The sequence below is a fragment of the Nakamurella sp. genome (assembly GCF_048594475.1).
Taxonomy (GTDB): Bacteria; Actinomycetota; Actinomycetes; order Mycobacteriales; family Nakamurellaceae; genus Nakamurella.
Genome location: NZ_JBMDXT010000080.1, coordinates 1 through 49,498 on the forward strand (window position 1 = coordinate 1; position 49,498 = coordinate 49,498).

A 49,498-nucleotide genomic window follows, 5' to 3' on the forward strand; every position below is an offset into this window, starting at 1 on the left:
GTGGCGGATCAGGATCCGGTTGATCGTCGCGGTCGACGGGACCGTCAGCCCGGCGGGCTTGCGCAGCAGTTCCATCCGGATTCGTTTGGCGCCCCACCGTGGGTGGGTGCGCCGCAGCTCGGCGACCCGCACCGCCACGTCCTCGCTCGCCTGATGGGGGCACGACCGGGGTCGGTGGGACCGGTCCGCCAGCCCGGTCACGCCCTCGGTCAGGTACCGCCGCAACCAGGCATGGACGCTCACCCGGGACACCCCGACCGCGGCCGCGACCTCGGTTACCGTGGCCCCGGCCAGCACCGCACGGACCGCGTCCAGCCGCTGTTCCACCTTCGACAAGACAACCAGAGCCATTCCCGGTCTCCCGAGCACGACGATGCCCACGAGCATCGCCCCTCAGGACGGGCCGATCACGGCCGAGTGTTAAGGATCAGGTGGCATGAGACTGTTAAGCATCACCCGCGGCAGGACACGGCCTCAGCGTCCGTGGCCGCAGCGTCAGTACGAGGTCCCCCATGGATGTGATGATCGCATCGGCGCCGGCGTCCCGCAGCCGTTGGTCCTTGCCTGGCTTGTTGGCGTAGCCGACGACCGGCAGACCCGCGGCATGCCCTGCGTCCACATCGCTGGTCGAGTCTCCGACGAACACGCCATGCTCGGGAGGTAGGTCAAGGTAGGCCAGTGCGCGGAGGATGCTGTCCGGCGATGGCTTCAGGAGCGACGGGCGGCGGGCGTCGCGGCCGATCACTTTTTCGACCTGGTCGGCAAGGCCGTGCCGGTTGATGAACGCCGAGACCCGTCCGCCGCCGTTGTTGGTGACGATCACAAGGCGATGCCCGGCTGTGTGTAGCTGACGCACCCGGTCTGGAATCCCCGGGTGTGGCTCCGTTCGGCTCAGTGCGGTCGACGCCTCCTCGACCAACGCATCCTCGACGACCGCGATCACGTCAGGGTCCATGCCGGTAGTCGCCTTATAGACCGAGATCGGGTCATCGGAGTCGTCGGGTCGGAGTGCGTATCCGGCGGCTGCCGCGCGCTTCATGATCTCGGCGGCCACTTCATGCGCGCGGTAGCCGGCAAAGACTGAGCAGATGGGACCGTCGAAGTCCAGCAGGACGGCCTGAGCCTGGGCGACGAGTTCGGCTGCCGTCTCAGATGAGGTTAAGGTCGGATGCCTTCCAGGAGATCTGGCTCCACACCGAGTCGAACCACTGGGGTCAGGCCGCTGGGTTTGATCGGCGGCGTGGGGTCCGTGCCACGGCGGCTTGGGCGTCAAGGCCTGGGGGTGGTGGCATCGTCGTGTCCTCCTTCGGAGTTAGAAGGGTGGTTCGCCGGGGGCAAGGGTGATGGGCGGGCCGTCGGTGTCGTAGTCGGCGCCGTTGGCGGCGCTGTGCCATCCGCTGTCGGGGTCGAAGAAGTCGTCGGGCCAGGGCGCTGGTCGACCCTTCTCGTCCCACCAGCCGGTTCCCAGGCCATCGGCCAGCAGGGCAAGCTGCCGTGCTTCGCGGGTTGGGGGTCGGGTGGGGTGAGGCTGCCGAGGTGGGCCAGGTGCTGTTGCGCCGCGTTCAGCCGCCCTGCGACCTCCAGGGCGGCGTCGCCGGCCTCGGCCGCGTCGCTGACGGCCGGCGCGGGATCGGTGCGGGTGTCGCACCGGACACAGCCCGCGTCGTGTTCGGTGAGCAGCCAGTCCTCGAGTTGGCCCAGGAGTTGCGGCAGGCCGCCGACGAGCAGCGCGAGGTCGCCGACCAGCCGGTAAAGCTGCGCGGGTCCGGTGAAGGCGTCGGGGTGGCGGGTGCGGTGGTTCAGGTCGCGGACGGCCTGCGCGGCCCCGGTCGGCCAGGTCCAGGACGGTCGGTTCAGTGGTCATCGTCGACACAGATAATCAGTGGTCATCGTCGACACAGATAAATCGACCGGCCAACATGCGATGCCAACCGGGGCCGCTGGGCAGCGAGGTGCTGATCGCCTGCCGAAGGAGCGACCGTTCATGGGAGATCGAATTCGGTGGTCGACCGCCTGCGACAGGCATCGATGACCAGTACCACGACCGGGAGGCCGATCGGGGCCGATCCGTCAACATGCTGCCTCCCGGAACTATCCGGGACGAGCGGGGCCTGGTCGCCGCGTCGGGACGAGGAACTTCGCGGCTTTGGTTCGGATCTGTGTTCACCGGGTCTACCGGAAAGTCGTTCCCGCTGGGCTCCGCCCTTGATGAGCTCGGTGCCGACGGGCGGCAGCACACCCTTGGGGATAACCTAGCTCCAGAGCGTCGAGATTTTCCTTTCATTTAGTTAACTAAAGGACTGTCCTGGTTGACTTCTGCGGGACCGTCGCCGCTCGGTCGGGGAGACCAGATCGTTCGCGTATTGATCGGAGAAGCGATGGGGAGCCTTGTGTTTGCGGGTAGGGTCATCTCGGGGGAAAGTCAGGTTGAAGTTCCTGGAGTGATAATCCGAGCCTCAACCATCTCAGAGCAAGACGCTGGTAATACGTTGACCAACGAAGGGGGACGATTCCATCTCGTCATCAAGGATGGGGTTGCGTCAGGTGACGATGAAATTTCGGTGACCGCGTTTAAGGACGACAAGCAGATATCTGAACCCCAGACCATTTCAAGGTCAAGGGTTCGGTCACCGCTCATGCTGACTATCTCCGCGAGTGAGGAATTCACCAATGGATACCTTCAAGAAGTTGTCACGCTGAAACCCACCGAGGGAAGACTGTTCCCACGAGAACATCTTCAGCAAATATACGCGGCAATTAACATATACGGCAACACTCGGAAGAAGTACTCTATCAATGGCCCGAACAATCCGGGCCTGACCTGTCCATTACCAGAGATGAACGACCGGGACGATGTACTGTTGTACTCGTGGGAGGCGGTGCGGGGAAGTTCGCATGCAGCGCAAAGACTGCAGGGAACACTAGATCTCATCGAACTGAGCATGATCAAGCGAGGCACGCCGCCACCACGAATCGACTTCGAGGGAAAGGATTGGCAACGATACATAGACTCCCGGAGGGATCGGCCGCCTAGGAGCGGTATCAGCACTCCGATGATCCCTCTGGATCGAATGGCCCTGTTGATGGGAGCGGCAAAGCTCATCGCGGGTGAGGATGACGGTCGCGTCAATCGAAATATGAACATCGTGATGGGTCAATTGATCGAGTTCTACAGATGCGTGACGATTTACCGGACCTGTCGTGACGCAGTTCTCGGCGATCCACTGGCGCAACGCGAAGTGCGCCGCATGATCGGCATATGGGGCGAGGATTGTCCGGGTCGTGAACCAATTCCAGATACCTTCCCCGGTAAAGGTGATCCGCTGGATGGCATGGACTATCCGATCGACCCGGAACTGGATGAACGCCTTCCATGCCTGCATGACCTCACACCGGGCTCCAAGTCCATCGAGGTGTTGGACTATGCCATCGATGCGATCGTGCCAGCGTTTGCGTGTCCTGGAAGTGAAGTGACGATCAAGGGACGAGGATTTGGCACGGCTCCGGGAAAGGTAATCTTTCCCGGCAAGGCGATCGCCTCAAGCATCGAGGTGGATGCCACAAGTTGGCAGAGTACCCGCATCAAGGTTATCGTACCCGCAAACGCAACCTATGGATCCATCGGTATCAATTTCCTCTACCATCCAGGGGCTCGCAAGTGCGGCATAGTTACCGGTACGTTCCATCGTAATGTATCCAGAGGCGCACGTATCTTTACCGGTGGCAAGCCACGAATCGATGGAATAACCTTCACCAGGGACAACATTTCCTTCGATCCTGCCGGAGAGGTTGCACGTCCCGGCGAGAAGGTCAAAATGACCTACAGTTGCTCCAAGAACGCACCGACACATGAGGTCCATGTACAATATTCGCCGCTCAATGTAATAACGGGTGAATTCAATGTCCCCTCCGATCAGGAGAGATTTGACTATATCTTCACCGAAGCTCCGAACAGTCGAACCCTCCAGCTTTCCCCTCCACTAAATGACATCACGGTAAAGGCATTGTGCACCATCAAACTCAGCAATGAGTGCGGCACGACGGTCGAAACTGCGGAATTCATCATACATAAACCCGCAACTGTCCGTCTCACCGGCCTTGAGATTACCCAGGTGACCCAGTTCTTCCGAGCGGACGAGCATATGAATCCTCTCAGTGGACAGACGTCACAGCCGGACAACTCAGTGCCCTTGATCGCGGACAAGCCCACCCTGGTACGGGTCTACTACTCCAGTGACCAAGACCCCAAGTTCAATCTAGGTCGGATCTTCGGAGTCCAGGTGGGGCTCGCCGCCGTGCGGGATGACGTAAGTCTCGGTCCTCTAGGCTGCATTAACGCCGGGAACCTAATCGCAAGATCTTCCAACCTGGTGGTTAACGAGCGAGGAAACCCGGAAAGATCTGCAAACTTCATTCTTCCTACAGGCTGGATCGAACCTACCGTCCGAAGAATTCCTCTCGAAGGCAGTGCTGAAGCTGAGCAACTCGTCAACACACCGTTGGAACTCACAGCGTCGCTCTTCCTCGACCAGAGAGAACCTTGGAAGAGGGACAGCGTTTCATCTACTGCCGACGTTTTGAAGGTAAGTGGACTGGTATTCAACCGTGCCCGCAAGTTGCGCATCGTGGCGGTGAGGTTCTCGATCAACACTCCGCGAGGTAGAACCTTTGCCGAACCCAGCTTGGGGCGCTGCGTCCGGGAATTAGAGCGAGCGGGGCGAGGATTTCCCGTACCAACGATTGAAATCCTCCGGCCATTGGTACCCGAAAACCGAGTCATCGACATAGATGCAGACCTCACCGCTCCGAGTAACGGAGATGGTTGCGGTCCTGGATGGGGAGCGCTGTTGGACCGTATGACCGGAGTTCAATTCAGCGAGTTCGGCAGCGCGATATCCCAAGGTAAGCAACCGCGTTCTGGCAGCAACGTCATATGGGCCGGCATCGTCAGCCGTAACGTGCCTGTAGGGCCGATTGCAGGTTGTACCCGCGGAGACATGTCCATCGTTGCCTTGCGAAGCGATCAACATGTGATGCACGAGTTTTGCCACGCATGCGGACAGGAACATCCCGTTCAGTTGGGAACCCCCGAATCAGATGCAGATCCGAACTTTCCCAACTACAGGCTGGTCATTGACAACGGGGATGTCTCATGTGGGGAATTTGGAGTTGCCGTCGGGGACATTGATCGTAATGACTCAACGTCCGGCTCGATGGTCGTCTTCGATCCAGACCATATCAGAGATACGATGGATCGTGATCGAGGTGGAGCCCAACCTTACAATGACGCCTGGATGTCGCCCCATACATACATGGGGGTGATGGAAACCTTCTTAGGGCCGGTAGCCCGTGGAGACTCAGATTCCGCCCTCTCCCTCCCTCGATTTCCCACACCCGAAAGGGAACAGTTCGTCCTTAGCGGCATGATCGATCGGAATGCAGGCGACGAGAACGAAGTGGTATTGAATCCGCTCTTCCATGAACAGCTACCCGTCCTTCCGGAGAAGGGCAACAAGAGTCCGTACGTCATCGAGGCCACCAATTCCAGGGGCATCCTTGTCTATCGTGGATCAATTCGGATTCACCCTCGAACTCCACGGAGGTTCACCTTCTGGCAACAGATACCATATATGGACGACATCACGAAGATCCAGATTAAGAAGCGAGAATTGGTTCTGGCACAGTTCGATCGGAGGGAACAGCCGCCCCGGGTGGTTAACCTGGAAACCACGATCGATGGATCCGTTAGGTTGCTGAACTGGAGCGTTGAGCAAGCGCATGAGTACTGGTGCTGCGTGGAGTTGAGCTGTGATGGAAGAGGTACCTGGACCAGAATGACGGAGTTCAACCCCCTGAACTCCTACTCGTTCGACACCGCGGACATCGGCGGTGGTCCGGATTGTAGGCTCCGCGTAGTGGTCACCAACGGCTTCAACACGACGTCGGCCGAGACTGAGCAGTTCGAACTGCCGCTTGCTCCGCCGGACCTGTTCATCATCGGTATTCCGGAGGAAGGAAGGGTCATCTCTGAACGGACATATGATGTTCAGGCGATTCCGGTGTACACCGTAGGGATACCGCATCAGAGCGAGATGCTGTGGTATCTGGACGGTGAACAAATCGCAGAGGGCGATCGGGTGGAGGTGAATTTCGCTCCCGGGAGCCATTTACTCCAGGTAATTCCGAAGAAGTTCCGGGAAACTGAGGGGACCATCCTCGAGGTGATTTCCATCGATGCTTCAGGAGAGGGTGGTCCCGAAGATGGCCCTGCCAATGCCAAGTAGCTTGTCGATTTCGTTGCGATCGTATAAGCGCGACATGCCTGCAGTTGAGTGTTACCCATGAGATCAATATGGAGATCAACATGCTTCCAGCGGGATCAGCATGAGTCGCGCCCAGGAGGAAGACTCTTCGGCCGCGATATCGACTGCTATCAGGAGTCAATCCAAGGGGAACGGCGAGACTATACCTGAACCCATCTCGGCTCGCGCTCGATCATGCTCCTCGAGATGACGCTTGTTCTTGCTCTGAAGTGGATCGCAATGCTTGAATGAGTAGGAGAAAGTCTTCTCAGCATCGAGGCCGGCGCCCGCAGCCGCAGCGTCTGCAGCAGATCCCCCATGGATGTGCTGATCGCATCAGCACCTGCGTCGCGCAGCCACTAGTCCTCGGCTGGCTTGTTGGCGTGGCCGACGACCTGCAGACTCACGGCATGACCGGCGTCGACGTCGCTGGTCGAGTCCCCGACGAACATGCCGTGCTCCGGGGGCAAGTCGAGGTCTGTCAGTGCGCGGAGGATGCTGTCCGGCGATGGCTTCAGGAGCGACGGTTGACGGGCGTCGCGTCCGACCACCTTCCCGACCTCTTCGGTCAGGCCGTGCCGTTCGATGAACGCGAGGACAGGTCCGGCTCCGTTGTTGGTGACGACGACCCCCTGCGACCGAGGGCCGTGCACCCGTGTTCTGGCAACCAGGTCGTGCTCCCGGTTGTGGTCCCGGGACTACTTGAACAGGTCGTCGACGTTTGGGTGGCGGCGCCGGGCTGCGGCGCGCTGATCGGTTGCGACTGTCCGGGCGCAGGCCGAAGCGGCGGCCCGACCTGCGGCGATTGCTGCGGGCAGCAGCGTTTCGAGGGTGTCGAGCCACTGGCGGGTGGAATCGTCCGGCTTCGAGGATGTCTGGCCGCCCAAGGCGGCGGTCGCGAATTGTGCCGCGATGGTGTCGCGGGCATCTGCGACCGCCGCTTCGTGGGCGACGTGCTGTTGCGCGTCGAGGATGGTACGGGCGGCATCGGTGGCGGATTGGGCGGCCCGGTTGACTGCGTCCTGGGCGAGCTGGTGAAGGCGTTGGGCTACCTGTTCGCGGTCTTCGTCGGTTGCGTCGGCGGGGTTTTCCGCGATGTTAGCGAGGATCGTAGGGGCGAGATCGTGTCGTAATTCTGCGGCTCCCAGGATGTCGGTGACGATGTCGGTTGCGGCTTGCAGGGCGGCTGCATGGATGCGTCGGCGGGTCTGCTGGTCGAGGTGGTCGTGCCATAGGTTTTCGGCTGCGGTCGTGATCGCGGCGCCGGGTTCGGGTTCTGGTTGGTGGCGGGTGGCGGTGCAACCCGTGATCGCGGTGGCTTCGCGGAGTCGGCTGATCGTGGCTTCGCGGCGTTGGTCCCAGTCGAGGCCGATCATGCCGACGCCGGCGTCGGGGTGGCGGGTGAGGAGCCAGCCGGTCCAGAGGTGGCCGATGTCTTCGCGGATGGCGGGGTGGGTGAACCAGCAGGGCGGTAGCACGGTGGCTGGGATGCGGTAGGTGGATCGTAGCCAGGTGATCCAGTCGGCGAGGTCGGTCAGCTGGGCGACGTAGGTGGTGGGGTCGAGGTCGTCCCAGCACACCACCATCGGGATGGGTGGTGTGCTGGGCTGCCCTCCGAACTGGGTCGGGTCGAAGGCCGGTTGGGTCACCGGTCGGGCCCGCGGGTCGGTTGCGGCCGCAGGTGGGTGGCCTCCATGGGCGCGCCCAGGGTGGGCAGGGCGGCGTTGCGGCGTCGGGTTTCCTGTTCTTGGCGGAGTTCGCGGGCTTCGGCGACGGCGTCGATGAGGCCCATGAGGTGCCGTCGGACCTGTTGGCCGAGGGCGTCGTATTCGGCGGCGTGCGCGGGGTCGGGCGTTGTGTCGCCGGAGGCGATCAGGCCCATCTTGGTGTTGTCGGCGCCTTCCATGGTGCCCGGGTGGTTGGGGACGGTGGTGAGGAAGACGTAGCTGGTTGTGCCGGTGGTTCCGGGTGGGCGCAGGACGGTGATGGTGCGGCCGGCGAAGGCGGCGTCGAGGGCGATGATGTCGTCCCAGTCGTCGTTGGGTCGCACGGTCTCCGGTTGCAGGGCGGGTTCGAGCGGCGGAAAGCGACGTGGTCCTGGATGGTGGTGTCGGGGGTGATGGTGTCCCACACCGGTGACTGGTCGAGTAGGTCGCGCAGCTGGCGGGCGAGGGCGAGGTGGTCGGCGGTGAAGCCGTCGGTGTCGCCTTGGGTGCGGATCATCGACAGGGCGGATTCGAAGTCGGCGAACGTCTCGCTGGTCGTCTGCGGATCGAACCCGAACGTCGGATCGGCTGCGGGTGTGGCGCCGTGGCCGGGTCCGGCGCTGATCGTGGTTCCGGTGGCGTGGGCGCGTTGTTCGGCTTCCCGGGCCAGGACCACGGAGGGTTCGACGGTGGGTGTCCACCATTGGTAGGCCTCGAACGCGGCTTGGTCGGGGGTGGACCAGCCGGCCTTGCGCCGCAGGAACAGGCTGACGGCCCGTTCAGCTTCGTCGGCGCGGAGCCGGTAGTCCTCGCGCAGCGAGGTGATCACGTTGGCGGTGTAGTGACGGTCGCGCTCGTGGTCGGGGCTGCTGACGGGTGCCGCGCTCACAGCGAGCGTCCGTTCGTGGCCACCGGTTCGGGAACAGGGGAGGGCGCGACCCCGACGGTCGGGATCCCGACCGGCGACTGCGCGACGACGGTCGGAGCCGGGTCGTTGGTGACGGGGAGGTCGCGGCCGTTCTCCCGGACGACGGAGACGACGTCGCTGACCCGGGCGGTTCGGGTGTGCACGTCCATGTCCTTGGGCAGGTTCCAACTGGTCGTCGCGGCCGCCCACCGGAACCCGTGGTCCTTCAGGGTCCGGTGCAGCGCGGTGGCGGTGCGACCGACGCCGACGACCATCGTTGCCTCGGCGGTGTGGTGGATGATCGGCGTCGTGTCCGGTGCGATGTCCTGCCCGACGTTCCGGTCGGCGGGTCGTTCGTCGGCGGCCAGGGTGACGGTGCGGGCGTAGACCTTGACGACGGCGCCGGTGGAGCCGTCGCGGCGGTCGAACAGTTCCAGTTCGGGGCGGCCTTCGATGGTGACCCGGTTGCCCTTGTGCAGGGTGTCGCCGGCGTCCTCGGCGGCCTTCCCGAAGACGGTGACGTTGAAGTACTCGGGGTCAGTGGAGGTCGATTCGCCGTTGCGCTTGACGCGTTCGTGGCTGGCGACCCGCAGGTGGGCCCAGCTGGTGCCGGTGTTGCTGACCCCGAAGTCGGGATCGGCGGTGAGGTTGCCGTCGATCGTGATGCGTGCGGACATGGGGACTCTCCCATCCCTCGTGGGTGTGCATCGGCGGAAACCCGAGCCGGTCGAGCAACGCGGCCGGGCGGTTCCGTCGGCGCCCGGGTGGGCGCCACCCGGAGATGGCGACCGGCGTCGCGATCTACCGCGGACGGGACCTCGCCGGGCGATGAGAACGCCCGGGATCACGGCTCACAGATCGCGGCCCGGCCTGGTGATCGGCTTCACGAATTCGGACACCGTCGTGACCGCCGGCTTGGCGGCCGCATGCTGGAGGATTTCGGAGAGTCGCTTATAGTCGCCGTGGTGGGCGCGGTCGGCGGACTGGTCGGGCCGCGGACCCAGCGGCGCGTCGCCGGAGATGTCCCAGCGTTCTCGGTAAGCCGCTACCACCCGCAGCAAGGGTCGGTGATCGTCGACCCTCCGCGAACGCGCGACCGCCGTCGCCCAGGGCTGTTCTGATTCGATGGCGACATCTGCCAGGGAATCGGCGCGATGCTCGATCGATTCGTACCGTTTCCGCAAGGCGTCGAGCGTTTGCGGGTCGGACAATCCAGCGGTCGCGTCGACGACGATCCCGACCACCAATTCGCGCCGACTATTGCCTGGCCGGGCTCGAAGAAAGGTGCGGATCGTGGTGGCCAGGTATGTCGCGGTCAGCATCTCAATCGGCTGGGTATGGACAAGGCGGGGCAGTTCGGTGGCGACGTCGATTCCGGCGGAATGGGCGTGGCGGATGGCCAGGATCAGTTCGGGGAAATCGTCGTCATCGAGCAGGGCGTGGGTTGCGGGGCGGTCTCCGAAAATGGTCAGCAGGAGTTCGGCGGCGGCGATGTCGTGGGCGTAGGCGGCGATCGCGTCGGCTTCGTCCGCCAATTGCCGGATCGACACGACTTGGTCCTGTGCGGCTCGGATGGTCTCGTGCGCGGAAGGGTTGGCCGAGGAATGGTCGGTGATGGATTCGGCGACCTGCGCGGTGGTCCAGGACTCCTGGTCGGCCGGCCCTCCGACGGGGTGGTCGACGATGCCGCGGACGGTCGCTGCGGGGTCCAGGACGAGGTAGGCGGTGTTGGCGTACCGGCCGCGTGTCATGGCGACGTAGAACGCTTCGCGTTGGGTCAGCGCGTCGGCCAGCACATGGCTGGTGTCGACGGTCAGGCCCTGGGCGCGGTGCGCGGTCGTCGCGTACCCGAGGTCGACATGATCATGGACGTACGGCGCGGACAGGGTGATCGGCGCCGCGTGATCCTGGGCGTGGAGGCGGATGGTGAGGGAGCCGTCGCGGTGGGCGCGTTCGACGGTCCAGCGTTGCCCGTTGCGGACGAACCCGTCGCGGCGCCTTGCGGTGGTGCGGAGTGTGCCGTCGGGTTGGGTGCGGTCGATGCGGCGGGTGACGATGACGTCGCCGCGGCCGGCGGACAGGCCGTTGCGGACCGGGGCGGTGGCGGTGTCGTCGACCTGTCCCTCCTGGATGAGGTCGGCCCGGGCGCGTTGGTTGAGTTCGACGACGGTGTCGTTGTCGGCGGCGATCAGGACGCTGGTCATGCCGTTGCGGGTGTCGGTCAGCCAGGCGGTGTAGGCGTCGCCGGTCATCTGGTCCTGGTCGCCGGACCGGACCCGGTCGTGCTCGGCGTACACCTTCAGTGCGGTGGAGTCGCCGTTGCGGAGGCGGTCGGCGGCCTGTTCCTCCCAGGTTCGGCGGGTGCCGTCCGGTTCGACGAACCGCCGCACCTGCGTCAACGTCGCCGGATCCGGGCGGCGGGCGCACAGCAGGCCGAATGCGCCGCCGGTCTGGACGGCGGAGAGCTGGCAGGGGTCGCCGACTAGCAGCAGCTTCGCGCCGGCGTCGCCGGCCTGGCGGGCCAGGTTCGCCAGGGTGAAGGTGTCGCACATCCCGGCCTCGTCGACGACGAGGAGCTGCCCGGGTTGGAGGCGCCACCTGTCGAACTCTGCCCGAGTCTGGGCCAACGCGCGGCGCAGGTCGTCCGCGCGGGCCTGGCCACCGGCCCGGCCGATCGACTGCTCCAGATCGTGGATCCGTTGCGCGCGGCGGTCCTGCTGGTCCTGCTGGGTGATCCATTGGGCGGTGTTGTCGGTGACCAGGTCCAGGTCGTCGGCGAGGATCTGGGCGGCGACCGCGGAGGGCGCGAGTCCGAGAACGGTGCCGGGTCCGTGTTCGGCTTCCCACATTGCGCGGACGCCGGCCATCGTGGTCGTCTTGCCGGTGCCGGCCGGCCCGACCAGCACGTCCACGACCCGGCCGGAGGTGACGATCCGGGTCGCGGCCGGCGACTGGTCCTCGACCGCCAGCGGGTATCGGTGTCCGGGGAGCGGCTGAGCGGCGATCCGGTCGGCGCGGTCCGGGTGCACCGCCGGGCCGCTGTGGTCGTCGGCCAGCTGGAGCAGGTCGTCTTCCGCCCTGAGTACGCCGGCAGAGGTGAATGTCTCGGGTGGGCTGAACGGGCTCGCCCCGTCCGCATCACGCAGTTCGTCGGGGACCGGGGCGACCTCGGGCGGGGTGAGCGAGATCGACAGCTGCTCCGCCGCGGCGACTACCCGGTCCCGCACCGCGATCGCGTCGTCGACGGACCCGTACTGGTGGCTGTGCAGCGCGAGCCGGCGCATCGCTTCGGCGGTCAGGTTCCATCGGGTCCATGTCGACCGGGTCGTGGCCACCGCGTCGACGACATCCGCCGCGATCGCCGTCACCGTCTGGTCGGGCACGTTCTCCGCGCGGGTGAGCCGGGGGAGCGTGGCGGCCGCGTCGCCGGTGACCGCCGCCGCCCAGGCCGCGGGATCGTCCTGATCGAGGACATGGCTCGCGGTCGGGGTCCACTGCTGGACGGACTCGGCGAGGTTGGGTGCCCTCTTGGCGTCGCGGGTGGTCAGGGTCAGGTGCTGGCGGATCCGGTTGATCGCGTTCGCGTCGGGCCGCCGCCCCGACCGGAGCACCATCTGGTCAATAGCGGTGTCGACGGCGGCTTCGATGTCGGCCGAGCGTTGCGAGTAGGCGGCGATCAATGCGTCCGGGACTCCGGTGAGTTCCCGGGCGACGCGGCGGTTGCTGCCGGCCTGCCGTTCGCGGTGGTCCCAGGTCAGGCCGGTGCGGCGGGTGATCTCGTCGGCCAGCAGCAGGTTGTAGGTCTCGGAGTAGGCGACCGCGGCCCTGTGCAGGGTCGCCGAATCCAGGGTCCGCCACCTCCCGTCGGGGCCCTGGACTCGGTTGGCGACGGTGACGTGGGTGTGCAGTTGCGGGTCGCCTTTGCGGGAGTCCCAATGGTCGAACGCTGCCGCGACCAGCCCGGTGGCGTGGACCCGACGGACACCGTGGGTGCCCATCCGCGTGAACGCGGCCTCGGCCTCGATCCGTTCGAACGTCGCCGCCAACGCGGCCCGATGGGCCAGGTACAACTGTTCCTGCACCGGAGCGGGCGCGAGCGCCCACAACGCGGACACCGACTTCGGCACGCTGAACGTCAGGTCGAACCCGGCCACCGCGGTCCGGGTCTTGGTCTCCTTCTCCTCCGCGGTGATCTTCTCCACCAGCGCCGTCCGGGCCTCGGCGGTCAGGGTGTCGGGGAGCTTGCCAACCCGGCCGTCGATCCGCTCCTGCCGGGTGGGGTATTTCGCCGGCGGCCGGCCCAACTGCTGACCGCCGAACGGGCTACGGGACTGCTCGAACAGCTCCCGCAGCTGATCTTCGCTCACCTCCGACCCGACCATGTCGGCCGCACCCAACGCGGCCAGCCCCGCGCCCAGCCATGTCCCCGGCGGATACCCCGCGGCGGTGTAGTAGCGGGTCAGCGCGGAGGCGCCCGGGTCGGTGGCTCGGCCGTCACCTACGGCGACGTGGTCGACCAGATAGTCGACCGACGCCATCCGTGACAAGCTCATCACCACACACACCGGTGCTCGCATCCGATGCGATTTAAGTGATCGTTTACCCCGCGCCGGGAGGCGCACGTGCCAGAGGTGTGTTCTTTCAATTGATCTTGATCGCCGATGGCTGGAGCCTCGGCCACCAGCTTGGCTCGGAATGCCGTTGGCCAGGCGAGCAGAATTGAACTGTCGAGGACTGTTGGGAGGCTGGCCGGTGACTGTCGCTTTGACGGCGGTGCTGCTGCAGCTCGCTCCGGTGGTCTGGGAAGAGGTCGACAGTGCCGCGCCTCATGGGAGCTCCAGCGGGTGAGGCTGCTCGTCGCGGACGCGGTGTGGCGAGGGCTTTAGGACGTCGCTGCGGTGGTTCCGCGTCGGGCCGACCTGACGGCGCGGACCGGTCGGCACGTCGAGTTGGACAACGACGCGCTCGGGCAAGCCGCCGCCGTCGCGTCCCGACTGAGCTGCACCGTGGACCAGGTCATCGAGGACGTGGTGCGTCGCGATCTGGCCGCACGTTTGCTCGAGCCGCTACTCGCCGGCGACGGGCGGAACGGGCCCGAGCTGTCCGAGGCCGAAGCGCTGGAGCTGGCCTACCGCGAGCTTGACGCCGTCCGCGGCCGAAGCGAGACACCTCGTCGGTGACGTCCGGACTCGGGCAGCCGGGCCAACCGGAAGTGCCTGCGTTCGTCGTCGATCCCGGCGTCTTCGTTGCTTCATTGATCTCGCCGAACGGGAGCCCGGCGCACCTGGTCTGGGCGGCGTTCTCCGGCCGGCTCGTCCTGATCACCTCGCCGCACCTGATCGCGGAACTCACCGATGTGTTGCACCGGGAGAAGTTTCGCACTCGGTTCTCCCGGCCCGCCGCGGACCAGAGCCTGCGAGCAGTCAGGCTGCTGGCCGAGCAGCATCCCGAGCCGGAGGTGTCGAGCCGGAAACCGGTGTGCCGTGCCCCAAGGACGAATACCTGTTCGCCCTCGCCGAGGTGACCGGAGCGACGCTGCTGGTGAGCGGCGACCGCGACGTCCTGGAGACCAGCTACGCCGCGGTCGCGGTGATGAGTCCACGCCAGGCACTCGATTCGATCAGGTAGCTCGCCGATCGGCTCCGCACAGGGAAGGCATGACCGGGACACCCAGAGCCGACCGGCGCGGCTCCGCGCCGAGCTCGGGGCGACGTCGATCGGACCTGAGTGACGACTCGGCTGCGGGCGAGCTGACCCTCTTCTGCGATGCGCCTGATGGTTACTCGGTCCCACCCATCGCCGCGCAGGTCATACTTCGAGTCATGAAGGACGTCGCCGCGCGTGAGGCCAAGCTCCGGATGCCGATCGGCCGCGCCGGATGAGATTCGCGTTCTACGGGCGGGTCTCCACCGAGGATCAGCAGGATCCCGAAGCCAGCCGGGGTTGGCAGATCCGCCGCGCCCAGACCCTGATCGAGCCCCACGGCGGTTCGATCGTCGAGCAATACTTCGACATCGGGCAGAGCCGTTCACTGCCATGGAAGCGGCGACCGGAGGCAGCTCGGCTGCTGGTCGACGTCGCCTCCGCCAACCGGTCGTTCGACGCCATCGTGATCGGCGAGCCGCAGCGAGCGTTCTACGGCAACCAGTTCGGGTTGACCTTCCCGGTGCTGACGCACTACGGCGTCGGACTGTGGGTCCCCGAAGTGGGCGGCGCGGTTGACCCCGGTTCGGAAGCCCACGACATGGTGATGACCCTTTTCGGCGGGATGAGCAAAGGGGAGCGGACCCGGGTTCAGCTGCGGGTGAAGGCGTCCATGTTCGACCTCGCGCAGCGCAGCGACCGCTTCCTCGGCGGCCGGCCACCGTACGGGTACCGGCTCGCTGACGTCGGCCCGCACCCGAACCCGGGCAAGGCCGCCGCCGGTCAGCGTGCGCACAAGCTAGTCCCCGACCCGGTGACGGCTCCGGTCGTCGCCGGCATCTTCGACATGTTCGTCCGCGAAGGGGCCAGCCTGCGGCTGATCGCGCAGCGGCTCACCGCGGCCGACATCCCGTCGCCGTCGGCGCACGACCCGGCCCGCAACCGGCACCGTGATCCGGTCGGCTGGGCGTTCAGCGCCGTGCGCGCCATCGTGTCGAACCCGACGTACACGGGCTACCGGGTGTGGGGCAAACAGCAAAAGGTCGAGACACTGATCGACCCCGAGGACGTCGCCGCCGGCAACCGCACGCAGATGCGGTGGAAGGACAAGGACGCCTGGGTCCGTTCGGAACGGCCCACCCACGAGCCGCTGGTGACCGAGGACGTCTTCGACGCGGCGGCGAACCGGCTGTCGAGCGGAGCGAGCCCGCGAACCCGGGCACCGAAGGGGACACCGAACCGGTACAGCCTGCGCGGGATGCTGAGCTGCGGGCTCTGCGGGCGCACGATGCAGGGGGCCTTCCGCGAGTCCCGACGTAAGGACGGCACCGGTCGAGTCCTGTACAAGTGCGAGCCGCACAAGCACCGCGCGCTGCCCGCGGAACTGGAGCACCCGCCATCGGTATACGTCCGCGAGGACGCGATCATCGGTCCGCTCAACGACTGGATCGAGAAGCTCGCCGACCCCCGGGTGCTCGCCGCCGGGCAGGCCGGCGATCCCGGTCTCGCCGCCCGGCTGGCGGGCCTGCGCACCGAACTTCGTGAGACGAAGATCAAGATTTCCAAGCTGATCACATCCATCGAGGCCGGCATCGACCCGGCGGTGCTCGCCCCGCAGATCGCCACCCGACAGGCGGAGAAGGACCGCATCGAACGGCAGATCGCCGCGATGAACGTCGAACACGGCATGTCGGCCGCCGAGATCGAGGCAGTGGCCAACGAGCTGGGCGGCTTGGCGAAGATCCTGGAGTTGGCACAGGCGCAGGAACGGCTCGACGTCTACGAGTCGCTGCAGATCAAGATGGTCTACGTGCCGGCGAAACGCCTGGTCAGAGCCCAACTCCAAACACCCACGAATGCTGCGTGGGGGTTTGGGCGTGTCCGAGGGGGGACTTGAACCCCCACGCCCTTGCGGGCACTAGCACCTCAAGCTAGCGCGTCTGCCATTCCGCCACCCGGACCGGGTCGCACCGCCCGTCCGGGGCGCTGCGCCGGTCAAGCTTACTCGATCCCGGGTGATTGGATAACCGCATGACTGCAGCCGACCCCGCCGACCCCGATCGAGCCGCGAACGCCGTCGCGGCGGCGCAGGAGGAGGTCGTCCAGCTGTGCAGCGAACTGATCCGGTTCGAGTCGGTGAACACCGGCGATCCGGCCACCATCGGCGACGGTGAGGCCCGGGCCGCGCGCTTTCTGCAGGGCAAGCTGGAGGAGGTCGGGTTCGAGACGACCTACCTGGAGGCCACCCCCGGCCGCGGCAACGTGATCTGCCGGCTGCCCGGTGCCGACCCGTCGCGGCCGGCCCTGCTGCTGCACGGCCACGTGGACGTCGTGCCGGCCGACGCGGCCGAGTGGACGGTGCACCCGTTCTCGGGCGCGGTGCAGGACGGGTACGTGTGGGGCCGCGGCGCGGTCGACATGAAGGGCATGGTCGCGATGACCGTCGCCCTGGCCCGCCAGTACCGCGCGCACGGCGTCCGCCCGCCGCGCGAGCTGGTGTTCGCGTTCATGTCCGACGAGGAGGCCGGGGGAGCGTTCGGGGCGCACTGGCTGGTCGACAACCATCCGGAGCTGTTCGCCGGTGTCACCGAGGCCATCAGCGAGGTGGGCGGCTTCTCCATTCCGCTCGGGGACGAGCGCCGCGCCTACCTGGTCGCGGCGGCGGAGAAGGGGGTCGCCTGGGCCACGCTGAAGGCGACGGGCACGGCCGGGCACGGCTCGATGGTCAACCACGACAATGCGGTCAGCCGGGTCGCCGCGGCGGTGACCCGGCTGGGCACCCACCGGTTCCCGATCGTGCACACCGCGACGGTCGACCTGTTGCTGGCCCGCATCGCCGAGCTGACCGGTCTGGAGTTCCCCGAGGACGACATCGAGGGCAGCGTGGAGAAGATCGGTCCGGTCGCCCGGATCGTCAACGCGACGCTGCGGAACACGGCGAATCCGACCATGCTGCGGGCCGGTTACAAGGCCAACGTCATCCCGTCGACCGCCGAGGCCACGGTCGACTGCCGGGTGCTGCCGGGGCAGCAGGAGCATTTCCGGGAGGAGGTCGCGCGGATCGTCGGCGACGACATCGACATCGACTGGGTCTGGCAGCCGCCGCTGGAGTACCCGTTCGAGGGCCGGCTGGTGGACGCGATGGTCGCCGCGGTGACGGCCGAGGACCCGCAGGGCGTCGCCGTGCCGTACATGCTCTCCGGCGGTACGGACAACAAGGCGTTCGACAAGCTGGGCGTCGCCGGGTACGGCTTCTCGCCCATGCGGCTGCCGGCCGACCTGGACTTCACCAGCCTGTTCCACGGAGTCGACGAGCGGATCCCGGTGGACGCCCTGCAGTTCGGGGTCCGGGTGCTCGACCGGCTGATCCGCAGCAGCTGAGGTTTTCGCCGCGGGTCAGCTACCGGGAACGGCCAGCCGGACCAGCGCGGTGGTCAGGGCGGCGAGGCCGACGACGACCAGGAACGGCGCCCGCCGCCACACCGCGAAGCCGGCGACGGCCAACCCGGCGGCCCGGGCATCAAGCACGAGCGCCGACCCGGTCGAGAAGGTCTGCACCGCGACCAACGCGGACAGCAGCACGATCGGCAGCAGCGCCGAGATGCGGTGCACGCGCGGCCGCTGCAGGACCGACTCCGGCACCGAGACACCGGCCAGCTTGAGCAGGTAGCAACCCAGGCAGCCCACCAGCACGCCGATCCAGAGCATCATCGGCCCTCCTCGGGTCCCGGCGGCGGGTCGACCTCGGCCACGACCTCGTCCACACCGGTGGGCCTCGCACCGGCCCGACCGGGCCGGCCGGGCAGGAACCCGGCCGCGATCCCGACGCCGGCCGCGATCAGCACCGGAAAGCCGATGGGCACGAACGGCACGGTCAGCACCGCGACCAGCGCCGCCACCAGCGCGATCGCCCAGGCTTCCCGGCCGCGCAGCCGCGGGGCGAGCAGGGCCAGGAACGCCGCCGGGGCCGCAGCGTCCAGCCCCAGGGCCCGGGGGTCGGCCAGCCAGGCCGCGCCGACCACTCCGACGAGCGTGCCCAGGTTCCACAGCGCGAACACGCCCAGCCCGGTGGCGTAGAAGCCGAGCCGGGCGGCGCGCGGCGAGTCGCGCCCGATGGACATCGCGGTGGACTCGTCGATGATCAACTGGGCGGCCGCGAAGCGGCGCCAGCCGCGCAGTTGCAGCACCTCGGTCAGCCGCAGCCCGTACAGCGCGTTCCGGACGCCGAGCATGACGGCGGTTGCCGCCCCGGCCAGCGGCGCCCCGCCTCCGGCGACCACGCCGATCAGCCCGAACTGGCTGCCGCCGGTGAACATCAGCAGGGACAGGGCCATGGTCTGGGCGAGGTCGAAGCCGCCGGCGAGGGCGATCGCCCCGAACGAGATGCCGTACGCGCCGGTGGCGATCGACACGCCGGCCGCGTCCCGCAGCACCGCCGCGCGGGTCAACGGCCAGGACCCGTCGCCGCTCACCGGGCCGGTCAGGGGATCAGGTCGGGCAACAGCGCGGGGGAGCGCTTGCGGCGCAGCCACACGCGGCGGGTGCCGTCCGGGAACTTCAGCACCCGGGCCAGCTCCCAGCCGGCGAACTCGGCCCGGATCGCGAGCATCGACGCGGCCGCCGAGCGGGACACCCGGGCATCGATGCGCAGGGGCTGGTACTCGAAATCGTCACTGGGCGCCCAGCGCGGCCGGTGGGCGGCGGGCGGCGCCCCAGCGGGCTCACCGTCCCCGGTGGCCGCCTCCGCGCCGGCAGTGGAGTCGAACATCGGACCATCATGCCGGGTCGAGCAGGCTCGTCTGGGCCGGTGGGGTCGGCGCCGGCGCCAGTTCCTCGCGCAGCAGTCCGGTCAACCGGGTGCGCCGGGGGATCGATCCGACGTCCCGCACGCCCCGGGCCACGGCGGGCCCGGCCGCATGCACGATCGACAGGTGGCGGCGGGCCCGGGTCAGCGCCGTGTAGACCAGCGGCCGGGAGAGCATGGCGCCGGCCCCCGGCGGCAGGACCGCGACGACCGCGTCCCATTCCGACCCCTGGGCCCGGTGCACCGTGATCGCCCACCCGTGCAGCAGGTCGCCCAGCGCCTTGCCACTGATGTCCGCCTCGCCGCCGCTGAAGGCCACCCGCAGGCTGTTGTCACCGCAGGTCAGGACGGTGCCCACCTCGCCGTTGGCGTACCCGGTCGGTTCGGCGTCCAGATGGTTGGCGGTCGCCACGACGCGGTCCCCGGCGTCGAACCCGCGGACGGTGCCCGTCCCGGGGTTGAGCTTGGCCTTGAGTGCCCGGTTGAGCGCCTGGGTGCCGGCCGGCCCGCGATGCACCGGCGTGACCACCTGGATCTGCTCGCCCTCGCAGGCGAACACCCGGGGGATGGAGTCGGTGACGACCTGGACCACCCGGTGCGCCGCCTCCTCGCTGCCCCGCGCCCCGACCAGGACGACCTCGTGCGTCGGGTCGGCGACCGCCGGCAGCTCACCGGCCCGCACCGCGGTGGCCAGCCGGGCGATCGAGCCGCCCTCGTCCTGCCGGTACAGCCGGGTCAGTTCGGTGACCGGCAGCGCACCGCTGTCGATCAGGTCGCCCAGCACTCGACCCGGCCCGATGGAGGGCAGCTGGGCGGGGTCGCCGACGATCACCAGGTGCACCCCGTCGGCGATTGCGGCGATCAGCGCGGCGCCGAGTTCGACGTCCAGCATGGAGGTCTCGTCGACGACGACGACCTTGGCCTCGATCGGGTTGTCGGCGTCCCGGTCGAACAGGTAGCGGGTGGAGCCCTGCTCGGGTGGCCGGGCCTCGAGCAGCCGGTGCACGGTCGAGGCCGCGCTGCCGGCCAGCTCCTCCAGCCGTTTCGCGGCGCGACCGGTCGGTGCGGCCAGCGCGATCGACGCACCGACCTCGGAGCACAGCGTGACGATCGCCTCGACGGTGCGGCTCTTGCCGGTGCCGGGGCCCCCCGTGAGCAGGCTGACGCCGTGCCGGGCCGCCATGGCGACGGCACCGGCCTGGACATCGTCGAGGTCCTTCGCGGCCCGTTTCACCGCACGGTCCCCGGCCAGGGTCTGCGCGGTGCGCATCAACCGGGCCAGCCCGGCGGCGATCGCCGTCTCCGCGTCGGCCAGGTCCGTGCGGGCCAGCCACCGGTCCGGGCTGCCGTCGGGCGCGGGCACGGACACCACCTGATCGGAGAGCAGGGCGGCGCCGATCGCCGGCTCGGGGTCGACACCGAACGGGCGGATCCCCTGGGCGACCAGCGCCGCCGGGGACGCGGTGTGCCCGTCACGGGCGTACCGGCCCAGGGTCCACTGCACCAGCGCGCGGCCGCGGCGGGGGTCGTCGCGGCGTACGTCGGGATGAAGCTCGCGGGCCAACCGGTCGGCCTGGGCGACGGTCGCGTCGGGCAGCGCGGCCAGCAGCCGCCAGGGGTCCTCCCGCAGCACCGTCGGAGCGTCCCCGCCGAGTGCCTCGGACAACCGGGTCGCCCAGCGGGCCGGAATCTCCACCGGGACCAGGAGTTCGGCGATGTCGTACAGCTGCCCGGCACCGATGAACCCGGTCAGCAGGCGACTGGCCCGCCGGTCGGTCATCCGCGGCAGCCCGGCCAGGTTGGGCGCCGTCACGTCCGCCGGCGAGCGGATGCCGGCCGCCTCGAACTGCTTGACCAGCGCCGGCCCGACGCCCGGCCACAGGCCGGCGGCGCAGAATTCGGCGAACACGTCGGGCACGCCCGGCAGGCTACCCGCCCGCGGGCCGCCGACCGACCGTCCGTCCCTTGCGGCCCGCGTCCGGCGGGCCTAGGCCTCGGCGCTGACGTCGTCCTGGGCGCTGCGGATCTCGGCCGGAAACTCGACGGGCTCGGCGCCGAGCGAGGCGAGCAACTGGGTGCGGTCGCGGGCTCCGATGACCACGGACGTCACCTCCGGCCGGCCGAGCACCCAGGCACAGGCGACGGCCAGCGGCGAGGTGCCCAGGCCGTCGGCCGCGGTCACCACCGCCTCCACCACACGGGACGCCTGCTCGGTGCGGTGCCGCCCGACGTACCGGGTGAAGTGGGGGGACGCCCCGCGGGAATCGGCCGGGGTGCCGTGCCGGTACTTGCCGGTCAGCACGCCTCGGCCGAGCGGGGCCCAGGCGAGGAAGCCCAGTCCGTGCGCGGCCAGCGCCGGGTGCAGCGTGCTCTCGCCGGACCGGTCGAGCAGCGAGTACTCGGCCTGCGCGCTGACCAGGGTCACCGGGCCGCCGGCCCGGAGCCACGCGGCCAGGGTCGCGGCCTGCCAACCCGTCATGCCGGACACCCCGATGTACCGGCACCGGCCCGAGGACACCGCCAGCGACAGGGCCGAGCAGGTTTCCTCGAACGGCACCGCGGCGTCGAAGCCGTGCACCTGCCACAGGTCGACGTGGTCGGTGCCCAACCGGGCGAGCGACCCGTCCAGCGCGGCCAGCAGGGACCCGCGGCCGCCGCCGGCCCCGACGGTGGTGGTCGACAGCACGACCGAGGCCCGCGGGACGACGGAGGGCACGAGGGTGCCGACGATGGTCTCGGCCGCCCCGTCGCCGTACACGTTCGCGGTGTCCAGCAGGGTGCCGCCGGCCTCGACGAACGCCTCCAGCGCGGCCGCGGCCGCGTCGGCGTCGGTGTCCCGGCCCCAGGTCATCGTGCCCAGCGCCAACCGGGAGACCTGCAGGCCGCTGCGCCCGAGGTAGCGCATGTCCATGACCTCAATCTATCGACACCCTCGGGTTGGCGGGGGCGCGGGTGCCCGGCCGGTACCGTGACGAGGCGGCGCCGGACCCGGCGCGGCAGCAGACACGGCACGCGGACGGAGCCGGCGACGGGCCGGCCGATCGTCGGATCAAGGGGTATCGGCACCAGTGGGACGAAGACTGCGCATCGGCCTGAACCTGGGCTACGCCACCACCGCGGAGGAGATCGCCGACAACCTGGCGCTGGCCGTGGCCGCGGACTCGCTGGGCTTCGACTGCGTCTGGGCGGCGGAGGCCTACGGATCGGACGCGGCCACCGTGCTGTCCGCGGTCGCCGCCCGCACCCATCGCATCGGCATCGGTTCGGCCGTCCTGCAGATCCCGGGCCGGAGCCCGGCGATGACGGCGATGACCGCGGCCACCCTCGACGCCATCTCGCAGGGCCGGTTCCATCTCGGCCTGGGAGTGTCGGGCCCGCAGGTCTCCGAGGGGTGGCACGGGGTGCGGTTCGCCTACCCGATCGGCCGCACCGAGGAGTACGTGCAGATCGTCCGGCAGGCGATCGCCCGCCGCCGGGTCACCGCCGGCGGGGAGCACTTCACGCTGCCGCTGCCCGGCGGGGAGGGCAAGTCGCTGGTGCTGGCGCTGCAGCCGGTCCGCCCGCGGATCCCGATCTACCTGGCGGCCATCGGACCGAAGAACCTGGACCTGACCGGTCGCATCGCCGACGGGTGGCTGGGCATCTTCTTCGACCCGGACACCGCCGGCGGGTCGATCACCCGGATCGCCGACGCCGCCCGGGCCGCCGGCCGGGACCCGGCCGACATCGACATCTGCGTCACCGTGCCCACCGCCGTGGACGACGACCCGGAACGCGCCGCCGACCGGGCCCGCGGGCACGCCGCCCTCTACATCGGCGGCATGGGCTCGCCGAAGACGAACTTCTATCACCGCACCGCCACCGCGATGGGCTTCGGCGGGCAGGCCGACGAGGTGCAGCAGCGCTTCCTCGGCCGGGACTACCCGGGTGCGGCCGCGGCCGTGCCGTACGAGTTCCTGGACCGCACCGGGCTGTTCGGCAACGAGGAACGGATCGCCGGCCGGCTGGAGCGGCTCGCCGCGGCCGGGGTCACCTCCGTCGCCGTCAGCTGCTTCGACCCCGATCTGGACGGCAAGATCGCCACCCTGAGCACCGTGGCGGCTGCGGCCGCCCGCGTGGGAGACACCCGATGACCCTGATCCAGGCGATCATCCTCGGCATCGTCGAGGGCCTCACCGAGTTCCTGCCGGTCTCCTCGACCGGTCACCAGACCATCGTCGCTGGCCTCATGGGCCTGCCGATCGACGACCCCTCGATCACCGCCTTCATCGCGGTGATCCAGGTCGGCGCGATCCTGGCCCTGGTGCTGTACCTGCGGAGCGACATCATTCGGTTGCTCCGCGCGTGGTTCCGCGGGCTGTTCAACGCCGAGAACCGCACCGACCCCAGCTACCGCGAGGCCTGGCTGGTCATCATCGGGTCGCTGCCGATCGCCATCGTCGGGCTGCTCGCCAAGGATCTGATCGAGGGCCCGCTGCGCTCGCTGTGGGTGGTCGCGATCGCCCTGATCGCGTGGGGCTTCGTCATGCTGGTCGCCGAGGCGCTGGCCAAGCAGAACCGGCACGAGAAGGACATCGGCCTCAAGGACGCGCTGATCATCGGCGGCACCCAGGCCCTGGCCCTGATCCCCGGTGTCTCCCGCTCCGGGGCGACGATCTCGGCCGGCCTGCTGCTGGGCATCGACCGAGTCACCGCCGCCCGCTTCGGCTTCCTCCTCGGGATCCCGGCGCTGGCGGGAGCCGCCGTGCTGGAGATCCCGGCCGCGGTCAAGACCGGCGGGGTCGGCATCGGGCTGACCCTGGTCGGCACCGCCGTCAGCTTCGTCGTCGCCTACGTCACCGTCGCCTGGATGCTGCGGTTCGTCGGCCGGCACAGCATCCGGGTGTTCGTCTGGTACCGGTTCGCCCTGGCCGCCGTGCTGATCGTCATGCTCACCACCGGCTTCATGACGGCGACCGGGGTGCGCACGTGACCGACCCGGCGAGCGGCGACCGGCCCGGACCGGCCGCCGACAAGGGCCCTGAGGCGGCCGCGGCGCCGGCTGGGGGAACGGCCGCAGGGACCGCGCCGGGACCGGCCGCCGAACCGGCCCCGCCGGTGGTCACGGTGCTGCTCGTCCGGCACGGACGGTCCACCTCCAACGCGGCCGGCACGCTGGCCGGCCGCACCCCCGGGGTCGACCTGGACGACCACGGCCGGACGCAGGCGGCGGCCCTGGCCGGGCGCCTCTCCGGCATCCCGATCCACCGGCTGGTGTGCTCGCCGATGGACCGCTGCCGGCAGACCGTCGCCCCGCTGGCCGCCGCGCTCGGGCTCGAGGTGGAGACCGACGACCGGCTGCTCGAGGTCGACTACGGCAGCTGGTCCGGCCGGGAGCTCAAGGCGTTGCTGCACGAGCCGCTCTGGCGGGTGGTGCAGGCCCACCCGAGCGCGGCGGTGTTCCCCGACGGCGAGGGGCTGGCCGAGATGTCCGCCCGCGCGGTGGACGGCATCCGGGCGATCCGGCGGGCCGCGACCGCCGACACCACGGTGCTGGTCTGCTCCCACGGCGACGTGATCAAGGCGATCCTGGCCGATGCGCTGGGGCTGCACCTGGACTCGTTCCAGCGGATCGTGGTCGCCCCGGCGTCGGTCTCCGTCGTCCGGTACACCCCGCTGCGCCCGTTCGTCGAACGCGTCAACGACACCGGGGATCCCATCCTGGCCCCACCGCCGGCCCGGCCGGCCCCGGCCGATCCGGCCGCCGAGAGCGGCGCCGGGAACTCCGCCGGGGCCGCCGGTGCGGCGGGGGAGCAGCCGGGCGGGCCGTCCGGCGACGGCGCCGCCCACCCGTCCGCGGACCACTCCTCCGACGCCGTCCCCGGCGGCGTGACCCGCTAGTGACCCACTGATCCGAACGACGACTAAGCTCGGGACCGTCATGCCGCGCCAGATTCATGTCTTCCGCTCACCCGAACGGTTCCTTGCCGGGACCATCGGGCAACCCGGCGAACGCGAGTTCTTCCTGCAGGTCGTCGACGGGCGCCGAGTGCTGTCCGTTTCCTGCGAGAAACAGCAGGTCGCCGTGCTGGCCGACCGGCTGGGTTCGCTGATCACCGAGGTCGCCCGCCGGTTCGGCGCGCAGGCCGACCCGATCGGCCCCGCCGAGACCGACCTGACCCTGACCACCCCGGTGGACGCCGAGTTCCGGGTGGGCACCATGGGGCTGGCCTGGGACGGCGAGGGCTCGCAGGTGATCGTCGAGCTGCTCGCGCTGTCCGAGGAGGAGGTCGGGGAGGACATCGTCCTCGAGGACCGCGAGGCCGGCCCCGACGCGCTGCGGGTGTTCCTGTCGCTGGGCGCCGCGCGGGACTTCGCCAAGCATGCCGAACAGGTCGTCGCCGCCGGCCGGCCGCCGTGCCCGCTGTGCAGCAACCCGCTCGACCCCGATGGGCACATCTGCCCGCGGCTCAACGGCTACCACCGCGGGGCCCTTGCCTGAGAAGGACCCGCCGGCGGACGTCATCGGCGACGTCCTGCGGCAGGGGGAGATCACGGTCACCGGACGGCTGTCCGACGCGTCCAACCTGACCCTGCTGGGCACCGCCGTCCTGGACGGCGAGACGGTCGAGTGCATCTACAAGCCGGTCCGCGGTGAGCGACCGCTCTGGGATTTCCCGGACGGCACCCTGGCCGAGCGGGAACTGGCCGCCTACCTGGTCTCGGTCGCGGCCGGCTGGGACTGCGTGCCCCTGACGATCATCCGCGACGGCCCGTACGGACCGGGGATGGTCCAGCGTTGGATCGCCGACTGCGACCCCGACCTGATGGTCGACCTGGTTCCGGTCCGCAAGGTGCCCAAGGGCTGGCTGCCGGTGATGCGCGCGGTCGACGTGACCGGCCACGACGTCGCCGTGGTGCACGCCGACGACCCGGCCCTGGCCGTGCTGGCCGGGTTCGACGTCACCGTCAACAACGCCGACCGCAAGGGCTCGCACGTCCTGCCGACGCCCGACGGGCGGATCTTCGGCGTCGACCACGGCCTGTGCTTCCACCAGGACGACAAGCTGCGGACGATCCTGTGGGGCTGGGCCGGCACGCCGCTGCCCGACGCCGTGCTCGACGGCCTCGCCCGCCTCTACCGCGAGCTGGACGGCGTGCTCGGTGCCCAGCTGGACGAGCTCATCACCGTGGCCGAGATCGCCGCCTTGCGGCACCGGATCGAGCGCCTGGCCACCACCCGCACCTACCCCAAGCCGCCCGGTCACCGCACCCCGATCCCGTGGCCGCCGCTGTGACCCGCCCGACCCGCCGGGCGGCGCCATGGGCGTCCTGACCAACCTGGGCCGCACCGCCACCCGGGCGGTCGGCGGGCTGACCCTGGACGCGGCCAACGGGGTGCTCTCGGCCGCCGACACCGTGCGCGCGGCCGTCACCGGGCAGGAGCTCGGCCCGGCCACCCTGCGCGTGCACGTGGTCATCCTGTCCGACGAGCAGGGCCGCCCCCTGTGCTCCCCGGGCGCCGTGCAGCCGGCGCTGTGGACGGCCGACCAGGTGCTGCGCGAGCAGGCCGACATCCGCCTGCGGGTCGCCCGGATCCAGGTGATCGACGAGCCCGCCCCGCCGCGCGCGCTGGACCCGCGGGCCAACAAACGGCTGCTGCTGGACGACGTGCTCGGCCGCACCGAGTTCTACCGCCGGCACCAGGCGCCGTCCGGCATCGGCAGCCCGGATCCCGGTAGCTGGGTGGTCGGCACCCCGATCACCGTGGTCGTGGTCCGCGAGATCGCCGGCCGCACCACCGGCTGCTCGCTGGGCATGAGCGCGGACTGGGTGATCGTCCAGGCCTCGCTGTTCGACCGGACGAACTCCGGCACCTACGACGAGACCGTGCTGGTGCACGAGCTCGGCCACGCGCTCAACCTGCCGCACCTGCGCGACCGGCGGAACCTGATGTACCCGGAATCGTCCCCGCCGGACGGCATCCGCGGCACCCACCTGCGGGCCTGGCAGGAGGCGCTCCTGCACGCCAACCGCCACGTCGTGCCCGGGGTCGCCGGCCCGGGGTGAACGCCGGGCCGCGGCTGAGCAGCAATTAGGGTGGTGCGGTGCAATCGTGGCCGTCTCCCCCCATCCCCGGCATTCCTGGAGCGGGCCGCCAGCTGCGGCTCTACGACTCGGCGACGGGGGAGGTGCGGCCCACGGACCCGGGCCCGACCGCGACGATGTACGTCTGCGGCATCACCCCGTACGACGCCACCCACCTGGGCCACGCGGCCACGTACCTCACGTTCGACCTGGTGCATCGGATGTGGCTGGACGCCGGCCACCAAGTGCACTACGTGCAGAACATCACCGACGTGGACGACCCGCTGCTGGAGCGGGCCAACCGGGACGGCGTGTACTGGGGCAAGCTCGCCGAGCGGGAGATCGGGCTGTTCCGGGACGACATGACCGCCCTGCGGGTCATCCCACCGGCCGATTACATCGGCGCGGTCGAGGCGGTGGACGAGATCGCCGTCGCCGTCCGGCAGTTGATCGACGCCGGCGCCGCCTACCGGGTGCCCGACGAGCAGTATCCCGACGTCTACTTCGACGTCACCACGTCCGGTCATTTCGGCTACGAGTCGCGCTACGACGAGGCGACGATGCTGCACCTGTCCGCCGAACGCGGCGGCGACCCGGAGCGGCCGGGCAAGCGGCACCCGCTGGACCCCCTGCTGTGGCGGATGGCCCGGCCGGACGAGCCGTCCTGGGACTCCCCGATGGGACCGGGCCGGCCCGGCTGGCACATCGAGTGCGCCGTCATCGCGGCGAACCGGCTGGGGCCCGTCATCGACCTGCAGGGCGGCGGCAGCGATCTGATCTTCCCGCACCATGAGTGCTCGGCCGCGCACGCCGAGGTGCTCTCGGGCAAACGTCCGTTCGCCCGGCACTACACGCACGCCGGCATGATCGGCCTGGACGGGGAGAAGATGTCCAAGTCCAGGGGCAACCTGGTGTTCGTGTCCCGGTTGCTGCACCAGGGCGTCGACCCGATGGCCATGCGGCTGGGCCTGCTCGCCGGGCACTACCGGCAGGACCGCGCGTGGTCCGACGAGGTGCTGGTCGCCGCGGAGGAGCGGCTGAGCCGGTGGCGCGCGGCGGCCGGCCGCGCGGGCGCGGACGCCGACGGGGTGGTCGAGGCGATGCGCGAGCGGCTGGCCGACGATCTGGACACCCCGGCCGTGATGGCCGCGCTGGACGCCTGGGCGGCCGACGACCGGCTGGCGGGGCCGGCGGTGGCCGCCGCGGCCGACGCGCTGCTGGGCGTCCGGCTGATCTGATCCGTCAGATCTCCAGCAGGGCGTGCTGCCCGGCCAGCCCGATCGCGCCGAGCAGTTCCGAGCGCAGGCCGAGCGCGGCCAGCTTGACCTCGACGGCGGTCGCGATGGCCGGCTGGGCGTAGCGGTTGATCGACTCGCGGACACCGTCGGCCAGGGCCTCACCGGCCGTGCCGAGCTCGCCGCCGAGCACGATCAGACCGGGGTTGAGGCAGTTGCTCAGGTCGGCCAGGACCCGCCCCAGGGTGCGCCCGGCCTCGGCGATGAACCGGCCGATGACCGGGTGCAGGGCGACCTCGGCGAGCGGGAAGATCTCGTCTCGCCCGGCCGGCAGGCCGATCTCGCGCATCAGCTGGCGGACCAGGGTGCTGGAGACCACCGTCTCCAGGCATCCGCGGTTGCCGCACCGGCACCAGGCCCCCTGCTCGCCCAGCCGGGTGTGGCCGATCTCGCCGGCCGCGCCGGCGGCACCCCGGTAGACCGAGCCGCCGAGCACGAGACCGGCCCCGATGCCCTCGGATGCCTTGACGTAGATGAAGTCTCGGGCGCCCTTGGCCACCCCGAAGCGCAGCTCGCCGGCCGCGCCCAGGTCCGCGTCGTTGCCGATGACGACCGGCCGGCCCAGCCGGTCGGCCAGCTCACGGGCCGGGTCGAGGCCGACCCAGCCGCTGAGCACCGACGCCTGGTGGATGCGGCTGGTCTTGATGTCCAGCGGGGCGGGCACGCCGGCGGCCACCGCACGGATCTCGCCCAGGCTCAGGCCGGTCTGGCCCAGCAGCCGATGCACCATGCCGGCGGCGACGTCGAGGGCGGCGGCCGCCTCGCTGTCGACGTTGACCGCGGCGTGCTCCTCGGCCCGGATCTGCCCGTCCACCTGGGCCACCGCGACGGTGACCCGCTCGTGGTCGAAATCGATGCCCACGACGTGACCGTCGCCGCCGGTGGCCACCAGCAGGGCCGACGGCCGGCCCCGGCCGACGCCCCGACCGCCCGACAGCACGTCCTCGGCGATCAGCCGCTCGTTCATCAGGTCCTGGACGGCCTCGGCGACCGCGCTCCGGGACAGGCCGGTGATCAGGCTTAAGTCGGCCCGGGTGACACCGTTCTCGCGTCGGATCACCTCAAGCAGTTGCTGTCGGGAGCGCTGCCGGCGGGCTGAGGGCGACTCGGGCGTATTCATCATGGCTAGATTAGCATTTATTCCGGTAAGACGACAGAAGTCTGCTAGGTTAATGCCACCGGCCGGAACTGATTGCGCAGCCTCCAGTGGCTCCGCCGCCGACATCGTTGTCTAATCCGGCCTGGCATCTCTGTGATCGTGCCCACCGTACAACGGGAGGACCAAGCAAAGTGGCTTTCATCGGACGACTACCGGTGCCGACGACCGAGGCCTGGGACTGGCAGGCGCAGGCCTCGTGTCGAGGAATGGCCAGCTCGTTCTTCTTCCATCCCTGGGGGGAGCGGGGCCCGTCCCGGGACCAGCGGGTGCTGCGGGCCAAGGAGGTCTGCGCCTCGTGTCCGGTGATCGACGCGTGCCGCCAGCACGCCCTGGAGGTCCAGGAGCAGTACGGCGTCTGGGGCGGGCTGTCCGAGGAGGAGCGCCTGGTCCTGCTCAACCGCGGCCGGCGCAGCCTGCGGCGCAAGGTCCTGGCCAAGTCCGCCGACCTGCGCGACATGATGGCCAGTGAGCAGTTCGCCGCCCCCGCGGCCGACGCCCGGGTGGGCGCGCCCACCGGCTGACCGCCGACGCCGGTCCCGTTCGCTGATCAAAGCCGCGCCGAGCGGGCCGATCGGTCCCGCCGAACGCGGCTTTGATCAGCGAACCAGCCTGACCGGCGAACCAGCCTGACGGGCGCACCAGCCTGACCGGCGAACCAGCCTGGCCGGCGAACCTGCCCGACCGGGGCGTCAGCGCCAGGAATCCCCGCCCGGCTTCGGCCCCCGGCGGCGCAGGTAGCGCTCGAACTCCGCGGCGATCGACTCGCCCGAGGCCGGCTTGAGCGGCTCGTCCTGCTCCTCCCGCTCCTCCAGGGACCGGATGTACTCCGAGATCTCCTCGTCCTCGGAGGCGATCTGGGTCACCTCGATCTCCCATTCGTCGGCCTGGGCCGGCAGGTTGCCCAGCGGCACCTCGACGTCGAGCACCTCCTCGACCCGGTGCAGCAGCGCCAGCGTCGCCTTGGGGGAGGGTGCCTGCGACACGTAGTGCGGCACCGACGCCCAGAACGACAGGGCCGGGATCCCGGCCTGCACGCAGGCGTCCTGGAACACGCCGGCGATGCCCGTCGGCCCCTCGTACCGGGACCGGGTCAGGCCCAGCCGGGTCGCCGTCTCCTCGTCGTGGGCCGACCCGGTGACCTGGATCGGCCGGGTGTGCGGCACGTCGGCCAGCAGCGCGCCCAGTCCGATCACCTTGCCCACCTGATGGTCGACCGCGATCTTGAGCAGCTCGTCGCAGAACGCCCGCCAGCGGAAGTTCGGCTCGATGCCGTGCACCAGGATGACGTCGGCCGGAGCGTCGGGCAGCCGGCACACCGACAGCCGGGTGGTCGGCCAGTCGATCGTCCGGGTCACCCCGTCCACCAGCCGCACCGTCGGCCGGGTGACCTGGAAGTCGTAGAAGCCCTCCGGGTCCAGCTCGGTGAGGGGCACCGCGTCCCAGATCAGGCCCAGCTGCTCGACCGCCGCGCTGGCGGCGTCACCGGCGTCGTTCCAGCCCTCGAACGCGGCGATCATCACCGGGTTGCGCAGGGGCATGAACTCACTCATTGCGCCCCCTCGTTGTCCGCCCGCGTCTGCCACGGTCCGCCGTCCACATCACACGGGTCAGCGTACGTGCGATCGGCCGGCAAAGGCGGGTGGCCGGGGTCCCCCGATCGCGCACGGACGCCACACGCTCTGGCGTCATGCGTTCCCGTGTGTTATCCCGCCCTACGCTGTACCTGTGACTGCTGCCCCTCGCCACCCGTTGCTGACCGCCCTGAGCGAGCGCGTGCTCGTCGCCGACGGCGCGATGGGCACGATGCTGCAGGCCCAGGACCCGTCGCTGGACGACTTCGCCGGGCTCGAGGGGTGCAACGAGATCCTGAACGTGACCCGGCCGGACATCGTCCGGGCCGTCCACCGGGCCTACCTGGAGGTGGGGGTCGACGCGATCGAGACCAACACCTTCGGCGCCAACCTGGCCAATCTGGCCGAGTACGACATCCCCGACCGCATCTACGAGCTGAGCCGGGCCGGCGCCGCCTTGGCCCGGGCCGAGGCCGACGAGTTCGCCACCCCCGAGCACCCGCGGTTCGTCCTGGGGTCGGTGGGGCCGGGCACGAAGCTGCCCACCCTCGGCCACGCCGGTTACGTCGCCCTGCGGGACGCCTACCAGCAGGAGGTCGCCGGCCTGCTGGACGGCGGCGCCGACGCCGTCATCGTCGAGACGTGCCAGGACCTGCTGCAGGCCAAGTCGGCGATCCTGGCCGCCAAGCGGGCGATGACCGCGTCCGGGATCCAGGTGCCGATCATCGTGCACGTCACGGTCGAGACGACGGGCACGATGCTGCTCGGCTCGGAGATCGGGGCCGCGCTGACCGCGATCGAGCCGCTGGGCGTCGACTACATCGGGCTGAACTGCGCGACCGGCCCGGCCGAGATGAGCGAGCACCTGCGCTACCTGTCCCGGCACGCGACGATCGGCGTGTCGGTGATGCCCAACGCCGGGCTGCCCCAGCTGGGACCGCACGGCGCGGTGTACCCGCTGACCCCGTCCGAGCTGGCCGAGGCGCTGTCCGGGTTCGTGACCGAGTTCGGCCTCGGCTTCGTCGGCGGTTGTTGCGGCACCACCCCCGAGCACCTGCGGCAGGTGGTCGAGGCCGTGCGGCACGTCACGCCGCCGCCCCGCCGGCCGCGGCGCGAGGCGGGCCTGTCCTCGCTCTACCAGGCGGTGCCGTTCCAGCAGGACGCGTCCGTGCTGATGATCGGCGAGCGGACGAACGCCAACGGATCCAAGGCGTTCCGCGAGGCGATGCTGGCGCAGGACTGGCAGAACTGCATCGAGATCGCCCGGGGCCAGACCCGCGACGGCGCGCACGTGCTCGACCTGAACGTGGACTACGTCGGCCGCGAGGGAGCGACGGACATGAGCGCCCTGGCCGGGCGGCTGGCCACCGCGTCGACGCTGCCGATCATGATCGACTCCACCGAGCCGGACGTCATCCAGGCCGGCCTGGAGCACCTGGGCGGCCGGTCCATCGTGAACTCGGTCAACTTCGAGGACGGCGACGGTCCCGACTCCCGCTACACCCGGATCATGCAGCAGGTCGTCGAGCACGGTGCGGCGGTGGTCGCGCTGACCATCGACGAGCAGGGCCAGGCCCGTACCCGCGAGCACAAGGTGGCGATCGCCGAGCGGCTGATCGCCGACCTGACCGGCACCTGGGGGATGGCCGAGAGCGACATCGTGGTCGACTGCCTGACGTTCCCGATCGCGACCGGGCAGGAGGAGACCCGGCGTGACGGCATCGAGACCATCGAGGCCATCCGCGAGCTCAAGCGCACCCACCCGGATCTGCACTTCACCCTGGGCATCTCGAACGTCTCGTTCGGCCTGAACCCCGCGGCGCGGCAGGTGCTCAACTCGGTGTTCCTGGCCGAGTGCACGGCCGCCGGCCTGGATTCGGCGATCGTCCACCCGTCGAAGATCCTGCCGATGGCGCGCATCCCGGAGGAGCAGCGGACCGTCGCGCTGGACCTGGTCTGGGACCGCCGGCGGGAGGGCTACGACCCGCTGCAGAGGATCCTCGAGATGTTCGAGGGCGCCACGACCGCGGCCGGGCGGGCGTCGCGGGCCGCCGAGCTGGCCGCGCTGCCCCTGGACGAACGGCTGCAGCGGCGCATCGTCGACGGCGAACGCAACGGGCTGGAGGCCGATCTCGACGAAGCGCTGTCCAGGCGCTCGGCCCTGGAGATCATCAACGACACCCTGCTCGAGGGCATGAAGACGGTCGGCGAGCTGTTCGGCTCCGGCGCGATGCAGCTGCCGTTCGTGCTGACCTCGGCCGAGGTGATGAAGAGCGCGGTCGCCTACCTGGAACCGCACATCGAACAGGACAGTGACGGAGGTCCGTCGAACAAGGGCACGATCGTGCTGGCCACGGTCAAGGGCGACGTGCACGACATCGGCAAGAACCTGGTCGACATCATCCTGTCCAACAACGGCTACTCCGTGGTCAATCTGGGCATCAAGCAACCGATCTCGACGATCCTGTCGGCCGCCCAGGACAGCGGGGCCGACGCCATCGGGATGTCCGGGCTGCTGGTCAAGTCCACGGTGATCATGAAGGAGAACCTGGAGGAGATGAACGCCCGCGGCCTGGCCGAGAAGTATCCGGTGCTGCTGGGCGGGGCGGCGCTGACGCGGTCGTACGTGGAGAACGACCTGTCGTCGGTGTTCAAGGGCGACGTCCGGTACGCCCGCGACGCGTTCGAGGGGCTGCGGCTGATGGACGGGGTGATGGCCCGCAAGAAGGGGCTGGACCCGCGGGCCGCGGCCGCGGACGCCGCCAAGGTCGCCGAACGCAAGGCCCGGCACGAACGTTCGCAGCGGATCGCCGAGAAGCGCCGGGCGGAGGCACAGGCGCAGGAGGCGGACCTGGTGCTGCCCGAGCGCAGCGACGTCGCCGCCGACAACCCGGTGCCCACGCCGCCGTTCTGGGGCGCCCGCGTGGTCAAGGGCGTCGCCCTGGCCGACTACGCGACCATGCTCGACGAGCGGGCCACGTTCATGGGGCAGTGGGGCCTGCGGGGCGCCCGCGGGGGCCAGGGCCCGTCGTACGAGGAACTGGTCGAGAAGGAGGGCCGGCCCCGGCTGCGGTACTGGCTGGACCGCCTGCACACCGACAAGGTGCTGGAGGCGGCCGTGGTCTACGGCTACTTCCCGTGCGTCTCGGAGGGCGACGACGTGATCGTGCTGGCGCAGCCGCGGCCCGACGCCGCCGAGGTCTGCCGGTTCACGTTCCCGCGGCAGCGGCGCGACCGCCACCTGTGCCTGGCCGACTTCTACCGTTCCCGGGCCGCGGCGCAGGCGTCCGGGCAGGTCGACGTCATCGCGTTCACCGTGGTGACCATGGGGCAGCGCATCGCCGACTTCGCCAACGAGCTGTTCGCGGCCAACGCCTACCGGGACTACCTGGAGGTGCACGGGCTGTCGGTGCAGCTGACCGAGGCGCTGGCCGAGTTCTGGCACCAGCGGATCCGGACCGAGCTGGTCTTCCCCGACGGCTCGAACGCCGCCGCCGACGACTCCGCGGAGATCGAGAAGTTCTTCGACCTGGAGTACCGGGGCGCCCGGTACTCCTTCGGCTACCCGGCCTGCCCCGACCTGACCGACCAGACCAAGGTGATGGCCCTGCTGGAGCCGGGGCGGATCGGCGTCGAGCTGTCCGAGGAGTACCAGCTGCACCCCGAGCAGTCGACCTCGGCGCTGGTCGCGCACCATCCCGAGGCCAAGTACTTCGCGGCCCGATGACCGGCACCGGGCGCTCGGCCGAGCTCCGCGCGGTGCTGTTCGACGTCGACGGGACGGTGGTCGACTCCGAGCCCCTGTGGGCCGACGCGATGCGGCTGATCGCGGCCGACCTGGGCGGCTCGCTGACCGAGGAGATGCTGGCCCGCACGACCGGCCTGTCGGTGCCGGCGTCGGTCGACCTGATGCTGGCCGAGCTCGGGTCGGACCGGCCGCCGGCGGAGGTCACCCGGCAGCTGCTGGAGCGGGCCGCCGAGGTCTTCGCCCAGGAGCTGATGTGGCAGCCCGGCGCCCAGGAACTCGTCGACGCGCTGCGCGCGGCCGGCGTGACCACCGCGCTGGTGACCAGCTCGCCGCGGATCGTCGTCGACGTGGCCATGCGGCGGCTCGGAGCGCACCGCTTCGACCTGTCGGTCTGCGGCGACGAGGTGGCCGCGGCCAAGCCCGATCCCACGCCGTACCTGCTGGCCATGCAGCGGCTGGGCCGGCCGGCGGACGAGTGCCTGGCCGTGGAGGACTCGCCGTCGGGAACCGCGGCGGCGGTCGCGGCCGGGATCCCGGTGCTGGTGGTGCCGTCCGAGGTGCCGGTGCCGGAGGGGCCGGGCCGGGTGTTCGCCGCGTCCCTGCTCGAGGCCACGGTCGACGAGCTGCGGCACCTGCATTCGGCGTTCCATCGGGCCCGGCCCGGGGCACAGGGGTGAGGTGCAGCGTTCCGTCGCCGTAGCCGGCCCCGCCCCGCCCGATCTGGTCTGGATCCGCTACGTCCGGCCCGACCGGTGGCCGGGCTGGTCGCCGCAGATCCAGGGGGTCGACTACGCCGGGGACGAGCTGGCCCCGGGCACGGCCGGGGTCGTCCGCGGGCCGTGCGCGCTGGCCGTCCCGTTCGAGATCCTCGCCGTCGACGCGCAGCGCCGCTCCTGGACCTGGCGGGTGCAGCCGCCGGTCGTCGGCGCGCTCACCCTGGTGCACGGGGTCGAGCCGGCCGGCTCGGGCACCCGCACCACGCTGGACGTGTCCGGACCGGCCCCGGTGGTGCTGGCCTACCTGCCCGTGGCCCGGCTCGCGCTGGGGCGGCTGGTGCGGTGAGACGCCCCGACCCGGCCCGGTTGAAACGCCGCGGGTGCACTGTCACGATGGCGTCGGCGCGCCCGGGTCCCGCTGGCCGGCGGGGTTCGTCACGACGCCGGCCGGGCCGGACCGGCGAGAGAGGAACCCTGCCATGACCGTTGACCACGTTCCCGTCCGGCTCGTCGTGGACGGGGTGGACCGGGTCGCCGCGCTGGACGCCCGGCTCACCGTGCTCGACGCGCTGCGCGACGAGTTCGGCGTGATGTCGGTCAAGAAGGGCTGCGACCACGGGCAGTGTGGGGCCTGCACGGTGATCGCCGACGGGCGCCGGATCGTGTCCTGCCTGGCCCTGGCCGCGTCCTACGACGGGGCCGCGATCACCACGGCGGCCGGCCTGGGCACGCCGGACGATCTCGGACCGATGCAGCGGTCGTTCGCCGAGCACGACGCCCTGCAGTGCGGGTACTGCACGCCCGGGCAGATCTGCTCCGCGGTGGCGATGCTCGACGAGGCCAGGGCCGGGATGCCCAGCCACGTCAGCCCCGACGTCCGCGACCCGCAGGTGGACCTGACGGCCACCGAGATCCGGGAACGGATGAGCGGCAACCTGTGCCGGTGCGGCGCCTACGTCAACATCGTCGCCGCCATCGAAGCGGTGGTGGCGGCCGACCTCGCCGGACCGGGCGGAGACCGCTGATGAGGCCCTTCACGTACGAGCGGGCGAGCACCGTCGACGACGCGCTGGCCCGGATCGGGCCGGACGCGGTGTTCCTCGCCGGCGGGACCAACCTGGTCGATCACCTGCGCCTCGGGATCCGTTCCGCGGCAAGGGTTGTGGACGTGTCGCGGCTGCCGTTCGCCGAGGTGGCCCGGCGCCCCGACGGCGGCCTGGTGATCGGCGCCGGCGTGCGCAACAGCGATCTGGCGGCCCATCCGCTGGTGCGCGAGCAGTTCCCGTTCCTCACCCAGGCGATCGTGGCCGGGGCGTCCGGCCAGCTCCGCAACATGGCGACCACCGGGGGAAACCTGTTGCAGCGCACCCGGTGCGTGTACTTCCAGGACCTCACGACGCCGTGCAACAAGCGGGAGCCGGGGACGGGCTGTTCGGCCGCGGAGGGCTTCGGCCGGTACAACGCGATCCTGGGCACGTCCCCGGCCTGCGTGGCGGTGCACCCGTCCGACCTGTGCGTGCCGCTGGCCGCGCTGGACGCCGAGGTCGTGGTGGCCGGACCGGGTGGCCCGCGCCGGATCCCGTTCGGCGAGTTCCACCGGCTGCCGGGGGACCGGCCCGAGCTGGACACCACGCTCGACCCGGCCGAGCTGATCACCGCGGTCGAGATCCCGCCGCTGCCGTTCGCCGTCCGGTCCCGGTACCGCAAGGTCCGCGAGCGTGCCTCCTACGCGTTCGCGCTGGTCTCCGTGGCGGCCGCGGTGGACGTGCGCGACGGCGTGGTGCAGGACGTGCGGCTGGCCCTGGGCGGGGTCGCGCACCGCCCGTACCGGGCGCGGGTCGCGGAGGCGGCGCTGCGCGGGCAGCCGGCGACCGCGGACCGGTTCCGCACGGCGATCGAGCAGGAACTGGCCGCGGCGGAACCGGGGGAGCAGAACCGGTTCAAGGTGCCCCTGGTGCGCAACACCGTCGTGGCCGTGCTGAGCGAGCTGACCTCCGGCGGTGCGCGATGAGCGCCGAGCCGCAGACCCGGCGGCCGGCGGGGACCGCCGCGGTCGCGGATTCCGCGCGGATGCGGGTGGACGCCCCGGCCAAGGTCACCGGCAGCGCGCCGTACGCCTACGAACAACCGGTCGACCACCCGGCCTACCTGTTCCCGCTGGTGTCGACGGTCGCCCGGGGCACGATCACCGGCATCGACGACGCCGATGCGGCGGCGCTGCCCGGCGTCCGGCTGATCCTGACCCACCGCAACGCGCCGCGGACCCGGCTGCGGACGGACGCGCCGCTGATCATCCTGCAGTCCCCCGAGGTGTCCTACCGGGGCGAGTTCGTCGGGGCGGTGGTCGCGGACACGGCCGCGATCGCCCGGCAGGCGGCGGCCCTGATCGAGGTGACCTACCAGGAGCAGCCGGCCGAGCTGGGCTTCGGCCCGGACCACCCGGCCGCCTTCGTACCCCGCCGGGTCAACGCCTTCAAGCACGGCGCCTACGAGCGGGGCGAGCCGGACGCCGGCCTGCGCCAGGGGATCTCGATCGAGGCGCAGTACAGCACGCCGATGGAGTTCCACTCGCCGATCGAGCCGCACACCGTCACCGCCATCTGGCACGAGGCGTCCAAGCTGGCCCCGGCCGAGGTCCGGCTGACCCTCTACGACGCCAACCAGGGCACCGGGGTGCACGGAGCGATGCTGGCGCCGGTGCTGGGCCTGCTGCCCAACCAGATCGAGGTGATCTCGCCCTACGTCGGCGGGTCGTTCGGGACCAAGGGCTGGCCGCACCCACACCTGGTGCTGGTGGCGATGGCGGCCAAGCTGCTGCCCGGACGGGCCGTCAAGTACGCGATGACCCGGCAGCAGATGTTCCGGACGACCGGGCACCGCCCGGCCAGCGTGCAGCGCATCCGCGCGACCGCCGACGAGACCGGCCGGCTGATCGCGGTGGACCACCAGAGCTGGGCGCCCACCGCCAAGGTGAAGCGGTACGTCGACCAGACCCTGTCGGCCACCCGCACGCTGTACGCCGTGCCGCACCTGCGCACGATCCATCACGCCGTCGAACAGGACTCCGCGCCAGGGGTTTTCATGCGGGCGCCGGGCGAGATGACGGGCATGTTCGCGCTGGAGACGGCACTGGACGAACTGGCCGACCGGGTCGGCGTCGACCCGATCGAGCTGCGCATCCGCAACGAGCCGGACCGCGACCCGGAAACCGGAAAGCCTTTCAGCACGCGCAATCTCGTCGCCTGCCTGCGCGAGGGGGCTGAGCTGTTCGGGTGGTCGGAACGGGCACCGGTGGGCACCCGGCGCGACGGCGAATGGCTGGTCGGGATGGGGGTGGCCGCGGCCACCTTCCCCAGCTTCTCGCTCGTGCCGAGCCGGGCCGGCATCGCCTTCTCGGGCGGCCGGTACCGGGTGGAGCTGCAGGCCAGCGACATCGGCACCGGAGCCTGGACGATCCTGCCGCAGATCGCCGCGGACGCGCTCGGCGTCCCGATCGACCTGGTCGACGCCGAGATCGGCCGGTCCGGGCTGCCCTGGGCAATGCCGGCCGGCGGGTCCGGCGGCACCTACGGCTGGGGTGACGCCATCGCCGCCGCGGCGCGCAAGTTCCGGCGCAAGTACGGCGACCGTCCGGCGCAGGGCGACCGGGTGACCGCGTTCGGCCGCCTGCCGCGCGGCGCCCGGAGCTACTCGCGGCATGCCTTCGGTGCCCACTTCGCCCAGGTCCGGGTCAGCGACGTGACCGGCGAGGTGCGGGTCGAGAAGATGCTCGGCGTCTTCGCCGGCGGCCGGATCGTCAACCCGCGGACGGCCCGCAGCCAGCTGATCGGCGGCATGACCATGGGCATCTCGGCCGCCCTGCACGAGGAGGGGTACCTGGACGAGCGGTTCGGGCACGTGGTCAACGGTGACCTCGCCGGCTACCACATCGCCGCCCACGCCGACGTGGTCGGGCTCGAGGCGATCTGCCTGGAGGAGTTCGACCCGTGGTTCGGCGCGACCGGGGCCAAGGGCATCGGCGAGCTCGGCATCGTCGGCGTGCCGGCCGCGATCGGTAACGCCGTCCACCGGGCCACCGGCGTGCGCCTGCGGGACCTGCCGTTCACTCCCGACCGGCTGTTCACCGCCTGGGAGTGAGGACGGCGGCGGGGCCGGCGCGGCGCCCGGTCAGGCCTCGCGGGCCGCGAGGATCTGCTCGCGCAGGATGTCGGCATGCCCGCAGTGGTGGGCCAGCTCCCGCAGCACCTGCAGTTCCAGCGCCCACACCGGCCGGGTACCGCGGCCGTCGACGACGTCGTCGGGTCGCCGGCCCGCCATCACCTCCCGGGATCGCAGCCACCGCGCCCGGTAGGCGGCTCCGACGCTCTCGATCGTGTCGGCCGGGGACAGGGTGAACGACCCGTCGACGGTGCGGGCGATGCCGATCTCCGTCGCGGATTGCCCGGTGACCGCCTGGTCGAACCAGACGCCCTCGACGAAGGTCAGATGCTTGACCAGGCCGAGCAGGGTCGTCTTCGACGGCACCAGCCGGCGCCGCGCCTCCTGCTCGGTCAACCCGTCGAGGCAGCCACCGAGGCGGCCGCGGTACTCGTCGATGAGCTCGGCGATCCGGGCCCGCTGGTCATCGACCCACTCCGGATCCGCCCGGTCGCCCGGGCCGTCGTCAGGCACCGGCCCAGCGTACGTAAGGTGCCTGTCCGTGCATGTACTGCTGCCTCCGTCGGAGACCAAGGCGCCCGGGGGCGACGGACCCCCGCTCGACCCGGCCGCGCTGGGGTTCCCCGCGCTCGGCCCGGTGCGGGACGAGCTGATCGGCCGCCTGGTCGAGCTGTGCGCCGACCCGGCCCGCGCCCGGCCCGCGTTGGGCCTGTCCGCCCGGCAGGACGCGGAGATCGCCGTCTCGGCGTCCGTGCGGACCAGCCCGACCCGGCCGGCCCTGCAGCGGTACACCGGTGTGCTGTACGACCAGCTCGACGTCGCCGGGCTGCCGCCGGCGGCCCGGGCCCGCGCGGCCGACCGGCTGCTCATCGCCTCGGCCCTGTTCGGCCTGGTCCGCGGCGGGGACCCGATCCCGGCCTACCGGTTCTCGGCCGGTTCCCGGCTCCCCGGCAGCGGCCCGGTCGCCGCCCGCTGGCGCCCGGCGCTGGCGCCCGTGCTCGCCGACCTGGACGGGCTGGTGGTCGATCTGCGGTCCGGGGCCTACGCCGCGTTCGCCCCGGCCCCCGGGGCGGTCACCGTCCGGGTGCTGTCCGAGGCGGTGCCCGGCGACCCGGCCAGCCGGAGCGTGGTCAGCCATCTCTCCAAGGCGGCCAAGGGTCGGCTGGCCCGGGCCCTGGTCGCCACCCGCGCGGTGGTCGAGGACGTGCCCGCCCTGATCCGGGTGGCGCGGCGGGCGGGCCTGCGGATCGAGCGGACCGGCGAGCGGACGATCGACGTGGTGACCTGACGCCGGCGGTGGGCCCGGCTCAGGCGACGGTCGCCGGCCGGTAGGTGGGCAGCAGGCCGTCCGGATTGAAGGTGAACACGCCCCGGCCGATGGTGATGCGCCGGCGGCAGGACGGGCAGACCACCTGGCAGCCGCTGATCTCGAGCGTGGAGCGGCCGTCGGAGGAGACCGAACCGAGCCGGCTCTCCCGCCCGCACGACACACACCCGACCCGCACTTCCTGAACCATGGTCCCCCCTGAACGGACGCGCCGATGCGTTACCGAGCGTAGCTCAATGCGCGCGGAACGCAACTGTTCACCCCTTTGCCTGGGCGAACACGCTCGGTCGCCGTCGTGACGCGGATCGTTGCGCATCACGGGGCCGCCGATCCGCGGCGCCGCTCCTGATCCAGCAGCGGCTCGAGGTCGGCCAGCCGGTCGAGCCCGCGCACCGCCTGGACCATCCGGTGGTTGCCCTCCAGGTCGGCCCGGTGCCGGTGCAGGAAGTTCCAGTAGCCGGCGGTGAACGGGCAGGCGTCCTCGCCCACCCGGACCGTCGGCCGGTACCGGCACGGGCCGCAGTAGTCGCTCATCCGGTTGATGTAGGCGCCACCGGCGGCGTAGGGCTTGGTGGTGATCCGGCCGCCGTCGGCGAACTGCGACATGCCCACCACGTTGGCGACCATGACCCACTCGTACCCGTCGACGAAGGCCCGGTGGAACCAGTCGGTGACCTCGTCCGGGCGCCAGCCACGCTGCAGCGCCCAGTTGCCCAGCACCATCAGCCGCGGGATGTGGTGCACCCAGCCGTGGTCGCGCAGGTCCGCCAGCACGCCGGACAGGCAGCGGGCCTGCACCGCATCGGCGTCCAGTTCGGCGAACCAGTCCGGCAGGGCCCGCCGGGCCCGCAACGCGTTGCCGGCGGGGTAGTCCGCGCCGAGATGCCAGTACAGATGCCAGACGTAGTCGCGCCAGCCGATGATCTGGCGCACCGCTCCCTCCGCCGCCGCGATGGACACGGCGCCGTCCCGGTAGGCCTGCTCGATGCGCTGCACCACCTCGATCGGATCCAGCAGGCCCAGGTTCAGCGGCGCCGACAGCAACGAATGGGCCATCCAGGCGTCGTCCGCGAGCATCGCGTCCTCGTACCGGCCGAAGAACGGCAGGCGCTCGGCGACGAACCGGTCCAGCACCCGCAGGGCCTCGGCCCGGGTGGCGGCGAACCGGCGCGGCCCGTCCCGGCCGATGAACGCCACGTCGCCGTCGCGCGCCCAGCGGTCCAGGTCCGCGCGGACCTGCTCGTCGATCTCGTCCTCCTCGGGCCACCAGGGCTCGGGTACCCCGAGGGTGTGCGGCGTCCCGGCCGTCGCGCGCCGGCCGGGACGCTTCGGCGGGGGCTCCCGGTTCTCCTCGTCGAAGTTCCACCGGCCCCCGGCCGGCTCGTCGCCGTCCATCAGCACGTCCAGCCGCCGCCGGGCGGCCCGATAGTGGTCCTCCATCAACAGCCGCCGCGCGCCCCGACCCTCCGTCCAGGCGGCGAACTCGTCCATCCCGGTGGCGAACCCCCGGGCCGGCAGCACCTGCACCTCCGGGCGTGCCCGGACGAACGCGAGGGCGGCGCGGGTCGTGGGATGGCACACCGACAGGGGCCCGCCGGACGCCCGCCCGTCCAGGGCCTCGGCGTACCCGCCGACCTGCCGGAAGTCGCAGCGCTCGCCGAGCTCGGCCGCGCGGTGCCGGATCGCCGACAGCACCAGGTGCGCCTTCTGCCGGTGGAACCGGCGGCGCACGAACGCCCGCCGGGACTCCACCAGCAGCACCGGCTGGTCGTCGGCGTCCAGGAAGTGCGGGCCGAGGTGGTCGCCGAACAGCCACCGGGTGGGGGAGGACGCGCTCACTCCATCCGGATTCCCCGCGCTGCGGGTACGCAATCAACGCCGGTTCGTCCTCGGTCGGCATGGGCCCGGGCAGCGGTCATCGACACGGGCGAACGCTGCTCATCGAAGGTCCGGATGGACGCGCGACACCGAGTGCAGCCGGTCACTCTGCGGGCCGGTTGATCGCCCTCATCAGGTCGGCCAGGGCGTCGGTCAGGTCGGCGAGGTCGGCAACCGGATTCATGATCAGGCTGCGCAACTCGAAGATGGCCTTCCCGCCCGGGTCCACCCGGTCGCCGTAGGGCCCATAGGTCCGCAGGGCCGTCCGCTCGACGGTCGTGCCGGGATAGTGCTGGCGGGTCATCAGATCCCGGCTGACGGCGACATCCTCGGTCGCGCTGGCCGGCGGCAGAAGGGCGGCGATCCACCGGGCAAAGCTCACCCGGCCCAGATCCAGCTCGTCGTCCCCGCGGAAGACCGGACTGTCCGGCCCGGCCTCCTCATCGACGAAGCTGTTGACCACGTCGAGCAACGCACCCAGCAGCCGGTCGGCATCCAGGACGACACCCGTCTGCGCGTGCAACTGCGCGAGCACCCCGGCGTAATCGGTCTTGGCGATGAGCAGGCCCGCCTGGGTTCCGGCATTTCGGTAGGCGATCGGCGCCTGCGCCATCACCGACAGCACGGCCGCGATGCCGGCCTGGGCCCGCTCAGCGGCCGGTCCATCCAACCGCGCGCGGTTCGGCTGCCGGCTCTTGACCGCGTCGACGCACCGCCGGTACAGGTCGCTGGGGGCATCGAGATGGGCGTAGGCGGTCAGGAACTGGCGGACATCCTGCTGCCACCCCTCCGGCCAGGTGCGGACGTCGCCCAGTTCCCGCCCCGACACCAGACGCTCGAGACCATCGATGGTGAATCCGCCGGTCAGCTGCAGCTGACCGCTGAGCAGGGAGTTCGGCGACGCGGCGAACTCCACCTGCTCACGCCAGCTGCCACCCAGTCGGGGAATGCGATCGAGCCCGACCCAGCGGTCCGTGGCCCACCAGCCCTGGGTACCGCCGAGGGGGGTACCGGCCAGATACCCCTTGGACTCGTGCGCCAGGCTGACCCTGCGCATGGCGTCGATGTCGTCCCGGACATCCTGGACGACCTGCTGCAGGGCGGGCAGCTGCGTGTGCTCGTCGAAGGCGTCGGTGACGAACTCGACCCGGGAGTAGCCGTCCCCGATGTCGGCGGTGATGTCGTAGCCCGCCCGGTGCTGCATGCGGTCGCCGGCCCCGTGCTGGACCCAGTTCGACCACGGGTTCCAGGCGAAGCTGTCGGTGTGGCGGGTCCGCAGCGAATCGAGCTCGTACTCGAAGCCCATGCTCCGGCGGATCGTCGCGGACGGGGCGGCGGGCACCGGCCGGCCGGGCTCCGCGGCCCCGCTGCCCAACTCGGGGTGGTCGGCGCCGGCGTCGATCGCGGCCCGCCGCCGCAGGAGGGCCAACGGTGACAGGACCGGGGCCGGCTCGGCCGCTCCTGGCTCCCTCCCGGACAGCTCCACCCGTCCGGCAGCCGGCCACCGGGCAAGGCCGCCGACGGGCAGTGCCGAGATGGCGCCGTCGACCGTCGCGGGAGGGTGGACGGTCGCGGGATGAGTGGGTGGCTCGGCCGTGAACGCGGGCGCCGCCCGTCGCACCCGTGTATGAGGGAGGCAGCCCCGGCCGGCCATCATGGACCCCCTGCGACGGGTCGGCCCGAGGGCCGTTGATGTCCAGGCCGCATCGACGGCCTCGGTCGATCCGAACGATACGCCGGCCCGCGGACCGCGGCCGGATGAGGGCAGGCCCGCGGGCGGGTGCGCGATCAGCCCTCGACCAGCACCAGCTCCAGGTCGTGGTTGCCGCGCAGGGCCCGGCTGTAGGGACAGCGGTCGTGCGCGCCGTCGAGCACCTGCCGGGCCGTCCGCGGGTCCAGGCCGGGCATCTCGGCCTCGATCCGGATCGCCAACCGGAAGCCGTCGGCGACCGTCCCGCCGATCGTCACCGTGCAGGAGACGGCGGAGTCGGTCACGTCGGCCTTGAGCCTGCGGGCGACGGACCGCACCGCGTTGTGGAAGCAGGCGGCGTACCCGGCGGCGAACAGCTGCTCCGGGTTGGTCCCGTCGCCGCCCTCACCGCCCATGCCCTCGGGCATCGAGAGCTGGTAGTCCAGGCGGCCGTCGGAGGTGGCGACCCGCCCCATGCGGCCGCCCCAGGCGGTGGCGGTGGTGGAGTAGGACAGGGCCATCGGTGCCTCCCGGCGCTGGGGGGTGGGGTGTCCCGCTCAGCTTGCCGGACCGAGCACGACCGCCGTCGTGGGGGGCAGCACCAGCCGCTCGCCGTCGACCCGGACGCCCGGCCCGGTCGCCAGCAGCACCGGGCCGGCCGGACCGCGCAGCGGCACCGTGCGCGGTTCGTCGGCCAGGTTCACCGCGATGCGCAGCCCGGACCGGTCGATCAGCAGCCACCGTTCGTCGTCGTCGAAGGCGGTGTCGACCGTGCCGAACCACGGGTCGGTCAGTTCGGCCCGGGCCCGGCGCAACGCGGCCAGGTCCCGATACAGCCCCAGGATCCGCGCGTGGTCCCCGCCGGCGGGCTCGGACCAATCGAGCTTGGAGTTCTCGAACGTCGACCGGGCCTGCGGGTCGGGCACCAGGTCCTGGTCCCAGCCCATCCGGGCGAACTCCTCGACCCGGCCCTGCCGGGTCGCGTCGGCCAGGAACTGGTCCGTGTGCGAGGTGAAGAACTGCCAGGGTGTCGCCGCCGCCCACTCCTCGCCCATGAACAGCATCGGGGTGAAGGGTGCGGTCAGCACCAGCACCGCGGCGATGGCCAGCCGGTCGGTGGACAGCGTCGCGCTCAGCCGATCACCGGCCGCCCGGTTGCCGACCTGGTCGTGGTTCTGCGCGTACCCCAGGAACCGCCAGGCCGGCGTGGTCAGCGTGTCGACCGGCCGGCCGTGGTCGCGGCCGCGGAAGCTGGAGAACGTGCCGTCGTGGAAGAAGCCCCGCGTCAGCACCTTGGCGATGTCCGACATGCGACCGAAATCGGCGTAGTAGCCCTCGGTCTCGCCGGTCAACGCGACGTGCAGGACGTGGTGGAAATCGTCGTTCCACTGCGCGGTCAGGCCGTAGCCGCCGGCCTCGCGCGGAGTGATCAGCTTGGGGTCGTTCAGGTCGGACTCGGCGATCAGGGACAGGGGACGCCGCACGTGCGGGGCCAGCGCGTCGACCCGCTTGGCGATGTCCTCCAGCAGGTGGGTGGCGTGGCTGTCGTTGAGCGCGTGGACCGCGTCCAGCCGGAGCCCGTCGACGTGGTAGTCGCGCAGCCACATGACCACGTTGTCCACGATGTAGCGGCGGACCTCACCCGAGTCCGGACCGTCCAGGTTGATGCTGTCGCCCCACGGGCTGCCGCCCGCGGTCGGGTTGAGATACGGCCCGAACAGCGGGATGTGGTTGCCGCCGGCGCCCAGGTGGTTGTAGACGACGTCCTGGATCACGCCGATCCCACGCCGGTGGCAGGCGTCGACGAACCGCTGGTAGGCCCGCGGGCCGCCGTAGCTGTCCTGCACCGCGTACCAGAGCACGCCGTCGTAGCCCCAGTTGTGGGTGCCGGCGAAGGCGTTGACCGGCAGCAGTTCCACCATGTCCACGCCGATGGACAGCAGGTGGTCGAGCTTGCCGGCAGCCGCGTCGAGGGTGCCCTCCGGAGTGAAGGTGCCGACGTGCAGCTCGTAGATGATGCTGCCGGCCAGCCGGCGCCCGGTCCAGGCCCCGTCGCCCCACTCGTACTCGTCCGGATCGAACCGCCGGGTCGGCCCGTCGACCCCGTCCGGCTGCCACCGGGACCGCGGGTCGGGCCGCACGGTGTCCTCGCCGTCCAGCCGGAACCCGTAGTCGCGCAGGCCCTCCGGCGCCGGCACGGTCCACCAGCCGCCCCCGGCGGCGGTCATCGGGTGATCGGCAGGTGACTCACCCCCACCCGGCACCGCCCCGGTGGGCGGCACGACCAGGTCGACCCGCTCGGCCCGGGGCGCCCACACCCGGATCTGCTCGGCCATCGGTTCAGCCCTCCCGCACCAGCAACGCGACGGGGTAGAGGTCGAGCAGGTCGCCGACGGCGACGTGCTCGGCCCCGGCCGGGCGGCCGGTGAGCTCGTCGCGCCACGTCCCGGGCGGCAGGTGCAGCACGGTGTCCCGCCACCCGCCCGCGGCGGCCAGCCCGACCGGCAGCCGGGTGACGACGGCCAGCGCCCCACCGCGGTCGAACGCCACGACGTGGTCGGCGGCCGGCCCGTCGGCGGCGACCGCCGCATAGCCGGTGAACAGCTCCGGCCGCTCGCGGCGCAGCCGCAGCGCCCGGCTGGTGACCAGCAGTTTGGCCGCACCATCGGCGTCCACCGGCGGTTGCCAGCCGTCGTCGAGCCGGCTCAGCAGGTCGCGCCGGGTCGCATAGTCGACGTCGCGCCGGTTGTCCGGGTCGACCAGCGAGAAGTCCCAGAGCTCGGTGCCCTGGTAGACGTCCGGCACACCGGGCGCGAGCAGCTGCACCAGCTTGGCCGACAACGAGTTCGACCACCCGGGACCGGTGAGGTCGGCGGCGAACTCGGCGATCTGGGCGGCCAGATCGGCATCGTCGTAGACGGCGTCGACGAGCGCGTGCAGCCGCTCTTCGAAGGCCGTGTCCGGGTCGATCCAGGCGGTGGAGACGCCGGCCTCCCGGGCCGCCTTCTCCGCGTAGGCGTGCAGCCGCTCCCGGTCGATGGGCCAGGCGCCCACGGTCGCCTGCCACAGCAGGTTGGCCAGCGCCCCGTCACCCAGCGGGGCGAGCCGGTTCCACCGCCGCACCGCCGCGGCCCACTCCTGCGGCCGCTCGGACAGCACCGAGATCCGGGCGCGCACGTCCTCGGCCCGCTTGGTGTCGTGGGTGGACAGCGCGGTCATGGTGTGCGGCGACTGGGCCAGCCGCCGGGCGTGCACGTCGTGCAGCGCGGCCGGCGAGAGCGCGAAATCGCCGGGCTCGCCGCCGACCTCGGTCAGGCTGGTGAGCCGGCTCCACCGGTAGAACGCGCAGTCCTCGACGCCCTTGGCCATCACCATGCCGGAGGTCTGCTGGAAGCGGGTGGAGAACTCGGTGCCGACCTGCCGCAGCCGCCGGTCCAGCTCGCGCAGGGTCGCGGTGAGCTCGGGCCGGGCCGTCGTCGCCCGGTCGACCGCGGCGGTGAGCTGGTCGCCGCCGATCGGCAGGTAGGTGCGGTACACCGCCAGCGAGCTCAGCAGCTCGGCGATGCCGTCGTCGGCGCTCGCCACATCGGGCACCAGCCGGGCCAGCCGCAGCACCTCCGAGCGCAGGAGGCCGTCGGCCACCGCGCGCTTGGTGCCGCGGGTCATCGCCTCCCACTCCACGCGCAGGCCGCCGCGCAGCTGGGTGTCCAGCACGTCCAGTGCCGGTTCGCCGGCCGGGTCGACGAACAGCCGGTCCACCGCGGCGAGCGCGTCGTAGCCGGTGGTGCCGGCGCACGCCCAGGCGGCCGGCAGCGTCTCGTCGCCCTCGATGATCTTCTCGACCAGCACGTACCGGCCGCCGGTCAGCTCGGCCAGGTCGTCCAGGTACCGGCCGGGGTCGGCCAGGCCGTCCGGATGGTCGATGCGCAGCCCGTCCACCCAGCCGCGGTCGATCCAGCGACGGATCTCGGCGTGCGAGGCGGCGAACACCTCGGGCAGCTCCACCCGGATCGCGGCCAGGTCGTTGACCACGAAGAACCGCCGGTAGTTGAGCTCGGTATCGGCCCGCCGGTAGTTCATCAGCTCGTAGTGCTGGCGGGCCAGCACGTCCCGGACCGGGCCCGACCCGGTGCCCGGGGCCAGCGGCAGCCGGTGGTCGTAGTACCAGAGCGAGCCGTCCTCGATCCGCACCTGGTCCAGTTCGCTGCCGCCGTCGGCGGGGTCGTCACCCAGGATGGGCAGCCGCACCTTGCCGCCGGAGACGCCCCACTCGATGTCGAAATACCCGGCGTAGGGGGAGTCCTGACCGTGGGTGAGCACGTCCCACCACCAGACCGAGGCCTCCGGGGTGGCCACCCCGACGTGGTTGGGCACGATGTCGACCAGCACGCCGTGCCCGGCCGCGTGGGCGGCCTGCGCCACCCGGCGCAGGCCGGAGTCGCCGCCCCGGTCCGGGTACCCCTCGCCGTGGACGACCACGTCGTAGCCGTGGCCCGATCCCGGCTCGGCGGCCAGGATCGGCGACAG

General features: G+C 70.8%; 43 protein-coding genes and 1 tRNA gene. 21 read left to right on the forward strand and 23 right to left on the reverse strand.

Annotation, left to right across the window (positions count from 1 at the left end):
- Nucleotides 1–387: helix-turn-helix domain-containing protein (locus ACOJUF_RS03835; RefSeq protein WP_420120542.1), on the reverse strand; the 387-nt coding region annotated here is incomplete at its 3' end.
- 58 nt (nucleotides 388–445) lie between these two features.
- Nucleotides 446–1,273: an HAD family hydrolase gene (locus ACOJUF_RS03840; RefSeq protein ID WP_420120543.1), complete on the reverse strand. Its 828-nt coding sequence runs from the start codon at nucleotides 1,271–1,273 to the stop codon at nucleotides 446–448.
- 263 nt (nucleotides 1,274–1,536) lie between these two features.
- On the opposite strand from ACOJUF_RS03840, the gene ACOJUF_RS03845 reads away from it, so the two are divergent.
- On the forward strand, nucleotides 1,537–1,905 hold the full coding sequence (locus tag ACOJUF_RS03845; protein ID WP_420120544.1) for a hypothetical protein: 369 nt from the start codon (nucleotides 1,537–1,539) through the stop codon (nucleotides 1,903–1,905).
- Nucleotides 1,906–2,489: 584 nt separating this feature from the next.
- Complete coding sequence (locus tag ACOJUF_RS03850; protein WP_420120545.1) at nucleotides 2,490–6,284, forward strand: hypothetical protein; 3,795 nt, start codon at nucleotides 2,490–2,492, stop codon at nucleotides 6,282–6,284.
- A 377-nt stretch (nucleotides 6,285–6,661) separates the two neighbouring features.
- Here the strand turns inward: ACOJUF_RS03850 and ACOJUF_RS03855 are convergent, their stop codons facing one another.
- The 6 genes from ACOJUF_RS03855 to mobF all read right to left on the reverse strand — a co-directional run bounded on the left by ACOJUF_RS03855 (nucleotide 6,662) and on the right by mobF (nucleotide 13,468).
- Nucleotides 6,662–6,955 carry an HAD family hydrolase gene (locus ACOJUF_RS03855; RefSeq protein ID WP_420120546.1) on the reverse strand — a complete coding sequence of 98 codons (294 nt, stop codon included), beginning with the start codon at nucleotides 6,953–6,955 and terminating at the stop codon, nucleotides 6,662–6,664.
- A 45-nt stretch (nucleotides 6,956–7,000) separates the two neighbouring features.
- Entirely contained in the window at nucleotides 7,001–7,951 is a 951-nt protein-coding gene (locus tag ACOJUF_RS03860) for a hypothetical protein (protein ID WP_420120547.1), read from the reverse strand.
- Nucleotides 7,948–8,208: a hypothetical protein gene (locus ACOJUF_RS03865; RefSeq protein ID WP_420120548.1), complete on the reverse strand. Its 261-nt coding sequence runs from the start codon at nucleotides 8,206–8,208 to the stop codon at nucleotides 7,948–7,950. Before ACOJUF_RS03865 ends, ACOJUF_RS03860 begins: the two co-directional genes overlap by 4 nt.
- On the reverse strand, nucleotides 8,175–8,897 hold the full coding sequence (locus tag ACOJUF_RS03870; RefSeq protein WP_420120549.1) for a hypothetical protein: 723 nt from the start codon (nucleotides 8,895–8,897) through the stop codon (nucleotides 8,175–8,177). The genes ACOJUF_RS03865 and ACOJUF_RS03870 overlap by 34 nt, the downstream gene beginning before the upstream one ends.
- Nucleotides 8,894–9,592, reverse strand: a complete 699-nt coding sequence (locus ACOJUF_RS03875) for a single-stranded DNA-binding protein (RefSeq protein WP_420120550.1) — start codon at nucleotides 9,590–9,592, stop codon at nucleotides 8,894–8,896. Before ACOJUF_RS03875 ends, ACOJUF_RS03870 begins: the two co-directional genes overlap by 4 nt.
- 174 nt (nucleotides 9,593–9,766) lie before the next feature.
- Nucleotides 9,767–13,468 (reverse strand): MobF family relaxase, encoded by a 3,702-nt coding sequence (gene mobF, locus ACOJUF_RS03880; RefSeq protein WP_420120551.1) that lies wholly within the window; start codon nucleotides 13,466–13,468, stop codon nucleotides 9,767–9,769.
- Between the two features lie 345 nt (nucleotides 13,469–13,813).
- Between mobF and ACOJUF_RS03885 the strand changes: the two genes are divergently transcribed.
- From ACOJUF_RS03885 to ACOJUF_RS03895, 3 genes are all read left to right on the forward strand, one after another.
- Nucleotides 13,814–14,095: a hypothetical protein gene (locus tag ACOJUF_RS03885; RefSeq protein WP_420120552.1), complete on the forward strand. Its 282-nt coding sequence runs from the start codon at nucleotides 13,814–13,816 to the stop codon at nucleotides 14,093–14,095.
- Complete coding sequence (locus tag ACOJUF_RS03890; RefSeq protein ID WP_420120553.1) at nucleotides 14,092–14,439, forward strand: putative toxin-antitoxin system toxin component, PIN family; 348 nt, start codon at nucleotides 14,092–14,094, stop codon at nucleotides 14,437–14,439. Before ACOJUF_RS03885 ends, ACOJUF_RS03890 begins: the two co-directional genes overlap by 4 nt.
- A 354-nt stretch (nucleotides 14,440–14,793) precedes the next feature.
- Nucleotides 14,794–16,455 (forward strand): recombinase family protein, encoded by a 1,662-nt coding sequence (locus ACOJUF_RS03895; protein ID WP_420120554.1) that lies wholly within the window; start codon nucleotides 14,794–14,796, stop codon nucleotides 16,453–16,455.
- On the opposite strand, the gene ACOJUF_RS03900 is transcribed toward ACOJUF_RS03895, so the two are convergent.
- Nucleotides 16,437–16,519, reverse strand: a tRNA-Leu gene (locus ACOJUF_RS03900). The genes ACOJUF_RS03895 and ACOJUF_RS03900 overlap by 19 nt on opposite strands.
- 70 nt (nucleotides 16,520–16,589) lie before the next feature.
- Here ACOJUF_RS03900 and ACOJUF_RS03905 point away from each other — a divergent pair.
- Entirely contained in the window at nucleotides 16,590–17,939 is a 1,350-nt protein-coding gene (locus tag ACOJUF_RS03905; protein ID WP_420120555.1) for a M20/M25/M40 family metallo-hydrolase, read from the forward strand.
- A gap of 15 nt (nucleotides 17,940–17,954) precedes the next feature.
- On the opposite strand, the gene ACOJUF_RS03910 is transcribed toward ACOJUF_RS03905, so the two are convergent.
- The 5 genes from ACOJUF_RS03910 to ACOJUF_RS03930 form a co-directional block, all read right to left on the reverse strand.
- Nucleotides 17,955–18,269, reverse strand: a complete 315-nt coding sequence (locus tag ACOJUF_RS03910; protein ID WP_420120556.1) for an AzlD domain-containing protein — start codon at nucleotides 18,267–18,269, stop codon at nucleotides 17,955–17,957.
- The gene (locus ACOJUF_RS03915) at nucleotides 18,266–19,030 is read right to left on the reverse strand and encodes an AzlC family ABC transporter permease (protein ID WP_420120557.1); all 765 of its coding nucleotides are present in this window, start codon (nucleotides 19,028–19,030) and stop codon (nucleotides 18,266–18,268) included. The genes ACOJUF_RS03910 and ACOJUF_RS03915 overlap by 4 nt, the downstream gene beginning before the upstream one ends.
- A gap of 8 nt (nucleotides 19,031–19,038) precedes the next feature.
- Nucleotides 19,039–19,326 carry a DUF5703 family protein gene (locus ACOJUF_RS03920; RefSeq protein ID WP_420120558.1) on the reverse strand — a complete coding sequence of 96 codons (288 nt, stop codon included), beginning with the start codon at nucleotides 19,324–19,326 and terminating at the stop codon, nucleotides 19,039–19,041.
- Nucleotides 19,327–19,333: 7 nt separating this feature from the next.
- The gene (locus tag ACOJUF_RS03925; RefSeq protein WP_420120559.1) at nucleotides 19,334–21,280 is read right to left on the reverse strand and encodes an ATP-dependent DNA helicase; all 1,947 of its coding nucleotides are present in this window, start codon (nucleotides 21,278–21,280) and stop codon (nucleotides 19,334–19,336) included.
- Between the two features lie 69 nt (nucleotides 21,281–21,349).
- Entirely contained in the window at nucleotides 21,350–22,273 is a 924-nt protein-coding gene (locus ACOJUF_RS03930; protein WP_420120560.1) for an aldo/keto reductase, read from the reverse strand.
- Nucleotides 22,274–22,442: 169 nt separating this feature from the next.
- Here ACOJUF_RS03930 and ACOJUF_RS03935 point away from each other — a divergent pair, with 169 nt between their 5' ends.
- The 7 genes from ACOJUF_RS03935 (at nucleotide 22,443) to mshC (ending at nucleotide 28,667) form a co-directional block, all read left to right on the forward strand.
- A complete protein-coding gene (locus ACOJUF_RS03935; RefSeq protein ID WP_420120583.1) occupies nucleotides 22,443–23,495 on the forward strand; it encodes an LLM class F420-dependent oxidoreductase in 1,053 nt (350 codons plus the stop codon).
- Nucleotides 23,492–24,334 carry an undecaprenyl-diphosphate phosphatase gene (locus ACOJUF_RS03940; protein WP_420120561.1) on the forward strand — a complete coding sequence of 281 codons (843 nt, stop codon included), beginning with the start codon at nucleotides 23,492–23,494 and terminating at the stop codon, nucleotides 24,332–24,334. Before ACOJUF_RS03935 ends, ACOJUF_RS03940 begins: the two co-directional genes overlap by 4 nt.
- A gap of 125 nt (nucleotides 24,335–24,459) precedes the next feature.
- Nucleotides 24,460–25,242, forward strand: a complete 783-nt coding sequence (locus ACOJUF_RS03945; RefSeq protein ID WP_420120584.1) for an MSMEG_4193 family putative phosphomutase — start codon at nucleotides 24,460–24,462, stop codon at nucleotides 25,240–25,242.
- A 40-nt stretch (nucleotides 25,243–25,282) separates the two neighbouring features.
- Nucleotides 25,283–25,843, forward strand: coding sequence for a DUF3090 domain-containing protein (locus ACOJUF_RS03950; protein WP_420120562.1), 561 nt, complete (start codon nucleotides 25,283–25,285; stop codon nucleotides 25,841–25,843).
- Entirely contained in the window at nucleotides 25,836–26,639 is an 804-nt protein-coding gene (locus ACOJUF_RS03955) for an SCO1664 family protein (protein WP_420120563.1), read from the forward strand. The genes ACOJUF_RS03950 and ACOJUF_RS03955 overlap by 8 nt, the downstream gene beginning before the upstream one ends.
- A gap of 25 nt (nucleotides 26,640–26,664) precedes the next feature.
- On the forward strand, nucleotides 26,665–27,411 hold the full coding sequence (locus tag ACOJUF_RS03960; RefSeq protein WP_420120564.1) for a matrixin family metalloprotease: 747 nt from the start codon (nucleotides 26,665–26,667) through the stop codon (nucleotides 27,409–27,411).
- Between the two features lie 38 nt (nucleotides 27,412–27,449).
- Nucleotides 27,450–28,667, forward strand: coding sequence for a cysteine--1-D-myo-inosityl 2-amino-2-deoxy-alpha-D-glucopyranoside ligase (mshC, locus tag ACOJUF_RS03965; protein ID WP_420120565.1), 1,218 nt, complete (start codon nucleotides 27,450–27,452; stop codon nucleotides 28,665–28,667).
- A 4-nt stretch (nucleotides 28,668–28,671) separates the two neighbouring features.
- On the opposite strand, the gene ACOJUF_RS03970 is transcribed toward mshC, so the two are convergent.
- Nucleotides 28,672–29,949, reverse strand: a complete 1,278-nt coding sequence (locus ACOJUF_RS03970; protein ID WP_420120566.1) for an ROK family transcriptional regulator — start codon at nucleotides 29,947–29,949, stop codon at nucleotides 28,672–28,674.
- Between the two features lie 89 nt (nucleotides 29,950–30,038).
- Here ACOJUF_RS03970 and ACOJUF_RS03975 point away from each other — a divergent pair, with 89 nt between their 5' ends.
- Complete coding sequence (locus ACOJUF_RS03975; protein WP_420120567.1) at nucleotides 30,039–30,404, forward strand: WhiB family transcriptional regulator; 366 nt, start codon at nucleotides 30,039–30,041, stop codon at nucleotides 30,402–30,404.
- 168 nt (nucleotides 30,405–30,572) lie between these two features.
- Here ACOJUF_RS03975 and ACOJUF_RS03980 read toward each other — a convergent pair whose 3' ends face one another.
- Nucleotides 30,573–31,433, reverse strand: a complete 861-nt coding sequence (locus ACOJUF_RS03980) for a PAC2 family protein (RefSeq protein ID WP_420120568.1) — start codon at nucleotides 31,431–31,433, stop codon at nucleotides 30,573–30,575.
- A 175-nt stretch (nucleotides 31,434–31,608) separates the two neighbouring features.
- Between ACOJUF_RS03980 and metH the strand changes: the two genes are divergently transcribed.
- The 6 genes from metH (at nucleotide 31,609) to ACOJUF_RS04010 (ending at nucleotide 40,055) form a co-directional block, all read left to right on the forward strand.
- A complete protein-coding gene (metH, locus tag ACOJUF_RS03985; RefSeq protein WP_420120569.1) occupies nucleotides 31,609–35,181 on the forward strand; it encodes a methionine synthase in 3,573 nt (1,190 codons plus the stop codon).
- Nucleotides 35,178–35,879, forward strand: a complete 702-nt coding sequence (locus ACOJUF_RS03990) for an HAD family hydrolase (protein ID WP_420120570.1) — start codon at nucleotides 35,178–35,180, stop codon at nucleotides 35,877–35,879. The genes metH and ACOJUF_RS03990 overlap by 4 nt, the downstream gene beginning before the upstream one ends.
- Before the next feature lies 1 nt (nucleotide 35,880).
- Nucleotides 35,881–36,264, forward strand: a complete 384-nt coding sequence (locus ACOJUF_RS03995) for an SRPBCC family protein (RefSeq protein ID WP_420120571.1) — start codon at nucleotides 35,881–35,883, stop codon at nucleotides 36,262–36,264.
- Nucleotides 36,265–36,397: 133 nt separating this feature from the next.
- Complete coding sequence (locus tag ACOJUF_RS04000; protein WP_420120572.1) at nucleotides 36,398–36,943, forward strand: 2Fe-2S iron-sulfur cluster-binding protein; 546 nt, start codon at nucleotides 36,398–36,400, stop codon at nucleotides 36,941–36,943.
- The gene (locus tag ACOJUF_RS04005) at nucleotides 36,943–37,929 is read left to right on the forward strand and encodes an FAD binding domain-containing protein (protein WP_420120573.1); all 987 of its coding nucleotides are present in this window, start codon (nucleotides 36,943–36,945) and stop codon (nucleotides 37,927–37,929) included. Before ACOJUF_RS04000 ends, ACOJUF_RS04005 begins: the two co-directional genes overlap by 1 nt.
- Nucleotides 37,926–40,055, forward strand: coding sequence for a xanthine dehydrogenase family protein molybdopterin-binding subunit (locus ACOJUF_RS04010; protein WP_420120574.1), 2,130 nt, complete (start codon nucleotides 37,926–37,928; stop codon nucleotides 40,053–40,055). Before ACOJUF_RS04005 ends, ACOJUF_RS04010 begins: the two co-directional genes overlap by 4 nt.
- Before the next feature lie 30 nt (nucleotides 40,056–40,085).
- On the opposite strand, the gene ACOJUF_RS04015 is transcribed toward ACOJUF_RS04010, so the two are convergent.
- On the reverse strand, nucleotides 40,086–40,589 hold the full coding sequence (locus ACOJUF_RS04015; protein WP_420120575.1) for a DinB family protein: 504 nt from the start codon (nucleotides 40,587–40,589) through the stop codon (nucleotides 40,086–40,088).
- A gap of 28 nt (nucleotides 40,590–40,617) precedes the next feature.
- On the opposite strand from ACOJUF_RS04015, the gene ACOJUF_RS04020 reads away from it, so the two are divergent.
- A complete protein-coding gene (locus ACOJUF_RS04020) occupies nucleotides 40,618–41,364 on the forward strand; it encodes a YaaA family protein (protein WP_420120576.1) in 747 nt (248 codons plus the stop codon).
- 19 nt (nucleotides 41,365–41,383) lie between these two features.
- Here the strand turns inward: ACOJUF_RS04020 and ACOJUF_RS04025 are convergent, their stop codons facing one another.
- From ACOJUF_RS04025 to treY, 6 genes are all read right to left on the reverse strand, one after another.
- Nucleotides 41,384–41,593, reverse strand: a complete 210-nt coding sequence (locus ACOJUF_RS04025; RefSeq protein WP_420120577.1) for a hypothetical protein — start codon at nucleotides 41,591–41,593, stop codon at nucleotides 41,384–41,386.
- Between the two features lie 125 nt (nucleotides 41,594–41,718).
- On the reverse strand, nucleotides 41,719–43,242 hold the full coding sequence (locus ACOJUF_RS04030; protein WP_420120578.1) for a cryptochrome/photolyase family protein: 1,524 nt from the start codon (nucleotides 43,240–43,242) through the stop codon (nucleotides 41,719–41,721).
- A gap of 142 nt (nucleotides 43,243–43,384) precedes the next feature.
- Nucleotides 43,385–44,710, reverse strand: a complete 1,326-nt coding sequence (locus ACOJUF_RS04035; protein ID WP_420120579.1) for a hypothetical protein — start codon at nucleotides 44,708–44,710, stop codon at nucleotides 43,385–43,387.
- A 359-nt stretch (nucleotides 44,711–45,069) separates the two neighbouring features.
- Nucleotides 45,070–45,492 (reverse strand): organic hydroperoxide resistance protein, encoded by a 423-nt coding sequence (locus ACOJUF_RS04040; protein WP_420120580.1) that lies wholly within the window; start codon nucleotides 45,490–45,492, stop codon nucleotides 45,070–45,072.
- Nucleotides 45,493–45,528: 36 nt separating this feature from the next.
- On the reverse strand, nucleotides 45,529–47,307 hold the full coding sequence (treZ, locus tag ACOJUF_RS04045; protein ID WP_420120581.1) for a malto-oligosyltrehalose trehalohydrolase: 1,779 nt from the start codon (nucleotides 47,305–47,307) through the stop codon (nucleotides 45,529–45,531).
- Between the two features lie 4 nt (nucleotides 47,308–47,311).
- Nucleotides 47,312–49,498, reverse strand: a 2,187-nt coding sequence (gene treY / locus ACOJUF_RS04050; RefSeq protein ID WP_420120582.1) for a malto-oligosyltrehalose synthase, incomplete at its 5' end; no start/stop codon positions are given.

Coding starts and splice junctions, on each gene's coding strand:
- ACOJUF_RS03865 (WP_420120548.1), bottom strand. CDS start 8,208: ATGGAAGGCGCCGACAACACCAAGATGGGCCTGATCGCCTCCGGCGAC.
- ACOJUF_RS03875 (WP_420120550.1), bottom strand. CDS start 9,592: ATGTCCGCACGCATCACGATCGACGGCAACCTCACCGCCGATCCCGAC.
- mobF (WP_420120551.1), bottom strand. CDS start 13,468: ATGAGCTTGTCACGGATGGCGTCGGTCGACTATCTGGTCGACCACGTC.
- ACOJUF_RS03895 (WP_420120554.1), top strand. CDS start 14,794: ATGAGATTCGCGTTCTACGGGCGGGTCTCCACCGAGGATCAGCAGGAT.
- ACOJUF_RS03905 (WP_420120555.1), top strand. CDS start 16,590: ATGACTGCAGCCGACCCCGCCGACCCCGATCGAGCCGCGAACGCCGTC.
- ACOJUF_RS03910 (WP_420120556.1), bottom strand. CDS start 18,269: ATGATGCTCTGGATCGGCGTGCTGGTGGGCTGCCTGGGTTGCTACCTG.
- ACOJUF_RS03920 (WP_420120558.1), bottom strand. CDS start 19,326: ATGTTCGACTCCACTGCCGGCGCGGAGGCGGCCACCGGGGACGGTGAG.
- ACOJUF_RS03930 (WP_420120560.1), bottom strand. CDS start 22,273: ATGGACATGCGCTACCTCGGGCGCAGCGGCCTGCAGGTCTCCCGGTTG.
- ACOJUF_RS03940 (WP_420120561.1), top strand. CDS start 23,492: ATGACCCTGATCCAGGCGATCATCCTCGGCATCGTCGAGGGCCTCACC.
- ACOJUF_RS03950 (WP_420120562.1), top strand. CDS start 25,283: ATGCCGCGCCAGATTCATGTCTTCCGCTCACCCGAACGGTTCCTTGCC.
- ACOJUF_RS03960 (WP_420120564.1), top strand. CDS start 26,665: ATGGGCGTCCTGACCAACCTGGGCCGCACCGCCACCCGGGCGGTCGGC.
- ACOJUF_RS03970 (WP_420120566.1), bottom strand. CDS start 29,949: ATGTCGGCGGCGGAGCCACTGGAGGCTGCGCAATCAGTTCCGGCCGGT.
- ACOJUF_RS03980 (WP_420120568.1), bottom strand. CDS start 31,433: ATGAGTGAGTTCATGCCCCTGCGCAACCCGGTGATGATCGCCGCGTTC.
- ACOJUF_RS03990 (WP_420120570.1), top strand. CDS start 35,178: ATGACCGGCACCGGGCGCTCGGCCGAGCTCCGCGCGGTGCTGTTCGAC.
- ACOJUF_RS04000 (WP_420120572.1), top strand. CDS start 36,398: ATGACCGTTGACCACGTTCCCGTCCGGCTCGTCGTGGACGGGGTGGAC.
- ACOJUF_RS04005 (WP_420120573.1), top strand. CDS start 36,943: ATGAGGCCCTTCACGTACGAGCGGGCGAGCACCGTCGACGACGCGCTG.
- ACOJUF_RS04010 (WP_420120574.1), top strand. CDS start 37,926: ATGAGCGCCGAGCCGCAGACCCGGCGGCCGGCGGGGACCGCCGCGGTC.
- ACOJUF_RS04025 (WP_420120577.1), bottom strand. CDS start 41,593: ATGGTTCAGGAAGTGCGGGTCGGGTGTGTGTCGTGCGGGCGGGAGAGC.
- ACOJUF_RS04040 (WP_420120580.1), bottom strand. CDS start 45,492: ATGGCCCTGTCCTACTCCACCACCGCCACCGCCTGGGGCGGCCGCATG.
- treZ (WP_420120581.1), bottom strand. CDS start 47,307: ATGGCCGAGCAGATCCGGGTGTGGGCGCCCCGGGCCGAGCGGGTCGAC.